The sequence below is a fragment of the Klenkia brasiliensis genome, from assembly GCF_900100695.1.
Lineage (GTDB): Bacteria > Actinomycetota > Actinomycetes > Mycobacteriales > Geodermatophilaceae > Klenkia > Klenkia brasiliensis.
In genome coordinates, this window is sequence record NZ_FNCF01000002.1 from 1 (window position 1) to 55310 (window position 55310).

Sequence of the window (55310 nt, forward strand, 5' to 3'; positions counted from 1 at the left end):
GGGCGATCATGAACCCGTCGCCCTCGCCGGCCAGCATGTTGCGCGCCGGCACCCGGACGTCGGTGAACCGCAGCTCGGAGTGCCCGTGCTGGTCCTGGTACCCGAAGACGGGCAGGTGCCGGACGATCTCCAGGCCGGGGGTGTCGCGGGGGACCAGGATCATCGACTGCTGCCGGTGCGGCGGGCCGTCGGGGTCGGTCTTGCCCATGACGATGAAGACCTGGCAGCGCTCGTCGGCCGAGCCGGTGATCCACCACTTGCGGCCGTTGATGACGTAGTCGTCGCCGTCGCGCACGATCGAGGTGGAGATGTTGCGGGCGTCCGACGACGCGACGTCGGGCTCGGTCATGGCGAACCCGGAGCGGATCTCCCCGGCCAGCAGCGGCTCGAGCCACTGGGACTTCTGCTCGGGCGTGCCGAACAGCATCAGGGTCTCCATGTTCCCGGTGTCCGGGGCGCCGCAGTTGATGACCTCCGGCGCGATCACCGGCGACCAGCCGGTGATCTCGGCGACCGAGGCGTACTCGAGGTTGGACAGCCCGGCGAGCTCGTGGTGGAAGAGGTTCCACAGCCCGCGGGAGCGGGCCTCGGCCTTGAGCTCCTCGACGACCGGCGGCAGGCCGTGGTCGTCGTGGCCGCGCTCGCGGCGCCAGGCGTGGTAGGTCGCCTCGGCCGGGAACACCCGCTCCCGCATGAAGTCCCACATCCGGCCGGTGACGTCCTCGGCCCGGTCCGACAGCGCGAAGTCCATGCCCCGGACGGTAACCGGGGTCACCTCCGCGCTGCGGGCCGGCCGGGTCAGAACTCCGAGCGGTTCCCGGCCCGGACGTCCTTGACCGGCTCCCGGCCCCGGCGGACCGGGCCGAGCGCGATGACCAGCCCGACCAGCGCGGACAGGCCGTGCAGCCAGTTGTCCGCGGTGTTGATGGCCAACGGGTCCCAGTCCTGGCCGATCGCGAACAGGCCGTAGACGAAGGTGGCCCCGTAGCCGACGGCCAGCAGCCAGCCGTAGACCCGGGCGCGGTGCAGCGTGCCGGCCAGCGCGAGGCCGGCCAGGCCGATGACCACGTGCACCGTGTTGTGGAACGGCGTGACCATGAACCCGAGCAGGGTCTCGGTGTTGTCGAAGTAGCCGGAGAAGCCGGTCAGCGCGAAGCCGACGACCCCGACGACGAGGTAGACGGCGCCGACCGCGCCGGCGAGCAGTTGCGGCCAGGTCCAGCGGGTCTCGTGGGCGGCCGGGTCGATGGGGTCCATGGTGGTCTCCCGTTGCGTGCGGTGTCCGCCACGGCTCGACGTCGTCGGGCCCTACCCGCCGCCCACCGGACCTCAACCCACCCGGTGCAGCAGGCCGTGCTCCTCGACGGCCGGGATGGACAGCGTCCGGTAGCCCACGGTGTCGAACAGGACGACGACGCGGTCGCCCTCGGTGCGCATCACCCGGCCCGTGCCCCACTCGGTGTGCTCCACCGCCGCGTCGGCGACGAGGTCGCCGTCGGGGGTCTCGTGCCGCTCCGAGGTCCCCGCCGAGCAGGTGTCGCAGTTGCCGCACGGCTCGGCGAGCTCCTCGCCGAAGTAGCCCAGCAGGTACTGCCGCCGGCAGCCGGTGGTGTCGGCGAGCCCGCGCACCATCTCCACCCGGCTCTCGTCGACCCGCTGCCGGTGCTCGGCCAGCTCCCGCGCCGCCGCGGCCGCCTCGCCCGGCGCCGGGCCGTCGGGGGCCGGGGTGACCGTGCCGTCGTCGGCCAGCAGGACCGCGCCCACCTGGTCGAGCAGGTTGAGGTCGCGGGTGAGCGGGCTGGCCCCGCGCCCGGTCTCCTCCCGCAGCGCGGCGACGTCGACGCGGGCGCCGGCCGCGGCACCCGCCCGGACCAGACCCGCCACGTGCTGGAGGTCCTCGAGGTCGGGGACGCCGGCGGCGAAGAACTTCCGCAGCCCCAGGTCCTCCTGCCGGAAGAACAGGACGGCGACCGCGGGCTCGCCGTCCCGTCCGGCGCGGCCGATCTCCTGGTACCAGCTGTCCACGGAGTCGGCGGGCTCGGCGTGCAGCACGAACCGGACGTCGGGCTTGTCGATGCCCATGCCGAACGCGGTGGTGGCCACGACGACGTCCAGGTCGCCGGCCATGAACGCCTCCTGCACCTGCTCGCGCTCGGCCTTGCGCAGCCCGGCGTGGTAGGCCCGGGCCCGCAGGCCGCGCTCGACGAGGGCGTCGGCGAGGGTGATGGTGCCCTTGCGGGTGGCGCTGTAGACGATGCCGGTGCCGTGCGCGGCCTCGGCGACGGCGCGGTCCAGCAGCGCGGCGGTCTTGCGGTCGGCGTCGGCGTGGTGCTCGACCTCCAGCCGGATCTCCGGCCGGTCGAACCCGGCGACCACCACGGCGGGGTCGGCCATCCGCAGCCGCTCGACGACCTCGCTGCGCACCGGGGGAGCGGCGGTGGCGGTCAGCGCGAGCACGGTGGGGGAGCCCAGCTGCTCGACGACGGCACCCAGCCGCAGGTAGTCGGGGCGGAAGTCGTGGCCCCAGGCGGAGACGCAGTGCGCCTCGTCGACCACGAACAGCGCCGGGACGGTGGCCGCCAGCGCCGCGACGACCTCGGTGCGGGCCAGCTGCTCGGGCGCGAGGAAGAGGAAGCGGACTCCTCCGTCGCGCAGGCCGTCCAGCGCCGCCTGCTGGTCGGTCGCGGACTCGGCGGAGTTGAGCAGGGCGGCGGTCAGGCCCAGGTCGTGCAGCCGCTGCACCTGGTCCCGCTGCAGCGCGATGAGGGGGGAGACCACCACCACCGGGCCCTCGAGCAGCTCGCCGGCCACGGTGTAGACCAGCGACTTGCCCGCGCCGCTGGGCAGCACCGCCAGGGTGTCCTGCCCGGCGCAGACCGCCTGCAGGGCGGCCTCCTGGCCGGGCCGGAACACCGCGTCCTGGTCGCCCAGCAGCTCGCGGGTGCGCTCGCGGATGCGGCGGGTGCGCACGCCCGCGGTCGCGCCCGCCACCGGACGACGGGAAACGGTGCTGGTGCTGGTCACGAGGCGGTGCCGGAGGGGGTCACCAGCCGCTGCTGCCCCCCGCCGGAGGGGTCCCAAACGCCCTGCAGGTCAGCGCCCGATCGGGTTCCGGTTGGGCCGGCGCGCACACTGTGCTGCGTGTCCCGCCCGCTCACCCTCATGGCCGTGCACGCCCACCCCGACGACGAGGCGACCTCGACCGGCGGGGTGCTCGCCAAGTACGCCGCCGAGGGCGTGACCACCGTGCTCGTGACCTGCACCGACGGCGCCCTCGGTGACGCCGGCACGGTGAAGCCGGGGGAGGAGGGCCACTCCACCGCGGAGGTCGTCGCCGCCCGCGCGGCCGAGCTCGCCGAGAGCTGCGCCATCCTCGGGGTCACCCACGCCCACCAGCTCGGCTACCACGACAGCGGGATGATGGGCTGGCCGCAGAACGACGCCGACGGTGCCTTCTGGACCACGCCGCCGGAGGAGCCGGTCGCCCGGCTGGCCGAGCTGATCGAGCGGCACCGGCCCGACGTCGTGGTCACCTACGACGAGAACGGGTTCTACGGCCACCCGGACCACATCCAGGCCCACCGCGTCACCGTGGCCGCCCTGGACCGCGCCGGCTCGGGTGCCCGGCTCTACTACTCCACCATCCGCCGCTCGGACTTCGCCCGGTTCGGCGAGCTGGTGCGGGAGGCGGGGGAGGAGTTCCCCGAGCCCGAGGAGGGCCAGGAGATGCCCGACATGGGCGTGGCCGACGACGAGGTCGCCGTGGAGGTCGACGTGACCGCGTTCGCCGGGGCCAAGCGGGACGCCCTCGCCGCCCACGCCAGCCAGGTGGAGAACATCTTCTTCCTCAAGCTGTCGCCGGAGACCTTCACCGCGGCGATGGGCCACGAGGCCTTCGTGCAGGCCCGCCCGCCCCGCGCACCGGGTGGTCCGGTGGCCGACGACCTCTTCCACGGACTGCGCTGACCGCATCCGCGGAGCTTGATGCCCCACGGGGCCGCACCTGCGTCTAGGGTGCGCCTGTGACCGCCACCTACCGGATCGCCGAGGCCGCCGAGCTGCTCGGCGTCAGCGACGACACAGTCCGCCGCTGGATCGACAGCGACCGGCTGGCCGCCCACCGCGGCGGCTCCGGCCCCGCCCAGGTCGACGGCACCGACCTCGCGCGGGTGGCCACCCAGCTGCACGAGGCGCCCGCGCCCGGCACCACCCGCGCCTCCAGCTCGCGCAACCGGCTGACCGGCATCGTCACCCGGGTCGTCCGCGACACCGTGATGGCGCAGGTGGAGATCCAGTGCGGGCCCTACCGGATGGTCTCCCTGATGAGCCGGGAGGCCGCCGACGAGCTGGGCCTGGAGGTCGGCGTCCGCGCCGTCGCCACGGTCAAGGCCACCCAGGTCAGCGTCGACGTCCCGTGAACCCGAGAAGGAGCTCCCCCGTGCGGCTGCGTGCCCTCCCCGTCCTGGCCGTCGCCGGCCTGCTCGCCCTCACCGCCTGCGGGGGGTCCACCTCCTCGGGCGCCGCCTCGTCGTCCTCGTCGGCCGCGTCGTCCAGCGGCGGGGGTGCGCTGACCGGCACGCTGACCGTCTTCGCCGCGGCCAGCCTCACCGACGTCTTCACCGACCTCGGCGACCAGCTGATGGCCGACAACCCCGACCTGGACATCACGTTCAACTTCGCCGGCAGCTCCGCGCTGGCCACCCAGATCACCCAGGGCGCCCCGGCCGACGTGTTCGCCAGCGCCAACCAGACCCAGATGACCGTCGTCACCGACGCCGGGCTGGCCGAGGGCGACCCGACCGTGTTCACCGAGAACGTCCTGGAGATCGCCGTCCCGCAGGGCAACCCGGCCGGCGTCACGGGGTTGTCGGACTTCGCCGACCCGGACCTGACGCTGGCCATCTGCGCCCCGGACGTGCCGTGCGGCGCGGCGGCCGAGCAGGTGTTCGAGGCCGCCGGGATCACCGCGCAGCCGGACACCCTGGAGGAGGACGTGCGGGCCGCGCTGACCAAGGTCGAGCTCGGCGAGGTCGACGCCGCGCTGGTCTACGCCTCCGACGTGCAGGCCGCCGGTGACCAGGTGGAGGGGATCGAGTTCCCCGAGGCCGAGGACGCCGTCAACGAGTACCCGATCTGCACGCTCACCGGGTCGCAGAACCCCGAGGCCGCGCAGGCGTTCGTCGACCTGGTCGAGTCCGACACCGGGCAGCAGGCCCTCGCCGACGCCGGCTTCCGGAGCCCCTCGTCCTGACCCGCACCCGACGGGGCAGCGGCGTCCCCCTGCCCCTCCTGGTCCCCGCGCTGCTCGGGGTCGCCTTCCTGGTGCTGCCCCTGCTCGGCCTGCTCGTCCGGGCGCCGTGGTCGCAGCTGCTGCCCCAGCTCGCCCAGCCGCAGGTCGGGGAAGCACTGCGGCTGTCGCTGGTCAGCGCGACGCTCGCGACGCTGGTCTCGCTGGTCCTCGGCGTGCCCATCGCCTGGGTGCTGGCCCGGTCGAGGATCCGGGGCCGGTCGGTGCTGCGGGCGCTGGTCACGGTGCCGCTGGTGCTGCCGCCGGTGGTGGGCGGGGTCGCGTTGTTCCTGGTGCTGGGCCGGCAGGGCATCCTCGGCCGCTGGCTGTACGAGACCTTCGACTACACGATCCCGTTCACCACGACCGCGGTCGTCATCGCCGAGACGTTCGTGGCCATGCCGTTCCTGGTGATCAGCGTCGAGGGCGCGCTGCGTGCGGCCGACGCGCGGTTCGAGGACGCCGCCGCCACCCTCGGCGCGGACCGCTGGACCACCTTCCGCCGGGTGACCCTGCCGCTGGTCGCGCCGGGCGTGGCGGCGGGGGCGGTGCTGTGCTGGGCCCGGGCGCTGGGCGAGTTCGGCGCCACCATCACCTTCGCCGGCAACTTCCCGGGGACGACGCAGACCATGCCGCTGGCGGTCTACCTGGCGCTGCAGAGCAACCCCGAGGGCGCGATCGTGCTGTCGTTGGTGCTGCTGGCGGTCTCGCTGGCCACCCTGCTGCTGCTGCGCGACCGCTGGCTGGGCCGGTCGGGGGTGCCGACGTGAGCCTGCGCGCGCACGTCGTCGTCCGGCGGGGGGCGCTGCTGGTCGACGTCGAGCTGGCCGTCGCCGACGGCGAGGTGCTGGCCGTGCTCGGGCCCAACGGCGCCGGCAAGTCCACCGTGCTGCGGGTGCTGGCCGGGCTGCTGGCCCCCGACGGCGGCCGGGTGACCGTCGGGGACGACGTCTGGGACGCCGAGGACCGGCACGTGCCCGCCCACGAGCGGTCCCTCGGCATGGTGTTCCAGGACCACCTGCTCTTCCCGCACCTGAGCACCACCGACAACGTGGCCTTCGGGCTGCGCACCCGGGGCGTGCGGAAGGCCGAGGCGCGGACGGCGGCGGCGCGGTGGCTGGCCCGGGTCGGCCTGGACGGGTTCGGCGACCGCCGGCCGACCCAGCTGTCCGGCGGGCAGGCGCAGCGGGCGGCGCTGGCCCGGGCGCTGGTGGTGGACCCCCGCCTGCTGCTGCTGGACGAGCCGCTCTCCGCGCTGGACGCCCGCACCCGGCTGACCGTGCGCGCCGAGCTGCGCCGGCACCTGGCCGAGTTCGCCGGCTGCACGGTGCTGGTCAGCCACGACCCGGTCGACGCCATGGCGCTGGCCGACCGGGTGCTGGTGGTCGAGGACGGCCGGGTCGTGCAGGAGGGCACGCCGGCCGAGGTCGCCCGGATGCCGCGCACCGACTACGTCGCCCGGCTGGTCGGGCTGTCGCTGCTGCCCGGGGTGGGCCGGGGGCGGTCGGTGGAGCTGGACTGCGGGGGCGCGGTGGCGGTGGCCGAGGACGCGCAGGGCCCGGTGTTCGTCGCCGTCCGGCCGGGGACGGTCGCGCTGTACCTGGCCCGGCCCGACGGCAGCCCGCGCAACGTGTGGCCGGCGACCCTGGTGGCGGCGACGCCGCACGGGTCGACGGTGCGCTGCGACCTCGACGGCGAGGTGCCGCTGACCGCCGACGTCACCGCGACCGCGTTCGCCGAGCTGGGTCTGCAGCCCGGCACCCGGGTGTGGGCGAGCGTGAAGGCCTCCGAGGTCGCGGTCTACCCGCGCTGAGTCAGCCGCGGTGGTCGTCCCAGACGTCGGAGGACAGCCGCACCACCAGGGCGCCGGCCACCACCAGGAAGACCACCCGGATGAACCGGTTGCCGCGCGCGATCGCCATCCGCGCGCCCAGGTAGGCGCCGGCCACGTTGGCCGCGGCCATGAGCACGCCGAGCCCGACCAGGACGGCGCCGGTGGGCAGGAAGAAGGCGAGCGCACCCAGGTTGGTGGCCACGTTGACCACCTTGGCGGTGGCGCTGGCCCGCAGGAAGTCGTACCCGACCACCGCGACCAGCCCGATCACCAGGAAGGTGCCGGTGCCGGGGCCGAGGACGCCGTCGTAGAAGCCGATGACCGCGGCAAGCGCCATCGCCAGGCCGTAGTGCGCCAGCGCCTCCCGCCGCGGCCGGGGCAGGTCGCCCAGCGAGGGCCGCAGCGCCGTGACCGCGGCGACCACCACCAGCGCGACCACGATCACGGGCTTGATCGCCTCGGCGGGCAGCCGCGCGGCCACCGATGCGCCGAGCAGGCTCAGCCCGAACGCCACGGCAGCCATCGGCAGCGCGGTGCGCAGGTCGGTGCCGGTGCGCCGCAGGTAGGTCAGCGCGCTGGTCGTGGTGCCGGCCACCGAGGCCAGCTTGTTGGTGGCCAGCGCCTGCAGCGGGGACAGGCCGCCGACCAGCAGCAGAGCGGGCAGCTGCACGAGCCCGCCCCCGCCCACGACGGCGTCCACCCACCCGGCGGCAGCGGCGGCCAGCAGCAGGACCAGCAGGGAGGTGGCCGACCCGTCGGGCGGCAGCAGGTCCAGCGCGGGCACGACGGCCGACGCTACCGTCGCTCAGACGGTGACCACGACCTTGCCGGGCAGCTCACCGCGCGCGGCCCGGGCATGCACGTCGGCCAGCCGGGCCAGCGGCACCCGCTCGGCGACGGCCACCCGCAGCTCGCCGCGGTCGACCCGGGCCACCAGCTCGGCCAGCTGCGCGGCGTCGCTGCGCACGTAGACGTCGACCCCGCGCACGCCGCGGGCCTCGTCGGTGGGTGCCGGCATCCACACCGTCGTGCTGACCACCGCCCCGCCGTCGCGCACCAGGCCGGCCAGCGCGGCGAAGGCGTCGGGCTCGAGCGGGGCCAGGTTGAGCACGAGGTCGACGGGCTCGGTGACGGCGGTGGCCAGGTCGGCGCCGGTGCGGTCGACGACCTCCGCCGCACCGGCGGCCAGGACGGCGTCCCGGCTGCGGGGGCTCGCGGTGGCGACGACGTGCGCGCCGGCGGCGGCCGCGAGCTGCACGGCGTACCCGCCGACCGCGCCGCCGGCCCCGACGACCAGCACCCGCTGCCCGGCGGTCAGCCCGCCGTGGTCGAACAGCGCCTGCCAGGCGGTCAGCCCGACCGTGGGGAGGGACGCGGCGTCGACCAGCGGGACGGCGGCGGGGGCGGGGGCGAGCACCTCGGCGGGGGCGAGCACCTGCTCGGCGGAGGCGCCGTCGGGGACCATCGGCAGGAAACCGACCACCCGGTCGCCGACCGACCAGCCGGTGACGCCCTCGCCGAGCGCGTCGACCGTGCCGGCCAGGTCCGCGCCGGGGACGTGCGGCAGGGCGACCGGGAAGGGGCCCTGCATGGCGCCGAGGCGGATGTTGCCGTCGACGGCGTTGAACGACGTGGCGGCGACCCGCACCCGCACCTCGCCGGGGCCCGGCGCAGGGAGCGGGACCTCCTCGAGGCGGAGGACGTCGGGGGTGCCGAACTCGTGGAACCGGACTGCCTGCATGGCCGTGACCTCTCTCGATGTGCTTCGAATTCGCAACACCATGCACGCTAGCAGTGCTTCGAATTCGCAGCAAGGGCGGTCGCTACGATCCCCCGGTGGCCCGCCTCGCACCGCAGCAGCTGGAGGTGTACTTCGCGCTCATGGAGGCCGCGAGCCTGCTGCAGTACGCCGTGGAGCAGCAGCTGCGCGACGACGGGCCGCTGAGCTGGGTGCAGTTCCAGGTGCTGGCCGGCCTGGCACTGGGGCCGCGGCCCAGCGAGCGGATGACCGACATCGCCGACCGCGTCGTGCACAGCCGCAGCGGGCTGACCTACCAGGCCGGGGTGCTGGAGAAGCGGGGCCTGGTCACCCGCTCGCCCGACCCGGCCGACGACCGCGGCACCGTCGTCACCATCACCGACGCCGGGCGGGCGCTGGTGGAGCAGGTGCTGCCCGGCCACGAGGACGTCGTCCAGGGCGCGCTGCTGGACCACCTGGACCCCGACGACACCGGCCGGCTCACCGCGCTGCTGCAGGCGCTGCGCGACCGGATGCGCGCCCGCCCGCCCCGGTCGGCCCGCCGCCGCTGACCCGGGTCAGCCCCGGGTGTGCGCGGTGGCGATCACCGAGCCGACCTTCCGCGGTCCCGGGTCGGTGTCGACCTGGTCGGCCACGCCGGCCTGCAGCAGCACCACCACGTCGGACCCGCCGAACTGGAAGAAGCCGAACTGCTGGCCCTTGGGCGAGGTGGTCCCGGGCACCGCGGTGATCCGCACGGACGCGACGTGGGCCATGCCGACCGCCACCACGGCGACCAGGCCGAGGTCCGGGCCGTCGCCGACCGCGGTGTCCAGCACGACCCACCCGCGGGTCTGGTGGAACTCGTAGCCGCTGTCGGCCGCGTCGACCGACTGCAGCTGGCCGTCGACGAGGTCGACCTGCATGTAGGCGTGGCCCTGCACCACGGGTGCCTCGAGCACGCGGCCGGCCACCGGCAGGTGGAACCGGTGGTAGGACGACGGCGGGAGCATGTAGTGGGTGAACGTGCCGCCGGCGAACGCCTCGGCGTGCGGGCTGCCGCTGAGCAGCTCGGGGATCGACCCGTAGGTGTGCGTGCGCTTGATGGTCGTGGCCGGGATGCGGTGGTCGGCCCCGATGTCGTAGTGGTGCACGAAGGAGCAGTCCGCCGGCGAGGTGACCACCCGGACGTCGTCCGGTGCGCTGATCGGCCGCAGGCCGGGGTTGAGCTCGCGGGCGAAGAACTGGTTGAACGTCGTCCACCCGCTGGGGGCGTTGGGGAACCCGTCGACCATGGACTCCTCGACGGTGTAGTCCGGCGCGTCGTCCAGGAAGGACTGCAGGACGTCGGGGCCGAAGGACTCCGGGGTGTCGAGGAACGCACCCCACTCCCGGGCGTAGTCGGTGAGCCAGGCGGCGAACTCCGCGGACTCCTCGACCGCGCGCGGCTCGTCCTCCCCGTGCTGGTCGACCAGCCAGAACAGGTGGGCCAGGCGGGTGCTGACCTCGCGGGCGCTGCGGTGGGCGGGGTCGGGCTCGCGCCAGGCCGGGTCGGCGGACTCCTGCGGGACCCAGCGCAGGAAGTCCTGCAGGTAGGACCGGTAGGACGCCAGGTCGGTCGGCCAGGGGAGGGCGTCGCGGACCCGGGGGTCCAACCCGGCGCGGGCCCGCTCGTCGGCCAGCGCGAGCGACCGCACCAGCCGGTCGCGCAGCTGCGGGTCGTCGGCCAGCAGCGCGTCCAGGGAGGCCAGGACGTCGGGGCGGTCGTCGGGTGCGGGCACGGCGGGCTCCTGCCGGTGGGGGGCCGGCCCGTCCTCGACCGGTGCTGCACCCCGACCGTAGGGTCGGGTGGCCGGGGCGGCAGGACGGGCCGCGTCGATGCCCCCGGCCGGGCACCGGCAGACTCTGCACGTCGACCCAGCGACGGCGACGCCGACGGGGAGGAGCGCGACCGTGCACACGGACGACGACGCGGTGGCGCGCCGGGTGCTGGGCCCGGGCCCGCTCACCCCGGTCCGGCAGCTGTTCCTGGACACCGACTGGTCGGCCACGGCGATCGGTCCGCCGGCGAGCTGGCCGGCGAGCCTGCAGGCGGCGGTCAGCACCGCGATGAACACCGGCTTCGGCATGCTGGTCATGGCCGGCCCGGAGCTGGTCATGGTCTACAACGACGCCTACGCGCCGCTGATGGGTGAGCTGCACCCGGCGATGGGGCGCCCGCTCCCCGAGGTCTGGGCCGACGAGTGGCCGCTGCTCGCGCCCATGGTGGCCGCCGTGCAGGACGAACAGGTGGCCAACTACTTCGTCGACTTCCCGCTGCTGTCCAGCCGCAACGGATTCCCCGAGCAGACCTGGTTCACCTACTCCTACAGCCCGCTGCTCGACCCCGACCTCGGCGTCGTCGGGGTGCTCGACACCGTCACCGAGACCACCGACCGGGTGCTCGCCGCCCGGCGGCTGGGGCTGGCCCAGGCGCTCGGCCAGGTGTCGACCACCCGGCACCCCGACCTGGACCGGGCGGCCGCGGCGGTCGTCGAGGTGCTCGCCGCGCACCGCGACGACCTGCCCTTCGCCGCGCTGCACCTGCTCGGCGACGTCGCGGACCCCGGCGGCCCGCTGCGGTCGGTCGCCGTGCACGGCGTCGACTCCGCCGACCCGGGACCGGCGGCCCAGGGGTGGCTGCGGGCCTCCCTCGGCGGCGCGCCGGTCGAGGTGCACCCGCTCGCCGGCACCGGCTGGGCCGGGGTGCACGCGTCCGACGGCGCCGGCGGGGGAGCGGTGCAGGGCGCCGTCGTCCTGCCGCTGACGCCACCGGGCCGCGGGTCGCCGATCGGCGCGCTGGCCCTGGGCCTGAGCCCGCACCTGCGGCACGACGACGCGTACCGCACCTTCTGGGAGCTGGTGGCCTCCCAGGTCGCCGGCATCCTCGGGGACACCCTCGCCCACCTGGCCGAGCAGGCCGCCGCCGCGGCCAGCCGGTCGATGGCGGAGGTGCTGCAGCGCAGCCTGCTCACCGAGCCCGCCGCCCCCGACCACCTCGAGGTCGTCGTCCGGTACCGCCCGGCCGTCACCGAGGTCGAGGTCGGCGGGGACTGGTACGACGCCTTCCGCTGCCCCGACGGCAGCACCTGGCTGGTGGTCGGCGACGTCGCCGGCCACGACCAGGCGGCCGCGGCCACGATGGGTCAGGTGCGCAACCTGCTGCGGGGCATCGCGTGGAGCACGCAGACCTCCCCGGCGCAGGCGCTGGCGACCCTGGACACCGCGATCGCCGGTCTCGGCGTCGGGACGCTCACCTCGGTGGTGGCCGCGCGCATCGAGCAGGACCCCGAGCTGGCCGGGTCGGGCGTGCGGCGGCTGCGCTGGTCCAACGCCGGCCACCCGCCGCCGGTGCTGCTGCACGCCGACGGCGGCGCGCAGCCGCTGACCGCGCCGGTCGACCTCATCCTCGGCGCCGACCCGGGTGCCGGGCGCCGCGACCACGAGGTCGAGCTGCGGCCCGGGGACGGCGTGCTGCTCTACACCGACGGCCTGGTCGAGCGCCGGGACGGCGACCTGGACGCCGGCCAGGACTGGCTCGTCGCCGAGCTGGCCGGCCGGGGCGACGCCCCGGTGGCGCGGCTGTGCGACGACCTGCTGTCCCGGGTCGAGGCGCACGCGGAGGACGACATCGCCCTGCTCGCCCTCCGGGCGCACCCCGAGGACCGGCCGGTGCCCGTCACCCCACGCTGACGGGAGCCCCCGCGGTGGGCCCGCCGCGCACGACGACGGCGTTGCGCAGCCGCTTGGCCTCGTAGAGGTGGCTGTCGGCGGCGCGCAGCAGCTCCTCCGGCCGGGTGCCCGCGCAGCCGACGGCGACCCCGACGGAGACGGTCACCGGGTCGCCCACCCCGCCGGCGGCGAACAGCTCCACCTCGCGGCGGACCCGCTGGGCGACCAGCTGGGCCTGCACCGGCCCGGTGGCGGGCAGCAGGAGCGCCAGCTCGTCGCCGCCGAGCCGGGCGGCGAGGTCGTCGGTGCGCACGGTGCGGCCGAGGATCCCGGCGATGCGCTGCAGCACCCGGTCCCCGCCGTCGTGGCCGCGGGTGTCGTTGACCGCCTTGAAGTGGTCGACGTCGATGAGCGCCACGGAGACCGGGGCGCTCTCGGTGGCCCGCTCGCAGGCCCGTTGCAGGTGGTCGTCCCACGACCGCCGGTTGGCCAGGCCGGTCAAGGAGTCCTGGGTGGACAGCCGGCGCAGCTCGGCGACCAGCTCGAGGGTGGTGGCCCGCTCGGCCTCCAGCTCGCTGCGCCAGTGCACCTCCGCCCGGATCGCCCGCCAGCGCAGGGCGTGGCCGATCGTGGCCACGCCGGCCGCGCTGCCCAGGTAGCAGACGGTCGCCACCAGCCCGTCGGCGTCGACCGCCCCGGCGGTGACGCACCCGGCGAGGTAGCCGACGGCGGTGGCCCCGACCAGCAGCAGGGTCCAGACCGGGCTGGCGGACAGCACCGCTCCGCAGGCGTAGAGCACCAGCGTGGCACCGAGCAGGTAGAGCTCCAGGTGGCCGACCTGGGGCAGCATCCAGCCCACCGACAGCTGCACGACGGCGAGCACCGCGGCGGTGATCTCGGCCGGCCGGCGCAGGCCCATCGGGGTGGCCCAGAGCAGCACGGCCAGCAGCGCCATCGGCACCGTGCCGGCCAGCCGCAGCGTGGTGAAGGCGGCCGCGAGCGGGGCCGGCTCCAGGGCCCGGTCGAAGAACGACCACAGCGGGTAGACCGCGACCGCGCCGGCCGACAGCGCCCGCCCACCCGCCCGGGCGCGGGTGCGCAGCCGGCGGGCGGCGCCGTCGTCGAGCCGTGGGGCGTGCCTCATGCCGTCCCATCGGCCGGTCGGCCCTCCGACCTGCGGGAACGCTGCTGCCCGTGCCCCCTCGGGGTGAGCGGAGCAGGACGGATCCGTGCCGGTGCCCCACGCGGGCCGGGGTGCCATGCTCCCCGGATGACGACCTCGACGACGTCCGGGTTCGGTCCCCGCAGCCGCGGGGTGTGGTGCACCGAGGCCGGGCCGGGCGGGCTCTGGCGGCTGGCCGGGGCCGGTTTCGACTGGGTGTCGGTGGACCTGCAGCACGGCCGGTACGACCGGCGCGAGCTGCTCGAGGCCGCCCGCGGGTGGCCCGGCCCCGCCGAGCTGGTGGTGCGGGTGCCCGCGCTGGACTTCCCCGCGATCGGGCTCGCCCTCGACGCCGGCGCGGCCGCGGTCGTCGTCCCCCAGGTCGAGGACGCCGCGGGGGCGCGGGCTGCGGTCGAGGCCGCGCACTACCCGCCGCTGGGCCGGCGCAGCGCCGGCCAGCTCGGGCCGACCTGGGGCGGCCCCACCCGGGACGAGGTGCTGTGCGCGGTGATGGTGGAGTCGGCCGCCGCGCTGGCCGACGTCGAGGCGATCGCCGCCGTCCCCGGGGTGGGCATGGTGTTCATCGGGCCGAACGACCTGTCGCTGTCCCTGGGGACGACGGTCGACGCACTGCTCGACGACCGGTCGCCGGGCTCGCCGCTGGCCCGGATCACCGCGGCGTGCGCCGCGGCCGGCGTGCCGGTGGGCGCCTACGGCGGCGACCCGGCGACGGCGGAGCGCTTCCGCGCGCACGGCATCGGTTGCCTGGCCGTGGCCACGGACCTGTGGATCACCCAGGCGGGGGCGGCCGCCGCCTTCGGCTGACGCGCAGGAACTTTGTGCAACAATCTTCCGCGTGAAGCCCGTCGCCGCCGTCCTGCTCGCCGCGGTCTGCTTCGGCACCACCGGCACCGCACAGGCCCTGCTCGACGTCGACGCCTCGCCGCTGGTGGTCGGGCTGGCCCGCATCGCCCTCGGTGGCGGCCTGCTGGCCGCGGTCGCGCTGCGCCGCCGCCCCGCGGACGCGGGTGCACCCGGTACCGGGCTGCTGGCCCGGGTGCCCACCGGGGTGGTGGTCGCGGCGGGCGCGGCCGGCGTGCTGGCCTACCAGCCCACCTTCTTCGCGGGGACGACGGACAACGGCGTGGCCATCGGCACCGTGGTGGCCCTCGGCTCCGCGCCGGTGGTCACCGGCCTGCTCGACGCCGGGCTGCGGGCGCGGCGGCCCGAGCGCCGCTGGTGGGGCGCGACCGGCCTGGCCCTGGTCGGGCTGGTGCTGGTGGCCGGCGGGTCCGGCGGCGGGTCGGCCGGCGGCGGGGTGCTGTGGTCGGTGGGGGCCGGGGCCTCCTACGCGCTCTACGCCGTCGCGGTGAAGGAGCTGCTGGACCGGGGCTGGTCGTCGGGGCCCGCGGTCGGCGCGGTGTTCGGCGCGGCCGCCGCGGTGGCGCTGCCCCTGCTGCTGGTCGTCGGGCCGGCCGGGCTGCTCACCGCCGACGGCGTGCTGCTGACCCTGTGGCTGGGCCTGGTCACCACCACGGTCCCCTACCTGCTCTTCGGCTGGGGCCTGGCCCGGCTGCCGGCCACCACCGTGGCCACCCTGACCCTCGCCGAGCCGCTGTGCGCCGCGCTGCTCGGCGTGGGCCTGCTGGGCGAGCGGCTCAGCGGCGCGGCGACGGCCGGCGTGGTGGTGCTGGGCATGGGCATCGCCGTCCTCACCGCCCGGCGGCGGCGCACCCGGGTGGTGGCCGGTGCCCCGGCGGCGTGAGGCGCCGCCGGGGCCCACCGCGGTCGACCGGCTGGCCGGCGACCTGCGCCGGCAGGTGCTCGCCGGCGAGCTCGGCCCGGGGGAGCCGGTCCGCGAGGAGGACCTGGCCGCGGCGACGGGGGCCTCGCGGCACACCGTGCGGGCGGTGCTGGCCCGGCTCGCCGACGAGCGGCTGCTGGTGGCCGAGCCCTACCGCGGGGTGCGGGTGACCGCGTTCGCCGACGCCGACGTGGTCGCCCTGCAGGAGCTGCGCGGTGCCCTGGAGAGCGCCGCGGTCCAGCTGCTGGGCGCCGCGCACGGCCCGCGCTGGCCGGACGCCGTCCTCGCCCCCGCCCGGGCCGCGGTCGCCGCGCTCGGCGCGCTGGCCGGCGACGACTGGCCGGCCGTGGCCGCCGCGCACGCCCGGGTGCACACCGCGCTGGTCACTGCCGCCGGGAGCCCCCGGATCACCGAGGCCTACACCCGGCTGCACTCGGAGCTGCTGCTGCTCCTGGTGCACGTGGCGCCGGCCTACGACGTCCCGCGGCTGGTGGCCGAGCACGCGGGCTACCTCGAGGACGTGCAGGCGCGGGGCCCGGCCGCGGTGCGCGACCACCTGGCCGGCAGCACCGCCGCCATCCTCGCCGCGCGGGTCAGCCCGCCGGTCAGCCCGCCGGTCAGCCCGCCGGTCAGCCCACGTGCACGTGCGGGCGGCGGGCCCGGTCGGGCTCGGCCTCCCGCAGCACCTCGCGGGTGACCGGGGCGACCTCCCCGGACCCCAGCAGCAGGAACCGCAGGATCTGGGCCAGCGGGTTGCCCTCGGTCCACTCGAAGTAGATGTGGGGCACCGTGCCGCTGCGGTCGCGGACCTGCAGCAGCAGCGCGGCCAGCGCGTTGGGCACCGAGGACCCGGTCACCGTCAGCACCCGGTAGCGGTCGCACAGGATGTGGCCGCGCACGTCGAGGCTGGTCTCGAAGTCCGAGGGATCGCGGACGGTGACCTCGACGAAGACGACCTCCTCGTCGGGGATGTCGTGGTCGCGGCGGATCTGGTCGAGCTTGGCCCGGTACTCCGCGGCGTCCCGCTCGTCGGGCTCGTTGGCGATCAGCCGGATGCGCCGGTGCGCGCAGTCGCGGACGAACACCTCGGCGGTGGGGTCGAAGGTGACGTCGGTGGTGCGCAGCTCCAGCGAGCGGCGGGACCGGGACACGAAGCTGACGGCCACGATCGCGGCGATGAACAGCAGGCCGATCTTCAGGCCGTCCGGCCGCTCCACGACGTTGGCCACCGTCGTGTAGACGAAGACCGCGGCGACCAGGCCGAAGCCGAGGAAGGCCCGCCGCTGGCCGGCGGCCCGTGCGGAGAGGGTGACCGCGACGGAGGCCGACGTGATGAGCACCAGCACGCCGGTGGCGTAGGCCCCGCCCTGGGCGTCGACGTCGGCGTCGAACAGCCAGGTGATCACGAACGCGACGAGGGTGAGCACCAGGACCATCGGCCGCACCGCGCGGGCCCACTCCGGGGCCATGCCGTAGCGGGGCAGGTAGCGCGGCACCAGGTTGAGCAGGCCGGCCATCGCCGAGGCGCCGGCGAACCAGAGGATCGCGATGGTGGAGACGTCGTAGACGGTGCCGAACGCGCTGCCCAGGTACTCGTGGGCCAGGTAGGCCAGCGCCCGGCCGTTGGCCTCCCCGCCGGGGGCGAAGGCGGCCTGCGGGATGAGCAGCGTGGTGATCAGGCTGGAGGTGAGCAGGAACGCGCTCATGATCAGCGCGGCCGTGGTCAGCAGCTTCTTGGTGCCGGCGATGCGGCCCGCCGGGTCCTCCTCCGTGTCGCCGGGGCGGCCCTTGACCAGCGGCATGACGGCCACGCCGGTCTCGAACCCGGACAGGCCCAGCGCGAGCCGCGGGAACACGACGAGCGCGATCGCGATCACCATGAGCGGGTTGCCGTGCTGGGTGGTCAGCGCCTCGGACCAGTCCGTCACGACCCCGGCCGTGGTGGCCACGTGCCACAGCCCCACCAGGACGACGACCAGGTTCAGCGCCAGGTAGACCCCGACCAACGCCACCGCGACGCCGACCGCCTCGCCCAGGCCCTTGAGGAAGACCGCGCCGAGCAGGGCCAGCAGCACCAGCGTGATGAGCACCCGGTGGTCGCCCAGGCCCTCGGGCAGCAGCGGGTTCTCCACCAGGTGCGCGGTGGCGTCGGCCGCGGACAGGGTCATGGTGATCATGAAGTCCGTGGCGGCGAAGCCGAGGAGCACCAGCACGAAGACCTTGCCGCGCCAGAAGGGCAGCAGCCGCTCCAGCATGGCGATCGAGCCCTCGCCGCGCGGGCTCTCGCGGGCCACCCGCCGGTAGACCGGCAGCGCGCCCAGCAAGGTCAGCGCGACCAGCACCAGGGTGGCCACGGGGGAGATGACGCCGGCGGCCAGGGCGGCGATGCCGGGCTGGTAGCCCAGGGTGGAGAAGTAGTCCACGCCGGTCAGGCACATGACCTTCCACCAGGGCCGGCGGTGGTCGGCCGGGGGCTCCACGTGGGGCCCCGGGTGCGTCTTCACCCGGTGGGCCTGGTCCTGCATGAGCCAGTCGCGCACCGGCTGACGGGTCGCGGTGGCCGTCGTCGGCGCCACGGGGTTCCCTCCTCGTCCGGGGTCCGGGGCAGGACCCGGGACGACGGTAGGAGCGGGTGACCCCCCGGGGACGGCGACCGGCGTCAAGATCCCGTCAAGAACGCGTCAGCGCCGGTGCGGGGAAGGCCACCCGCACCCCCGGGCGCGCCCGCAGCCACCCGGTGAGCGCGGTGAGCGGGCGGTGCAGCAGCCACCAGCCGGCCATCGCCACCACCGCGCCGACCACCAGCCCCGCCGCGACGTCCCACGGGTAGTGCGCGGCGATGTACACCCGGGCGCCGGCCATCAGCACCGCGAGGACGGCGGCGACGGCGCCGATCCGGCGGGACACCAGCCACAGCCCGGCGGCGCAGGCACCGGCCACCACCGCGTGGTCGGAGGGGAAGGACACGTCGGTGGTGCGGGTGGCCAGCACCAGCAGGTCCGGGTGCGCGTCGTAGGGCCGGGCCTCGCCCACCGCGGCGCCCAGGGGCTGGTTGAGCGCCAGGGCCAGCAGCGCGGCGACCGGCGCCCACCCCGCGGCGGCGAGCTCGCGGTCCGACCGGCCGCGGCGGGTCCAGAGGCCGGCGGCGAGCAGGGCGCCGAACAGGACCAGGCCGTAGGTGGCGAACAGCAGCACCGGGGTGTGCAGCCAGCCGGTGCCGCGGGCGAACCCGTCCACGGCCAGCAGCAGGCGGTCGTCGGTGCGGTGCAGCTCGGTCAACGGCGGGCTCCTGGCGTGCGGCGGCGGGACCGGCACACGGTGCCCGCCGCCGCTGCCGGGAGCCTGTGCCGACGCTGTCGGCAACCCGTGGGCTCAGGGGCGGGGGAGCGGCCGCAGCACGGTCACCAGCAGCCAGATGACCCCTGCGGTGAGCACCATCGCGCCGGGGATGTGCACCCAGAGGGTGTCCCGGCCGCCGACCGCGGCCTGCGCGATGGTGGCCAGGAAGACCACGACGGCCAGCACGGCCAGCCCGACCCGGGCCCGGCCCTGCCGCCACAGCACGATCGCGGCGAGGGCGCCGATGCCGGAGAAGACGTGCAGCGCGAGGGCGCCCGCCGCGTGCAGCTCCTCGGGGCCACCCCGGGGGAACAGCTGGCCGGCGGTGACGAACTGGAACAGCACGCCCAGGGCGGTCAGCACGGTGGCGACCTGCAGGACGCGGACGACGGCGGTCGGTGCGGTGGTGCCGGAGGCGGCGGTGGCTCGGGTCATGCGCGCAGTGTGGGGACGTGGCACCGGCGACCGCCCGCCCGGGCGCCGGATGCACACGCGATGCACAGGTCAGGGTCGCCAGGCGCTGCGGCGGAGCAGGCGCAGCCCGTTGAGCGCGACGAGCACCGTCGAGCCCTCGTGCCCGGCGACGCCCAGGGGGAGCGGCAGGTGGCCGACCAGGTCCCAGGTGACCAGCACGGCGATGACCGTGCCGGCGAGCACCAGGTTCTGCACCACCACCCGGCGGGCCCGGCGGGACAGCCCCACCAGCGCGGGCAGGGTGGCCAGGTCGTCGCGCACCACCACGGCGTCCGCGCTGGCCACGGTCAGGTCCGAGCCCACCCCGCCCATGGCCACGCCCACGTCGGCGGCGGCCAGCGCGGGGGCGTCGTTGACGCCGTCGCCGACGACCAGCACCCGGTGGGCCTGCGCCTGCAGCCCGCGCACCGCGGCCACCTTGTCCTCGGGCAGCAGGCCGGCCCGGACGTCGGTGATGCCCAGCTCGGCGGCGAGCGCGGAGGCCGCGCGGGGACCGTCGCCGGTGAGCAGCACCGGGGCCCGGCCCAGCGTGCCGCGCAGCGCGGCGACCGTGGCCGCCGCCTCGGGGCGCAGCCGGTCGGCGAGGGCCAGCCACCCGGCCGGCGCGCCGTCCACGGTGACCGCGACGACGGTGCGGCCCCGCTCCTGCTGCTCGCGGGCGGTGGCCGGGTCGGCGGCGGCGACCGCGACCACCGCGCCGTCGACCGTGCCGGTGACCCCGCGCCCGACGGCGGCCCGGAACCCGGTCACCGGGCGGAGCGCCAGGCCCCGGTCCCGGGCGGCGGCCACCACGGCCCGGCCGACCGGGTGCTCGCTGGGCGCCTCGACGGAGGCGGCGAGGGCGAGCAGCTCCTCCTCGGTGGTCCCCGCGGCCGGACCGGTGGCGACCACGGCCGGGGTGCCGTCGGTGAGGGTGCCGGTCTTGTCCACCACGACGGCGCTGACCTGGCCCAGGCCCTCCATGGCCACCGCGGAGGTGACCAGCACACCGCGCCGGCCGGCGGTGGCGATCGCCGACAGCAGCGGCGGCATGGTGGCCAGCACCAGCGCGCACGGCGAGGCCACGACCATGAAGGTCATCGCCCGCAGCAGCGCGTCCTGCAGCTGCGCACCCAGCAGCAGCGGCACGGTGAAGACCGCGAGCGTGGCCACGACGACGCCGACCGCGTAGCGCTGCTCCACCTTCTCGATGAACAGCTGGGTACCCGCCTTGGTCTCCGCCGCCTGCTCCACCAGCGCGCCGATGCGGGCCACGACGCTGTCGTGGGCGGGGCGGCCCACCCGGACCACCAGCGCGCCCGTGCCGTTCACCGTGCCGGCGAAGACCTCGTCGCCGGGGTGCCGGTCCACCGGCAGGGGCTCGCCGGTGATCGACGCCTGGTCGACCTCGGAGGCGCCCTGGACCACCCGGCCGTCGGCGGGCAGCCGGTCACCGGGGCGCACCAGCACCCGGTCGCCGACCTGCAGGTCCGCCGCCGGCACCCGCTCCTCGCCCCCGTCGGTGAGCAGGGTGGCCTGCTCGGGCGCGAGGTCGGTGAGCGCCGAGACGGCGTCCCGGGTGCGCCGGGTGGCGAAGGCCTCGAGCGCGCCCGAGGTCGCGAAGATGACGATCAGGAGCGCGGCGTCCAGGGCCTGGCCGATCGCCAGGGCGCCGGCCGCGGCCAGGACCATGAGCAGGTCGACGTCCAGGGTCCGCGCCCGCAGCGCCTCCCACCCGGCCAGCGCGGGCTCCCAGCCGCCGGCGGCGCAGCAGGCCAGGTAGGCCGCCCACACCACCGGGGTGGGGGCGCCGGCGAGCTGGAGCACGAGGCCGGCGAGGAACAGGCCCAGCGACAGCGCCGCCCAGCGGACCTCGGGCAGGGTCGCGGCCACCGCGATGCCCGCCCCCCGGTGGGTCGGGCGGGACGGGGGCCGGTCCAGGGTCGCGGTCACCGGTGGGACAGTACCTGCGCATGCGCGAAGGTGTGCAGGTGCGCATCCGCCTCCGGACGGGCAGGGGTCCGGCACGGAGGACCGCGCCGACCGGCTGGCAGGGTGGGGGCGTGCCCGTCGCCGCGCTCGTCCTGGCCGCCGGGGGCGGCTCCCGCTACGGCATGCCCAAGGCCCTGGCCCCGCTGCCCGACGGGGAGCTGTTCGTCGAGCGCGCCGTGCGCACCGCCCGGGCCGCGTGCGACCCGGTGCTGGTGGTGCTCGGCGCGTCGATGGTCGAGGTGTGGCAGCGCGCCGACCTGACCGGTGCCACCGTCGTGGGCAACCGCGACTGGGAGACCGGCATGGCGTCCTCGCTGCGCACCGGCGTCCAGGGCCTGCAGGCGCTCGGGTCGGGCATCGAGGCGGCCGCGGTGATGCTGGTCGACATCCCCGGCACCACCCCGGAGGTCCTGCAGCGCCTGGTGCCGCACGCCGCACCCGGGGCCCTCGTCGTCCCCACCTACGACGGCGTCCCCGGGCACCCGGTGGTCATCGGGCGCGACCACTGGGCCGGGGTCGCGGCGTCGGCGACCGGCGACGAGGGGGCGCGCGCCTACCTGCGCGCCCACGAGGTCACCGAGGTCGACTGCACCGGGCTGGGCGACCCCACCGACCACGACACCCCGCGCGCGTAACGTCGCCGCCGTGATCGCCGCCATCAGCGACCAGCCGCTGGACGTCGCCGCCCACGAGGCCGCCGTCGCCCACCCCGCGGCCGGGGCCACCGTCAGCTTCGCCGGCGTCGTCCGCGACCACGACGGCGGGAAGTCGGTCACCGAGCTGGAGTACGTCGGCCACCCCACCGCCCAGGCGCTGGTCGAGGAGATCGCCGCCGAGTTCGCCGCCCGGCCCGAGGTGCACGCCGTCGCCATCAGCCACCGGGTGGGCCTGCTGGGCATCGGCGACGTGGCGCTGGCCTGCGCGATCTCGGCCAGCCACCGGGGTCAGGCGTTCACCGCCTGCGCCGAGCTGGTCGACGAGGTCAAGGCCCGGTTGCCCATCTGGAAACGGCAGGTCTTCGTGGACGGTGCCGAGGAGTGGGTGGCCTGCCCCTAGGCTGTGCGGGACCTGGGGGGGTGGCGGTGGTCGCGGAGGCCGGCACGAGCGTCCTCGAGGGCATGCCCATGGGCTTCGTCCAGGTCGCCGCCGACTGGCGGATCACCTACCTCAACGCCGCGGCCGAGCGCGCCTTCGGCCGCCGCCGCGCCGACCTGCTCGGCCGCAGCGCCTGGCAGGCCTTCCCCGGCAACGAGGAGAGCCCGCTCGGCCGGGCCTACCGCCGGGTCGCCGCCACCCGCCGGGCCGAGGTGCTGGACTCCTTCTCGCCCGCGCGCGACACCTGGTTCGAGGTGCGGCTGGTGCCCGCCGAGGGCGGCCGGATCAACGCGTTCTTCACCGACAGCACCGCCCGGCACCGCACCCAGGAGCGGTTGGCGGTGCTGGCCCGGGTCAGCGCCGAGCTGGCCGACACCCCCGACGCCGTGCAGACCATGAGCCGCATGCCGCGCCTGCTGGTGCCGGTGCTGGCCGACTGGGCCGTGGTCACCGTGCTCGACGACGACGGCCGCCCGCGCGACGTCGGCTGCTGGCACCGCGACCCGGCGATGCGGCCGGTGCTGGCCCGCTACAGCGAGCTGCGGCTGGGTGCGCTCCCGGTCACCGCGCCCCTGGTGCGCTCGATGCACACCCAGGAGACCACCCCGGTCTCCGCCGCCGAGGTGCACGGGAGCCTGCCGCCGGGCGAGGCCCGCGACCTGCAGCGGCGGCTGGCCACGGGCGGCGGCCTGTACGTCCCGCTGCTCGGCCGCGGCCGCACGCTCGGGGTCATCACGCTGTGGTGGCAGCACGGCCGCACCCCCGACGCCGAGGACCTTGCCGCCGCGCGCGAGGCCGCCGAGCGGATCGGCCTGGCGCTGGACAACGGCCGCCTCTACCGCCTGCAGGCCGCGCTGGCCGAGGAGCTGCAGCGCAGCCTGCTCACCCAGCCGGTGCAGCCCGCCGGCGCCGAGGTCGCCGTCCGGTACACCCCGGCCGCCGAGGCCGCCCGGGTGGGCGGGGACTGGTACGACGCCTTCCGGTCCCCGTCGGGGGCGATGGTGCTGGTCATCGGCGACGTCGTCGGCCACGACACCGCGGCGGCCGCCGCGATGGGCCAGCTGCGCGGGCTGCTGCGCGGCATCGCCACCTACTCCGACGCCGGCCCCGGCGAGGTGCTCCGCGGGCTGGACGCCGCGATGGTCCAGCTCGCCTTCCCGACGCTGGCCACCGCGGCGGTGGCCCGGCTGACCGAGGACGGCGCGGGCGGGGCCGAGCTGGTGTGGTCCAGCGCCGGCCACCTGCCGCCGCTCGTGCTGGGCCCGGACGGCGACCTCGCCGAGCCCGCGCCGTGGCCCGGTGACCTGCTGCTCGGCGTGGACAGCGGGGCCCGGCGGACCGAGCACCGGGTGCAGCTGGCGGCCGGGTCGACGGTGCTGATGTTCACCGACGGCCTGGTGGAGCGGCGCGACGAGGACCTCGACACCGGCCTGGACCGGCTGCGTGCCACGGTGGCCGAGCTGGCCGACCGCCCGCTGGAGGAGCTCTGCGACGAGGTGGTCGACCGGCTGGTGCACGGCCGGCCCGACGACGACGTCGCCCTGGTCGCCGTCCGCCTCGCCTGACCCGCACCCCCGGGCACCCCCGCCGGGGGTGGCCGGACATCCCCCACGGTGGCCGCACGTCCTAGTGGTGTGCCACCGTCAGGGATGTCGGGCCACCCCGGGGGGAGGCGGGGTCGGGAGGTGCCGGTGCGCGGGTCCCGGGTGGGCGGGTCAGTCGTGGGGGACGGTGCCGTCGTGGAAGGTGGTCGCGCCGGCCCTGCGGGCCTCGACGTCGTCCAGCCGCTCGCGCACCCGCTGCGCCACCTCGACGTCCCCGGCCGGGCCGGCGGTGGTCAGCCGGTCGGCCGCGGCGACGGCCGGCGCGTCGAGCACGGCGTCGACCAGCTTGCTGCGCGTGCCCGGCGGCAGGTGCCCCGGCTCCACGTGCAGGGCCGCCACGGCCGAGCTGTCGGCGGCGACGACGTCGGCGCTGGCCACCACCCGCCCCTCGGCCTCGACCTCGACGTGCTGGGTCTCCTCGGCTGCGTCCACGGCGTCTCCAACGGTTCCGGCGGTCTCGGGAACGGTGGCGCGTCGGTGCACCACGAGCAGGGTCCCGGGCCCGCCGACCTGCGGCAACCCGACCGGCGCGTCGGGCGTCAGCGGGTGCCGGCGAGCCCGTCGTCGTCGGGGGTGCGCCCGTGCTCGCGGGCCTCGAGGGCCTCCTCCTCGGCCTCGCCCTCCAGCCGGCGGGCTTCCCCGGCGGCCTCGGCCGCGGCGTCGCCGTGCGACTCGCCGTAGACCTCGGTCGCCCGGCCCACCAGCTCCTCGGCCTTGGCCTTGGCCTTGTCGAACAGGCTCATCTGCCCCTCCTCATCGGTGCACGCCGTCGCGGATCTCGCCGACCAGCTCCTCGAGGATGTCCTCGAGGGCGACCACGCCGACGACCCGACCAGCATCGACGACGGCGGCCAGCTGCGCACGGTCGCCCTGCATGGTCTGCAGCGTGCTGCGCAGGTCGCTGCCGGCGTCCACCCGGGGGAGCGGGCGCTGGATGCCGGCCACCCGGACGTCGGGCTCGCCCTCGGCCACCAGCACGTCCTTGACGTGCACGTACCCCGACAGCTCGCCGTCGGTGACCACCGGGAACCGGGAGAAGCCGGTCGCCGCGGCGGCCCGCTCGACGGCGAGCGCGTCGTCGGCGGGGGAGAGCACGGTCAGCTGCTCGCGCGGGATGAGCACCGTCCGGGTGTCCCGGTCCTCCAGGGTGAGCGCGCCGGTGAGCAGGTCGTGGTCGGTCTGGTCCAGCAGCCCGCCCGCCCGCGACTCGTCCAGCAGCCCGGCGACCTCGTCCCGGGTGAAGGAGCTGGTCACCTCGTCCTTGGGCTCCACCCGCAGCAGCCGCAGCGCGGCGTTGGCCAACGCGTTCAGCAGGACGATGACCGGCTTGAGCACGGTCACCACGGCGGCCAGCGGCGGGGCCAGCGACAGCGCCGCGCGGTCCGGCCCGGCCAGCGCGAGGTTCTTGGGCACCATCTCGCCGATGACCACGTGCAGCGCGACCACCACGGTCAGCGCGAGGACGAACGAGATCGGGTAGACCGCCCCCTCGGGGACGCCGACCGCGTCGAAGACCGGCTCCAGCAGGTGCGCGACGGCCGGCTCGCCGATGGCGCCCAGGCCCAGCGAGCAGACGGTGATGCCCAGCTGCGCGCCGGCCATCATCATCGACACCTGCTCCATCGCCCGCAGCGTCGTGCGGGCCCGCCGGCTGCCGGCCTCGGCCAGCGGCTCGATCGAGGACCGGCGGGCGGAGATGAGCGCGAATTCCGCGCCCACGAAGAACGCGTTGGCGGCCAGCAGCACCACGGCCAGCAGCACGCCGAACCAGTCACCCACGGTCGGCCTCCTCGTCGGTGGTCTCGTCGGCCGGTGCGGGCACCAGCTCGCCGAGCCGGGCGCGGTCCACCCGGGCGCCCTCGACCGCGGTCACCTCGACCCACACGCCCCCGGGGTGGCCCTCGGCCTCGTCGGCGTACTCCGGTGGCAGCACGCGCTCGGCCTCCACCCGGTCGCCCACCTCGGGGATGCGGCCCAGGTGGTGCAGCACCAGCCCGCCGACGGACTCGTAGTGCCGGTCGGCCGGCACGGTCAGCCCGGTGGCGGCGGCGACCTCGTCGGGGCGCAGCAGCCCCGACACCGACCAGGTGCCGTCGCCGAGGTCGACGACGTCCTCGGTGCCGGCGTCGTCGTCGTGCTCGTCGGAGAGGTCGCCGACGAGCTCCTCGACCAGGTCCTCGACGGTGACGACGCCGTCGGTGCCGCCGTACTCGTCGACCACCACGGCCATCTGCAGGCTGCCGCGGCGCAGGTCGACCAGCAGGTCGTCGAGCTGCCGCGAGGTGGGCACGAAGAGGGCCTCGACCATGACGTCGGCGACCTGCACGGAGCCGCGCTCGGGCCGCGGGACGGCGAGGGCGTGTTTCACGTGGACCAGCCCGACCACGTCGTCCACGCCGTCGGGGCCGGTGACCGGGAACCGGGAGTGGCCGGAGACGCGGGCGCTGGCCAGCACCACCGCCACCGGGTCGTCCCCGCGCACCGTCGTCATCCGGACCCGGCGGGTGGCCACGTCGTTGGCACGCAGCTCGCCGAAGGCCAGCCCGCGCTCCAGCAGGGCCGCCGTGCCGGCCTCGAGCGTCCCGGTGGACCCCGACCGGCGGACCAGCGAGGTCAGCTCCTCGGGCGACCGGGCCGAGGCCAGCTCCTCCTGCGGCTCGACGGAGAAGACCCGGCGCAGGATGGCGTTGGCCCAGCCGTTGAGCAGCCGGATTACCAGCGCGGTGCCCTTGGTGAACCCGCGCTGGAAGCCCGAGACGGTGCGGGCCACCTCGTAGGGCTTGGCGATGGCCAGGTTCTTGGGCACCAGCTCGCCGAACACCATGGTCAGCGCGGTGGCGAGCACCAGCGCGAGGGTGATCGACACCGACCGGGCGGCACCGCCCGAGAGCCCGACGGACTGCAGCGGGCCGGCCAGCAGCGCCGCGATCGAGGGCTCGGCGACGAAGCCGATGGCCAGGTTGGTCACCGTGATGCCCAGCTGGGCACCGGAGAGCTGGGTGGACAGCGTACGCATGGCGGCGAGCACGCCGTCGGCGCCGCGCTCGCCGTCGGCGGCGCGGCGCTCGACCGAGGCGCGGTCGACGGTGACCAGCGAGAACTCGAACGCGACGAAGCCGGCGCACGCGGCGACCAGGAGCAGGCCGACCGCGACGAGCAACCACTCGGTCATGCGGGCACCCGCCGGTGGGGGTCGGCGGGTCGGGGACTGTGAGGCAGCGAGCTCACGAGCGGGGTGGATCAGCCTCCGGCGAAGGGGGGCAGCACGTCGACGACCGCCCCGGGGTGGAGTGCCACCGCGCGGTCCCGGGTCGACGTCCCGTCGACCAGGAAGGAGCACGCGGTCAGCACGCGCTCCAGTTTCGCACCGTGGTCGTCCACGATCTGCCCCACCAGCTCCTCCAGCGTGGTGGCGTCGCGCACCTCCGTGTCGGTGCCCACCGCGGCGCGGGCCCCGGCGAAGTACCGGACGGTGACCGACCCCGTGCCCGGCACCGTCAGCCCCCGATGGCCGACATGGGCCGGCTGGGCTGCAGGAACGAGGGGTCGTCGATGCCGTGGCCGGGCAGCTTGGTGAGGGTGGCGATCCGCCAGCGGTCGGCCAGCTCGGCGTCGGTGGCGCCCTCGCGCATCGCGGTGCGCAGGTCGGACTCGTCGCGGGCGAACAGGCAGTTGCGGATCTGCCCGTCGGCGGTGAGCCGGGTGCGGTCGCAGGCGCCGCAGAAGCTGCGGGTGACCGAGGCGATGACGCCGACGGTGAGGTCGGTGCCGTCGACCAGCCAGCGCTCGGCCGGGGCCGCGCCGCGCTCCTCGACGTCGGGGACGAGGGTGTGCGCGGCGGTGAGCCGGGCCAGGATGTCCTCGGCGGTGACCATCTCGCCGCGGGTCCAGGCGTGGTGGGCGTCCAACGGCATCTGCTCGATGAACCGCAGCTCGTAGCCGTGCTCGAGGCAGTACTCCAGCAGCGGGACGGCGTCGTCCTCGTTGATGCCGCGCAGCAGCACGGCGTTGACCTTCACCGGCGTGAGCCCGGCGTCCTTGGCCGCCTTCAGCCCGGCCAGCACGTCGGGCAGCCGGTCGCGGTGCGTGAGCTGCTCGAACCGCTCCCGGTCCAGGGTGTCCAGGCTGACGTTGAGCCGGTCCAGGCCGGCGTCGGCCAGCGCCGGCGCCATCCGGGACAGCCCGATGGCGTTGGTGGTCAGGCTGACCTCGGGGCGGGGGGCGAGGGCGGTGGTGGCCGCGACGATGCCGGTCAGGCCGGGGCGCAGCAGCGGCTCACCGCCGGTGAACCGGACCTCCCGGATGCCCAGCTGCTCGACGCCGATGCGGACCAGCCGCACGACCTCCTCGTCGGTGAGCTGCTCGACCTTGGGCAGCCACTGCAGGCCCTCGGGCGGCATGCAGTAGGTGCAGCGCAGGTTGCAGCGGTCGGTCAGCGACACCCGCAGGTCGGTGGCGGTGCGGCCGTGCCGGTCGACCAGTCCGCCGGTGCCCGGGGCCGGCGCGGGCGCCCGCACGACGGGGTCGGGGAGCGGGCTGTGCGTCGTCACCCGCCCGACTGTAGAGCGGCCGGTCGCGTCGTCCGGCGGCACCGTGCGCCCGGTCACACCTGCTACCGCACGTGCGGTTCGGGTGAGCCCGAGGACCCGCACCAGCGGGTTGCACGGCGTTGCGTCAGTGCGTGAGCGTCAGCTTGACGACGACGACGAGCAGCGCCACCGCGGCGGCGACCGCCCCCACGGCGACCGCGCGGCCGAAGGGCACGTCGGCCTGCAGGCGCCGGTAGACGACGCCGATGCCGGCCACCCGGACCAGCCCGACCGCCGCGGCCAGCGACTGGGCCCACGCCTCGGAGAGCACCCCGGCCGAGCCCGCCCACAGCAGCGCGGCCGGCAGGGCGCCGGAGCTGAGGATGGGGGTCGCGTCGCGCACGGCCTCCCGCAGCTGCCGGCCCCGCCCGCCGGTGACCAGCGACCCCACCGAGTGGGCCAGGACGTGGGCGAGGAAGGTCGAGAGCACGGTGCCGACGACGACCAGCGCGCCGGCGCCGGACGCCACCGCCTCCGGGTAGACCCCGACGACGGCGGCCAGCACCAGCACGGTGCCGTAGACGTAGGCCGACACCCGGCTCTCGGCCCGGTGCGGGTCGACGTCGAGGCGCCGGCGGGTGAGCGGCAGCACCACACGAGGCCTCGGCACGGCGCCATTCTGCGTGGACGGGGTCGTTAGCATCGGCAACGCCACCCGGGAACACGGCAGGCCCCCCTGTCTCCGCCTGTGGCCAGGAAGTCGAGATCGATCCCGTGCGCAACCCCTTCGCCCCGTACGGCCGCATCTTCGCGGTCCCGGGTGCCCGTTCCTTCTCCTTCGCCGGCTGGCTCGCCCGCGTCCCGATGTCCAGCATGGGGCTGGGCTCGGTGCTCATGGTGGCCGGCGAGTCCGGCAGCTACGGCCTGGCCGGCGCCGTCTCCGGGACCCTCGCGCTGGCCTTCGCCGTCGGCAGCCCGCAGTGGGCGCGCGGCATGGACCGGCTCGGCCAGGGCCGGGTGCTCGCGGTGTCGGCCGCGGTCTACCTCGTCGTGGGGCTGACCTTCGTCGGCGTCGTCGTGGGCGGTGCGCCGCTGTGGTCGTGGTTCGTGCTCGCCGCGCTGACCGGGGCGTCCGGCGCGAACGTGGGCGCCGCCGTCCGGGCGCGGTGGGCGCACGCGCTGCCCGGTGCCGACGCGCGGCAGACGGCGTTCGCGTTCGAGTCGGTGGTCGACGAGGTGGTCTTTGTCGTCGGCCCGCCGACCATCACCTTCCTGGCCGCGCTCATCGCGCCGCCGGCCGGGTTCGTCGTCGGGTTGCTGGTCGGCATCGCCGGCACGGTCTGGTTGTCCCGGCAGACGGCCACCCAGCCGCCGGTGCACCGCGCGGCGCCGGGGTCGGGGCGGTCGGCCACCTCGGTGCTCAGCCCGGCGCTGCTCGTCGTCGCGGTCGCCTACCTGGCGGTGGGCACCGTGTTCGGCGCGATGGACGTCGTCGTCGTCGCCTTCGCGCAGGAGCAGGGCCAGCCGGTGATGGCCGGCGTCGCGCTGGCCGCCTACGCCGCGGGCAGCCTGGTGGCGGGCCTGGTCTACGGCATCCTCACCCTGCCCGGGTCGCTGCTGGCCCGGTTCGTCGGCTGCGGGCTGCTGTTCGCCCTGGCCACCCAGACCCTGTTCCTCGTCGGGTCGGTGCCGGTGCTGGTGGTCGCGGTCTTCCTGGCCGGGCTGACCATCGCGCCGGTGCTGGTGTCGGGCATGTCGCTGGTGGAGTCGCGGGTGTCGCGCTCCGCGCTCAACGAGGGCCTGACCTGGACGTCGACCGGCCTCACCCTGGGCGTGACGGCGGGTGCCGCGGTCGCCGGCGCCGCGGTCGACGCCTGGGGCGGGCAGCAGGCGTTCCTGGTGCCCGCGGTCGGCGCCGCGGCGGCCGGCCTGCTCGCCCTGCTCGGCGGTCTGCTGGTCCGCCGCCCCGCACCCGCGGCCGAGCCCGCCGGCCTGGACGAGGTCTCCCGCACCCCCTGAGGCACCCCGGCGCCGTCTGGTTGGGTCGGGGAGTGCCGACCACGATCCGCGCGATGACCGCCGACGACCTGGCCGAGTCTTGGACGCTGGGCCGGTGGGCCTTCGGCGGCCCGGCCGAGGCGCCGCCGCAGGCGCTGCGGGCGCTCCCCGAGACGCACCGCTGGGGCGCCTACGACACGGCGACCGGCCGGCTGCTGGGCAAGGTCACCGACCACGAGGAGCACTCCTGGTGGGGCGGCCGCGAACTCGCGTCGGCGCACGTCAGCGGGGTCGCGGTGTCCCCGGAGGTGCGCGGCGGCGGGCTGGCCCGCCAGCTGCTCACCGCGGCGCTGGCCGCGGCCCGCGAGCGGGGTGCGGCGGTCAGCGCGCTGTACCCGACCGTGTCGGCGGCCTACCGGTCGCTGGGCTGGGAGGTCACCGGCGTGCTGGGGTCCGCGGTGCTGGACACCGCGGCGCTCCCGACCGCCCGCGAGCCCGGTGTCGTGCTCCGCACGGGGACGCCGGCCGACCGCGGTGCCCTGGTCGACCTCTACGAGCAGGTGGTGCGGGGGTACGACGGGCCGCTGACCCGCCGCGGCGGCCGCTGGGAGGTCCCGCCCCGCGAGGAGCAGCCCCTCGGCGACGGGGTGGACCTGCTGACCCTGGCCGAGGAGGACGGCGTCGTCACCGGTGCGCTGGCCTACGAGCGGGGCCGCGGCTACGGGCCCGAGGCGTCCCTCGACGTCAGCGACCTGCTGGCCACCACCCCGGCGGCGGCCCGCGCGCTGGTCGACGTCCTGGCCGGGTGGCGGACCGTCACGCGCACCGTCGACGTCCCCCTGCTGGCCGGCGACGCGGTGTCGGCGGTGCTGCCGCTGGAGCGGGCGACCGCCCGCGGCACCAAGGTCTTCATGCACCGGGTGGTCGACCTGCCCGCCGCGGTCGCCGGCCGCGGCTGGCCCGCGCACGTGCGGGGCACGGTCGACGTCCGGGTGGTCGACGACGTGGCCCCGTGGAACAGCGGCGCCTGGCGGCTGGAGCTGGCCGGCGGCGAGGGCCGGGCCACCCGCGGCGACGGCGACCCCGACCTGGTGCTCGGCCCCCGCGGGCTGGCCCTGCTGTGGACCGCCGCGGCCGGCGGCCGGGCCGTCGCCGACGCCGGTCTGGTCACCGGGCCCGGCGACCCCGCCGCGCTGGACCTGCTGGCCTGCGGCCGCCCCCCGCAGCTGCTCGACTACTTCTGAACCTGTGACGTCCTGAACGGCGGGCATGACCGGCGGTGCACCAGGGAAGTGCACCCGGCATGACCGTCCCGAACATCACCTTGAACAACGGTGTCGAGATCCCCCAGCTGGGCTTCGGCACCTACCAGATCGAGCCCGAGAACACCCGTGAGGCCGTGCGGACGGCGCTCGAGGTCGGCTACCGGCACATCGACACCGCCGAGATGTACGGCAACGAGAGGGAGGTCGGCGAGGGCTTCCGCGACTCCGGGCTGGACCGCGACGAGGTCTTCATCACCTCGAAGCTGAACAACGGCTTCCACGCCCACGACGACGCGCTCCGGGCCATCGACCAGACCCTGGCCGACCTGCAGGTCGAGCGGCTCGACCTGTTCCTGGTGCACTGGCCGCTGCCGGGCATCGACGTCGACTTCGTCGAGACCTGGAAGGCGATGGAGCAGATCTACCGCGACGGCAAGGCCCGCGCGATCGGCGTCTCCAACTTCCAGAGCAACCACCTCAACCGGCTGCGCGACCAGACCGACGTCACCCCCGCGGTCAACCAGATCGAGGTGCACCCCTACCTGACCCAGGACGAGCTGCGCGCCTTCAACGCCGAGCGCGGCATCGCCACCGAGGCCTGGTCGCCGATCGCGCAGGGCAAGGTCCTCGACGACGCCGAGATCGTCCGGGTCGCCGAGCGGCACGGCAAGAGCCCGGCCCAGGTGACCCTGCGGTGGGCCATCCAGCGCGGCGACATCGTGTTCCCGAAGTCGGTCACCCGCAGCCGGGTCGAGGAGAACTTCGCGCTGTTCGACTTCGAGCTCACCGACGAGGACATCACCGCGATCACCAGCCTGAACCGCGACGAGCGCACCGGCCCCGACCCGGACACCTTCAACTACATCCCGGGCTGACCCGCCCGCCCCTGGTCCAGCGTTGATCAGGGGAGCTGATCGAAGTCCGTCCTCCTCCGCCAGATCTGGTGCAGGAGGACGGACTTCGGCGCAGGAAGATGCTCAGTCGGCCGTCACGAAGTCGATGAGCTCCTCGACGCGCCCGATGAGCTCGGGCTCCAGGTCGGTCCAGGTGCGCACGCGGGCCAGGATCCGCTGCGCCCAGACGTAGCCGGTGTCGTCCTCCCAGCCCAGCCGCCGGCACACGCCGGTCTTCCAGTCCTCGCCGCGCGGCACGGTCGGCCACGCCCGGATCCCCACGACGGAGGGCTTCACCGCCTGCCAGATGTCGATGTAGGGGTGCCCGACCACCAGGGCGTGCGCGCCGGTGACCTGCGCGGCGATCCTCGACTCCTTCGAGCCGGTCACCAGGTGGTCGACCAGCACGCCCAGCCGGCGCCCGGACGCCGGCCGGAACTCGCGCACGATGCCCGGCAGGTCGTCCACGCCGTGCAGCGGCTCGACCACGACCCCCTCGATGCGCAGGTCGTGGCCCCAGACCTTCTCCACCAGCTCGGCGTCGTGCTTGCCCTCGACGTAGACCCGGCCCTGTCGGGCCACCCGGGCCCGGGCGCCGGCGACGTAGGTCGAGCCGGAGGCGCTGCGGGTGGGGGCGGCGGGCGCGGTGGCGCGCGGCCGGACCAGGGTGACCGGCCGGCCCTCGACCCAGAACCCCGGCCCGAGCGGGTAGCCCTTGACCCGGCCGAAGCGGTCCTCGAGGTGGACGACGTCCTTCTCGCAGCGCACCACCGCGCCGACGAACCCCGAGCTGGGGTCCTCGACGACCAGGTCCTTCTCCGCCTCGACCTGCACGGGCGGCTTCTTCACCGTGCGCGGGTGCACCAGGTCGTCGTACTGCGAGCGGGGAGGCACCCGGCCACGCTAGGCAGTCGCACCGGGCGGCTGCGGGCGCCACGCCGTAACCGGTCGTGACGGACCGGTCCACCGGTCAGAGGCGGCCGGCGTGCAGGTCGGCGACGCAGGCCGCCCACGGGCCGGCGGGGTCGCGGGGCCGGCGGGTGTGCCCGCGCAGCCCCGCCCGCGGCACCGGCCGCCCGCGCCGGCCGGGCGACCCCCGCCACCAGTCGGCCAGCAGCTGCGCCTGCTGCTCCAGCCCGTAGCCGGCCAGCGGGCGCACCGGCAGGTCGTAGGCGTAGGCGTCCCGCCCGGCGGAGTGCAGCACCTGGGTGAGCGCGGCGCGGGTGGTGAACGCCCGCGCGCCCAGGGCGTGCACCTGGCAGACGTGCACCAGCTCGTGCAGGAACGTGTGCGGGTCGGTCGACACCGGGTCGGCGAACAGGTCGGGGCCCAGGTTGACGGTGGTGCCGCCGTCCCACCGCGGCATGACGAACGGCCGGTCGCCGGCCCCGACGACGTCGGTGACGACCACCCGTCCCCGGGGCGGGAGCGCGTCGCCGAGCAGCTCGGCGCGCGCCCACGCCTCCTCGTCGGCGGTGAGCAGGCGCTCGCGCGCGCCGGCCGAGGCCAGCGCGGACGCGGCCACCGCCAGCAGCGAGTTCTCCGGTCCAGCGCCCCACAGCAGCCCCCCGGCCACCCGGGCGCCGGGGGCCGGCGTCCCGGTGGCGACCACGGACCCGAGGACCAACCCGGCGCCGGCGACCAGCCCGGCCGGGTGCAGGGCGCTGCCGGCGACCCAGGCCAGGACGGCGGGCAGGCGGCTCACCAGCGCAGCCTCGCACGACACGCCGGACCAGGTTTCGCCCGGAGCGGTTCCGAGAAAGCTTCCTGGGTCGGCGAGCAAGGTCCGGCTCCCGAACACCTCTCCCCAAGATCGAGGAGCAACTCCGTGATCAGCACCGAGAACATCGACCGCGTCATCGGCAGCGACGTCTACGACGCCGAGGGCGACAAGATCGGCAGTGCCACCGAGGTCTACCTGGACGACCAGTCCGGCCGGCCCGAGTGGGTCACCGTCAGCACCGGCCTGTTCGGCACCCGGTCCACCTTCGTCCCGCTGCGCGACGCCGACCTCACCGGCGACGGCGTGCGCGTCCCCGTCAGCAAGGCCGCGGTCAAGGACGCCCCGAAGGTGGACGCCGACCAGCACCTCTCCCCGCAGGAGGAGCAGGAGCTCTACCGCTACTACGGCCTGGGCACCACGGGCGGCACCACGGGCGGCGGCACCGGCGACGGCCTGGACGACCGCGGCACCCGGGTGGCCGGCGAGGCCCGGCTCGGCGACGACCTCGACGACCGCGGCCAGCACGCCCCCCGCCGCAGCGAGGACGGCGCCCAGGGCCGGGACACCTCCGGGCCCACCACGGACGACGCGATGACCCGCTCGGAGGAGCGGCTGCAGGTGGGCACCGAGACGGCCGAGGTCGGCCGCGCCCGGCTGCGCAAGCACGTGGTCACCGAGAACGTGACGACGACGGTGCCGGTCACCCACGAGGAGGTCCGCGTCGAGCGCGAGCCGATCACCGAGGCCAACCGCGGCGCCGCCCTCGACGGGCCGGACCTGTCCGAGGAGGAGCACGAGGTCGTCCTGCACGCCGAGCAGCCGGTGGTGCAGAAGGAGACCGTGCCGGTCGAGCGCGTGCGGCTGGGCACCGAGACGGTCACCGACCAGACCCAGGTCAGCGAGCAGGTCGCGCACGAGGAGATCGAGCAGGTCGAGGGCGGCACCGGCCGCGGCACCACCCGGTGAGCCCCTGGGCCGCCCGCCCGTGCACCGGGCGGGCGGCCCCACTGGTTGGCACCGGCCCGCTCGGGGCACCCCAGGACCCCGACCGCATGGAGGAGACCCCGTGACGCACAGCCAGGACCCCCGCACCCCCGACGCCACCGACGACCTGCTGACCGGACGGCACCGGGACGCCGCGGGGCGCGAGCACGACCTCGTCACCGAGGCCACCGCCGAGGCGGCCGCCGGGACCACCGGCCGCACGCCCACCGAGGAGGACCGCGGCACCGGGGTCGTCACCGACCGCTGACGCCCCGCAGGGGGTGGCACTGAGTGCCACCCCCTGGCATGCTGTGGCGCACAGCACAGCCGTCGTCGAGGAGGACGCCATGGCCAACCCCTGGTTCGAGACCGTCGCGGAGGCGCAACGGCGAGCCAAGCGTCGGCTCCCGGCCTCGGTCTACGGCGCCCTCATCGCCGGCTCCGAGCGCGGCCTGACCGTGGAGGACAACACCCGCGCCTACGGCGAGCTCGGGTTCGCCCCGCACGTGGCCGGTCTGCAGGGCGAGCGCGACCTGTCCGCCACCGTGATGGGCCAGCCCCTGTCGATGCCGGTGATGATCTCCCCGACCGGTGTGCAGGCGGTGCACCCGGACGGCGAGGTCGCCGTCGCCCGCGCCGCCGCCGCCCGCGGCATCACGATGGGGCTGAGCTCCTTCGCGTCCAAGCCGGTGGAGGAGGTCGCCGCGGCCAGCCCGCAGACGTTCTTCCAGATGTACTGGGTCGGCTCGCGCGACGTGCTGGTGCAGCGCATGGAGCGCGCCCGCGCCGCCGGCTGCGTCGGGCTGATCATGACCCTGGACTGGTCGTTCTCCATGGGCCGCGACTGGGGCTCCCCGGCGATCCCGGAGAAGATCGACCTGAGGACCGCCGTGCGGTTCGCCCCCGAGGTCGCGCTCAAGCCGCAGTGGCTGTGGACCTTCGCGAAGACCGGGAAGATCCCGGACCTCAAGACGCCGAACCTGGCCCCGCCCGGCGGCGGTGACGCCCCCACCTTCTTCGGCGCCTACGGCGAGTGGATGGGCACCCCGCTGCCCACCTGGGACGACGTCGCCTGGCTGCGCGAGCAGTGGGGCGGGCCGTTCATGCTGAAGGGCGTCATGCGCGTCGACGACGCCAAGCGCGCCGTCGACGCCGGCGTCACCGCGATCTCGGTGTCCAACCACGGCGGCAACAACCTCGACGGCACCCCCGCCCCGATCCGGGCGCTGCCGGCGATCGCCAAGGCCGTCGGTGACGAGGTCGAGGTCGTCACCGACGGCGGCATCCGCCGGGGCTCCGACGTCGTCAAGGCCCTCGCCCTGGGCGCCAAGGCCGCGATGATCGGCCGCGCCTACCTGTGGGGCCTGGCCGCCAACGGGCAGGCCGGCGTGGAGAACGTGCTGGACATCCTGCGCAGCGGCATCGACTCCGCCGTCCTGGGCCTGGGGCACCGCGACGTGAAGGACCTGCGGCCCGAGGACGTCGTCGTCCCCGCGGGCTGGCCCCGCGTGCTGGGCACCCCCGACCAGCAGCACGTGGTCTGACCGGCACCGCCTAGCGCAGCAGGTCCGCCCGCCAGTCGGCCTCGGGGTGCCGGCCACCGCGCCACCACGGGCGGACCAGCTCCAACCGGCTCAGCGCCCCGCCCCGGTCGGCCCACAGCAGTGCCACGTGGTTGCCGACCGGGGGCGTGCCGTCCAGCGCCAGCTGGGTGGTGGGCGCCTGCGCGTAGAACGCCCGCAGCGCCGCCGTGTCGGCCGGGGGCAGCTCGCCGTCCTCGGAGTACCAGACCCGGACGACGTCGGCCTCGGTGGTGATGATCAGCCCGCTCATCGGCAGGCCGAGGTTCTCCCCGGCCCCGTCCCCGACGTCGAAGGTCAGCTGCTCGCCGACCGACGCCGACCAGGGCAGCAGCTGCTCCATCGCGTGCCGGCGGACCAGCTGCCGGTCCAGGTGCGGGTCGGCGGCGCGCTGCCAGCCGTGCTGCCGGTGGATCTGCCCGCTGACCACCACCCCGGCGACCAGGGCCTCCTGCACCGCACGCAGCAGCGGCCGCAGCCGGGCCGTCGTCGCCTCCCGGGACACCTCCACGGTGGCGATCATGCCTGGCGGACGACGCTCAGCCCGGCAGCAGCACCGTGCGCAGCTCGTGCGCGCCGTCGGGACGGGTGATCTCGTAGAACCACCGGACGTCGCCGCCGGGCAGCGGCACCGCGTCGGCGTAGCGCAGGCCGCCGTCGGGGCCCTGCAGGTGCGGGCCGCCGGGCAGCGCCGTCCAGCCCGCGCCGTCGCGCACGGCGATGCCGGTGCGCTCCTCCCAGTTCTCCTCGGCGGTGGCCCGGCCGTCGTAGAGGGCGAACCCGTCGAGCACGGTGGTGAAGCGCACGCCGCGGGCGTCCCAGCTGCCCGGCGTGCCGGTGAGCGCGGTGCCCTCCCAGGTCCAGGCGACGCCGTCGGCGCTGACCGCGTGCTCGGTGGTCATCCGGTCGGTGGCGTCGGGGTCGTCCAGCGGGTGCACCGAGGCCCACAGGTGCCACCGCGCGCCGTCGTGCCGCAGGACCGGGTCCTTGACCGCGGACCCGGGCACCGGGCCGGAGGTGAGCACGGTGCGGGCGGGGGCGTCGGCCAGCTCCTCGGGGGTGGCGGCCTCCAGCAGGTCGACCCGCCAGTGCTTGGTGCCCGGCGTCGCGCAGCTGACGTAGAGCCGCCACCGGCCGTCGGGGGTGTGCACGAGGGCGGGGCGCTCGAGGGAGTCGCAGGCGAAGGACTCGCGGCGCACCGTGGCCACCGGGGTGAACCGCACCCCGTCGGCGGACCGGCCGACCACGTTGGCGAACCCGCGGCCCTCGCCGACCGGACGGCGCAGCCGCCAGGCCAGCCACCAGGTGCCGTCCACGAACTGCGCGCTCGGTCCGCCGGCCCAGGAGCCGGGCCGGGGGTCCTCCGGTGCGGCCACCAGCGCGGCGTCGGCCAGGAAGCGGTCGACGTCGAGGAGGCGGTCGACGTCCAGCGGCAGCGTCACGACCCCGAGTCTGCCTGCCGGGCCGCGGCCCGGCTGGCGTAGTCGCCCCGCCCGGTGTCGGCGCGCCAGTCGGCGAAGGACTCCCCGGTGACCTCCTCGAGCAGTGCCACGTCGTCGAGCACCCGGGCCTGCACCGCGCGGCGCACCTCGACCGGCAGCGGCGGCCGCCGCACCGCACCGGCGTGCAGCGCGGCCAGCAGCGGCCGGCTGGCCTGCCGCCAGACCTGCGGCGGCACGTGCGCGCCCGCGGCGGCGCCGGCGCGGGCCAGCCGGGCCAGCGCCCGGTACCGCGGGGTGTCGGCGACGTAGGGCTTGACGTTCTCGGGCGGGACGGCGCGGGCCACCCCGGTGCGCACCCCGAGGAACTCGCTCACCCGGTCCAGCGTGCGGGCCTGCTCGGAGACCACCTCGCGGAACCGGAGCACCAGCAGCTGCTCGCGGGGGACGAGGGTCAGCAGGTGCTGCAGCTGCTCGCCGTAGCGGCCCATCCGGGTGTAGTGCCAGAACGGTGCCCACCCGTCGGCCACCCGCTGGTCCTCCAGCTCCACGGCGCGGCCGAAGTCGGGCTCGGGCTCCAGGCCGTCGGCGCGCAGGTGCACCCAGTTCGAGATCGCCCGGTCCACCGGGTCGCGCACCACCGCGACCACCTTGACGTCGGGGACGTCGGCGACCAGCCGGCGCTGGGCGGCCCGGTCGTAGAGGTAGAACGGCGTGCTCTCCCCGCGCACCGCGTCGGCCGGCGCCCGGTCGAACAGGGCCAGGTAGCGGTCCCGACGCCAGACCCACTCCTGCGCGCTGTGCGCGTCACCGGGGCCCCGCTGGGTGCGGGCCGGTGGCGGGCGCCCGTCGCAGAGGTAGAACTTCGGCTCCTTGACCGGCGACAGGTACAGCTGCGGGTGGGTGGCCAGCGCGGCGTGCAGCGCCGTCGTCCCCGCCTTGGGTGCGCCGGCCAGGACGAACTGCGGCAGCCGTTCGGTCATGCGGGGTCCAATCGGTAACCGCGGCCACGGACGGTGACCAGCTGGTGCGCGGCGCTGCCGAGCTTGGCCCGCAGCCGGGCCACGTGCACGTCGACGGATCGGACGCCGGTGGTCGTGCCCGCGCCCCACACCGACGCGAGCAGGGCGGCGCGGGCGACCACCCGGCCGTCGGCCGCGGCCAGGGCGGCCAGCAGCTCGAACTCCCGCACGGTCAGGGACAGCCGGCGCCCGGCCACCGTGGCGACGTGCGCGGCGGGCCGGACGACGAGCGGGCCCAGCTCGTGGACGTCGTCGACCGGGGCGGGCGGGGCGGCGGGTGCGAGCAGCGCGGCGAGCGGAGCCAGCTGCTCGGGCGTGGGCGGCAGCAACCGGCCGTCCTCGGTGAGCACCAGCAGCGCGACCGGCGCCGAGCCGGGCGGTGCGGGCAGCGCACGCAGGTGGGGCGACGGAGCCGGCAGGGGGAGGGACAGAGCAGCGGACATGCGGGTCTCCAGCAGCGGAGGAGGGTCGGGGGACGGCGGTGGCGCGTCAGGGCCGACAGCTGCTGGAGCCCACCCGGGCGAGGTCGACGTGCAGACGCCGGCTCAGGGTCGGGTGGCTCACGGCGCATTCCTACCATCCCCACCGGTTCACTGGGGAATGGCCGCGGGTGATCCCGACCGCTTTCCCTACCAGTCTGGTGGACATTGCCGGGCGGCCCGGGCTACCGTCGGGGTCGGTCATGAGCGGCAGCGGCAAGCCCTGGCTCGCTGTCCGGCAACCCTCCTCCGCGGCGGGGTGCCCCAGGTGATGACCCGGCGAGCCGCGCCCGCGGCCCGCAAGCGCGGTACCCGGTCGGCGGCGCCGACCCGGAGCTCGTACCGCCGAGCCGCCCGGAGGAGCACGTGCCCCACCCCCCGATCCACCTCGTCGCCGCCCTCGACGGCGCCGGCTGGCACCCCGCCGCCTGGCGCGAACCCGGCGCCCGGCCGGCCGAGCTGCTGACCGCCGGCTACTGGACCGACCTGGTGCAGGAGGCCGAGCGCGGCCTGCTGGACGCGGTCACCCTCGAGGACGCCTTCGCCCTGCAGTCCGACGACCCCTTCGTCGCCGACGACCGCACCGACCGGGTCCGCGGCCGGCTGGACGCGGTGCTCGTGGCCTCCCGGGTCGCGCCGACCACCCGGCACATCGGCTTCCTGCCGACCGCCGTGGTCACCCACACCGAGCCCTTCCACCTGTCCAAGGCCATCGCCACGCTGGACTACGTGAGCTCCGGCCGGGCCGGCGTCCGCGTGCAGGTCGCCGCCCGGCCCGACGTGGCCGCCCACCTCGGCCGCCGTGAGCTGCCGCCGGTCGACCGGGACGCGGTCGCCACCGCACCGGTGGTCGTCGAGCTGTTCGACGAGGCCGCCGACTACGTCGAGGTCCTGCGCCGGCTCTGGGACAGCTGGGAGGACGACGCGGAGATCCGTGACGCCGCCACCGGACGGTTCGTCGACGTCGACAAGCTGCACTACATCGACTTCGAGGGCCGGCACTTCTCCGTCCGCGGGCCCTCGATCACCCCGCGGCCGCCGCAGGGCCAGCCCCTCGTCGCCGCCCTCGGCCACGCCGAGGTGCCCTGGCGGCTGATCGGGCGCTCGGCCGACCTCGGCTTCGTCACCCCCACCGACGCCGCGGACGCCACCCGCCTGGTCGACGCCGTCCGCACCGAGCAGGCGGCCGCCGGCCGGGCGGAGGAGACCGTGCACGTGTTCGGCGACCTGCTCGTCGTGCTCGACGACGACGCGTCCGCCGCGGCCGACCGGCTGGCCCGGCTCGACGAGGTCGCGGGGGCGCCCCTGCGCAGCGACGCCCGGGTGTTCACCGGCACCCCCGCCCAGCTCGCCGACCTGCTGCTGGAGTGGCAGCGGGCCGGGCTGACCGGCTTCCGGCTGCGGCCCGCCGTCCTGCCCGACGACCTGGCGCGGATCACCCGCGACCTGGTGCCCGAGCTGCAGCGCCGCGGCGCCTTCCGCACCGGGTACGAGGCCGCGACCCTGCGCGGGCTGCTCGGCCTGGGCCGCCCCGCCAACCGCTACGCGAACGCCTGAGGAGACCGCCGTGCCCAAGCAGATCCACCTCGCCGCGCACTTCCCCGGCGTCAACAACACCACCGTGTGGAGCGACCCCTCCTCGGGCAGCCACATCGAGTTCGACTCGTTCCGGGAGTTCGCCCAGATCGCCGAGCGCGGGAAGCTGGACTTCATCTTCCTGGCCGAGGGCCTGCGGCTGCGTGAGCAGAACGACCGCATCTACGACCTCGACGTGGTCGGCCGGCCCGACACCTTCACCGTGCTGGCCGCCCTGGCCGCCGTCACCGACCGCATCGGGCTGACCGGCACGATCAACTCCACCTTCAACGAGCCCTACGAGGTGGCCCGGCAGTTCGCCAGCCTGGACCACCTCTCCGGCGGGCGGGCCGCCTGGAACGTCGTCACCTCCTGGGACGCGTTCACCGGCGAGAACTTCCGCCGCGGCGGGTTCCTCGCCCAGGGCGACCGGTACGACCGGGCGCGGTCGTTCCTGCAGACCGCCACCGAGCTGTTCGACTCCTGGCGCGGCGACGAGGTCGTCGCGGACAAGGACGGCGGCACCTTCCTCGCCGACCCGCACCCGGGGACCTTCGCCCACCGCGACCGCTTCTTCGACATCAGCGGCCAGTTCGACGTGCCGCGCAGCCCGCAGGGCCGCCCGGTCGTGTTCCAGGCCGGCGACTCGGACGAGGGCCGGGACTTCGCCGCCGCCTCGGCCGACGCGATCTTCTCCCGGCACAGCACGCTCGAGGCCGGCCAGGCCTTCTACGCCGACGTCAAGGGCCGCCTGCCCCGGTTCGGCCGCGGCCGCGACGAGCTGCTCATCCTGCCCGCGGCCACCTTCGTGCTCGGCGACACCGAGGAGGAGGCCGCGGAGCTCGCGCAGCAGATCCGGCTGGCCCAGGTCTCGCCCGCGACGGCGATCAAGTTCCTCGAGCAGCTGTGGAACCGCGACCTGTCCGACCACGACCCCGACGGCCCGCTGCCCTCGGTCGACCCGGTCGTCGGGGAGAACACCATCGCCCGCGGCCGGGCCAGCGTGCGCATGCACCGCGACCCGGTGGCCACCGCGCAGGAGTGGCGGGCCAAGGCCGAGGCCGAGCACCTCACCACCCGCGAGCTGATCGTCGAGGTGACCGGCCGGCAGTCCTTCGTGGGCACGCCGCAGACGGTCGCCGACACCATCGACCGGTACGTGCAGGCCGACGCCAGCGACGGGTTCATCCTGGTCCCGCACATCACCCCGGGCGGGATGGCGCCCTTCGTGGACCGGGTGGTCCCGCTGCTGCAGGAGCGCGGGGTGTTCCGGGCCGACTACGAGGGGACGACGCTGCGCGACCACCTCGGTCTGCCCCTGCGCGGCGCCGGCGGGGCCTCGGCGGTCGCCTCCTGAGCACTCAGCGCAGGAGGGGGAGGACCTCCTCGCCGACCCGCCAGGCCTCCTCCAGGTGCGGGTAGCCCGAGAGCACGAACCCCTCGAACCCCAGATCGCGTACTCGGGGATCCGCGCGGCGACACCGCGCCCAGGTGGTCCAGGGTGGGCCGGCGGCGCAGCGCGGCGGCGTCGTGCCCGCGGTCGGTGGTGGCCGGGCCGACGTCGCGGCTGTCGCCCCGGGTGGGCAGGGACCAGTGCATCTCCACGGCTTTGCTCCACCATGCCGATCGGGATTGTCTGCTAGCGTTCCGGGCAGGTCACGAGTGCCAGCGCGAAGCCCCGGCTCGCTGGCCGGCAACCCTTCCACCGCGATGGGGTGCTCCGGGTGACGACCTGGCGGCTGCGCAGCGCAGCCGCAAGCGCGGGCCCCACGGGCCCTGGAACGCCAGGAGTGCACCGATGTCCCTCACCCTCGACTGCCGCCCGACCGCCGCCCTGCTCCCGACCCTGGGGTCGCAGGTCCCGCTGGTCACCGGCGGGTCGGTCGACTACGCCAACCTCGACGTCGCCGCGAGCGCCCCCGCCCTGGCGCCGGTCGCGGCCGCGGTCGCCGAGGCGCTGCCGGGCTACGCCAGCGTGCACCGCGGCGCCGGCTACCTCTCGCAGGTCTGCACCGCCCGCTACGAGTCCGCCCGCGACACCGTCGCCGCCTTCGTCGGCGCCCGCGAGGACGACGTGTGCGTGCTGACCCGCAACACCACCGACAGCCTGTCGCTGCTGGCCGGCTGCCTGCCCGCCGACGGCGCCGTCCTCGTCCTGGACGTCGAGCACCACGCCGACCTGCTGCCCTGGCAGCAGCGCTCCCGCGACCTGTGCGACGTCCTGGTCGCCGCCCCGACCGTCGCCGGGACGCTGGACCTGCTCGCCGACGCGCTGGCCGCCCGCCGGTACGTGCTGGTCGCGGTCACCGGTGCCTCGAACGTGACGGGGGAGTCCCTGCCGCTGCGCCGGGTGGCCGACCTCGCGCACGCGCACGGCGCGCTGCTGGTCGTCGACGGGGCCCAGCTGGTGCCGCACCGCCGGTTCTCCCTCGCCGACACCGGGGCCGACTGGGTCGCCCTGTCCGGCCACAAGCTCTACGCGCCGTTCGGCACCGGTGCGCTGGTCGGCCGGCGCGACTGGCTGGACACCGGCCGCCCGTACCTGCCCGGCGGCGGTGCGGTCGGCCAGGTCGACCTCGACGCGACCACCTGGGTGCCGGCCCCGCACCGGCACGAGGGCGGGTCGCCGAACGTGCTCGGCGCCGTCGCGCTGGCCGCCGCGTGCGACGCCCTGGCCGCGCTGGCGCCGGGCGAGCTGGAGGAGCACGAGCGCCGGCTCCGCGCCCGCCTGGTGGAGGGCCTGACCGCCGTCGACGGGGTGCGGCTGCTGCGCATCTGGTCGGACTCGGTGGACCCGACCGGCGTCGTCTCCTTCACCGTCGAGGGCGCCGACCCGGGCCTGGTGGCGGCGTACCTGTCCGCCGAGCACGGCATCGGCGTCCGCGACGGCCGGTTCTGCGCGCACCCGCTGCTGGCCCGGCTCGGCGTCCCCGGTGGCGCGCTGCGGGCCAGCGTCGGCGTCGGCACGTCCTCGGACGACGTCGACCGGCTGGTGGCCGCCATCACCCGGTTCGTCGCCGACGGACCGGGAACCACCTACGCGGTGGTCGACGGCCGGCACCAGCCGGTCGGCGACCCCCGCCCGGCCGCCGACGCCGCCGCCCGAGGTGCCGGGTGCGGCCCGGCCCGGTGAACTGATCCCCGAACTCCCGCCGAACCCCGGCGGAGCACCGTCTTCCAACCAGAGGAGATCCACCATGGCCACCCGGCCCAAGGCGAGCGTCGTCCCCTTCACCAACCACGCTGAGGGGACCGGCGTCGGCCAGAGCGTCACCGTCGGCGGCGACGCCGGCCACGTGTTCGAGGTCGACACCTACCCGGCCTTCGGCGGCGCGGACGCCAAGCCCAGCCCGCTGTCCTACGTGCTGGGTGCGCTGACCTCGTGCAACCAGATCACCGCCTCGATCGTGGCCAAGGAGCTGGGCGTGACCCTGGGCTCCTGGACCTTCGACGTGCAGGGCGACCTGGACACCGCCGTCATGGTCGGCGGCGAGGAGGGCAACGCGAACTTCGACGCCGTCACCGTGCGCGCCACCGTGCAGACCGACGCCGACGACGAGACCTTCGAGAAGCTGAAGGCCGACACCGAGCGCCGCTGCCCGGTCACCCAGCTCTTCCAGCGCTCCGGGCTGGAGTACACGAGCGAGTGGACCAAGGCCGCGCTCTGACCGACCGCTGGTGCTGGCCGAGCCCGATCCCGGCCAGCACCAGCGCCACCCCGGCCCACTGCCGGACGCCCAGCACCTCGCCGAAGGCCAGGCAGCCCAGCGCGACGCCGGTCAGGGGGTTGAGCAGCCCCACCAGGCCGACCGTGCCGGTGGGCAGGTGGGCCAGGCCCGCGAACCAGCACAGGAACGCCAGGGCCGTGGCCACCACCGTCACGTAGCCGAACCCCAGCACGGTGGGGACGTCGACCGGCGGCCAGCCGTCGTCGGTCGCCCAGGCCGCCACCGCCAGCCCGGCGCCGCCGGCGAGCAGCTGCCAGGACGTGGTCGCGACCAGTCCTGGCGCGCCGGCGGTCCCGTCGCTCCACCGCCGCGCCAGCACGAACCCGACCGACGACGACACCATCGCCGCCACCGCGCACACCACCCCGACCGGGTCGACACCCGCGGCGCCGCCGAGCAGCAGCAGGCCCACCCCGACGACGCCGACCACCCCGCCGACCAGGTGGGCCGGCGCCGGGTGCTGGCCGAGCAGCGCCCAGGCCAGCAGGGTCAGCGCGACCGGCGAGGCGGCCATGACCGTCGACGCGACCGCCGAGGGCAGCAGCTGGGCGCTCTCGTAGACCAGCACGAAGAACAGACCGACGTCCAGTGTCCCCAGGACGGCGGAGCGCCACCACCAGGCGCCGCGCGGCAGCCGGCGGGCCACGGCGAGCAGCAGCAGGCCCGCCGGCAGGGCACGCAGCGCTGCGCCGGTGAGCGGCTGGTCGGGTGGGAGCACGTGGTGGGTGACCACGTAGGTCGAGCCCCAGGCGACGGGCGCGACGGCGGTGACCAGCGACCAGCGCCGAACATCTTCCATGGAAGACACAATGCCTTCCGTGGAAGGTATTGTCGAGGCCGTGGACCGCGTCGCGCAGATCCAGGCCGAGTGGGCGCGTGAGCGCCCCGACCTCGACGTCTCCCCGCAGGGGGTGATCGGGCGGCTGCACCGGCTCGCCGGGCACCTCACCGAGCAGCTCGTGGTGGTCTACCGCCAGCACGGGCTGGGCGAGGGCGAGTTCGACGTCCTGGCCACCCTGCGCCGGGCGGGCCCGCCGTTCGCCCGCGCCCCGGGGGAGCTGGCCGCGCACACGATGGTGACCACCGGGGCGATGAGCAAGCGGCTGGACCGGCTGGAGCGGGACGGACTGGTCCGGCGCACCCGCGACGAGGGCGACGGGCGCGGCCGGGTGGTCAGCCTGACCGACGCCGGGCGGCGGGTGGTGGACGCCGCGTTCGCCGACCACATGGCCAACGAGGCGCGGCTGCTGGCCGACCTGGACCCCGCCGACCGCGTCGCGCTGGAGGGGATCCTCACCCGCTGGCTCGCCCGCGTCGAGCCCCCGCCCGCCCAGCGTTGATCAGGTCCCCTGATCGAACTCCGTCCTCCTGCACCAGATCCGGCGCAGGAGGACGGAGATGGATCAACCTCCCTGATCAACGCTGGATCAGGAGGCGACCGAGGGGTTGAGCTCGGGGGCGTCCACGGCCTCGTCGGACAGGCCCCAGCGCGCCAGGGTCTCCGCGTAGGTGCCGTCGTCGAAGGCGTGCTGCAGCGACGCCTGCACCGCCTCCGCCAGCCCGTTGCCCTTCAGCGTCGTGGCCGCCACGTAGGTGGTGTTCGGCCAGCCGGCGTTGACCGTGCCCACGACCTCGATGTCCCCGACCGACTCCTGGTACACCGCGTTCGGGTTGGGCCCGATGTAGGTGTCCAGCCGGCCGGACTGGATCGCCAGCAGTGCGTCGGCCGCGCTGACGTAGTACTCCAGCGTCGCCGGGGCCTTGCCCTCGGCCTCGAGCTGGGCGTTCCAGTCGAGCAGGATGCGCTCCTGGTTGGTGCCCGAGCCCACGCCCACCGACAGGCCCGAGATGCCCTCGGCGTCGTCGATGGACAGGCCGCTGTCGGGGGCCGCGACGAAGGCCATGATCCCCTGCCGGTAGGTGGCGAAGTCGAACAGCTGCAGCCGCTCGGCGTTCACGCCCACGTTGGAGAACACCGCCTCCAGGTCGCCGGACTGCACCCCCAGCGGCCACGCCTCCCAGGTCGTGTTGACCACCTCGAGCTGCAGGCCCAGGCCGTCGGCGACCAGCTGGGCGATGTCGACCTCGCTGCCCACGACCGTGGTGTTGTCGTCGGCGAGGAAGCCCAGGGGCGGGTCGCCGGCGCCGGTGACGCCCACCCGCAGCACGCCGTCCTCGGCGATGGCCGCGGGCACCAGGGCCGCGGCGTCCGCGTCCTCGTCGGTGCGCACCCGGTCGGCCTGCTCCGGCGACGTGTCGACCACCAGCGCGGTGTCGGCGGGGGCGTCCGACGCCCGCGCGTCGGCCTCGATCTCCGCCGAGCTGGTGCACGACGTCAGCAGCAGGACGGCGGCCAGCGGCAGCGCACTGACCAGGGACGACAGCCGGGTGCGTTCCACGTGGAACCTCCTGGGGGTCACGAGCCGAGGCCCGGGGGGTTGAGCTGGGAGGAGTCGACGGCCTCGGCGGACAGGCCCCACCGGGCCAGCACCTGCGCGTACGTGCCGTCCTCGATCGTGTGCTGGATCGCCGCCTGGAAGGCCTGCGCGTACCCGTTGCCCTTGACCGTGGTCACCGCGATGTCGGCGGTGGCCGGCCAGCCGCCGCTGGTGGTGCCGGCGACCGCGAAGTCCTGCGGCGAGGTGGCCGCGCTGTAGGCGGCGGTGGGGTTGGGCCCGACGTAGGCGTCCAGCCGGCCCGACTGCAGGGCCAGGACGGCGTCGTTGTAGCTCTGGTAGTAGTCGATCGTGACCGGTGCGAGGCCGGCGTCGACGTTCTCCTGGTTCCAGGCCAGCAGGATCTGCTCCTGGTTGGTGCCGGAGGAGACGCCCACGGTGAGGCCGGCGATGTCCGGGGCCGAGGAGATGGACAGGCCGGAGTCGGCCTGCACCAGCCAGCCCAGGACGTCGGAGCGGTAGGTGGCGAAGTCGTAGAGCTGCTTGCGCTCCTCGGTGACCGTCACGTTGGAGATGACCGCGTCCACGTCGCCGGACTGCACCGACAGCGGCCAGTTCGACCAGTCGTTGACCACGAACTCGACCTGCAGGCCGAGCGCGTCGGCGAAGACCGTCGCGAGGTCGGTCTCGCTGCCGATGACCGTGGTGTTGTCGTCGGCGTAGAAGGCCAGCGGCACCGCGCCCTGGGTGACCGAGACGCGCAGCACCCCGTCGTCGAACGCACCGGCGGGCAGCAGGGCCACCGCCTCGGGGTCGACGGTGGAGTGGATGCGGTCCTGCTCGGGGCTGGTGTCCACGGAGATGGCGGTGCCGGAGGCGCCCGCGGCGTCGGTGCGGGCCTCCTCCTCGATCTCGGCGCTGCTGCTGCACGCCCCGAGGGCCAGGAGTGCGGCGGTGGCCAGGGACAGTGCGACGGTGCTGCGTCGCAGGTGTGCAGTCACGGGTGTGCTTCCTCTTCTGGGCGTGCTTCATCGACGGGCGGCGCGGTCGCGCCGTCCGGGTCCGGGGGGGTGGGGCTAGAGGACCTTGGCCAGGAAGGCCTTCGTCCGCTCGTGCTGCGGGTCGTCGAGGACCTGCGCCGGGGTGCCCTGCTCCACGATCCGGCCCTCGTCCATGAAGACGATCCGGTCGGCGGCCTGGCGGGCGAAGCCGATCTCGTGGGTGACCACGATCATCGTGGTGCCGGTGCGGGCCAGGTCGGTGATGACCGACAGCACCTCGCCGACGAGCTCGGGGTCCAGCGCCGAGGTGGGCTCGTCGAACAGCAGGACGGCGGGCTTCATGGCCAGCGCGCGGGCGATGGCCACCCGCTGCTGCTGGCCGCCCGAGAGCTGCCGGGGGTGCGCGCCGGCCTTGTCGGCCAGCCCCACCCGGGCCAGCAGCTCGCGGGCCTCGGCCTCGACCTCGCGCCGGTTGCGCCCCTGGGCGGAGACCGGAGCCTCGACCACGTTCTCCAGCGCGGTGAGGTGCGGGAACAGGTTGAAGGACTGGAAGACGAAGCCGAACCGGGTGCGCTGGCGCAGCAGCTCCCGCTCCTTGAGCTCGTGCAGCACGTCGCCCCGGCGGCGGTACCCGACCAGTTCGCCGTCCAGCGCCACGTAGCCGCGGTCGACGGTCTCAAGGTGGTTGATGCTGCGCAGCAGCGTCGACTTCCCCGAGCCCGACGGGCCGAGGACCACCGTCACGCTGCCGGGCTCCACCACGAGGTCGACGCCGTGCAGCACCTCGTGGGCGCCGAAGGACTTGTGCACGCCGTGCACCTCGACCCGCCCCGGGCGGGCGTCCACGGCGGTCACCGGGTCACCGGGTCCTGGCCGGAGGTGGACCGGACGCGGGCCAGGCCCGCGGTCAGGTTGCCGCGCAGCCGTTGCAGGGGTGTGGGCGGCAGCGTGCGCACCGCACCACGGGCGTAGTACCGCTCGACGTAGAACTGGATGACCGTGACCACCGTGGTCAGCACGACGTACCAGATCGCGGCGACCACCAGCATCGGCAGCACCCGCTGGGTGCGGCCGTAGATGACGCTCACGGTGTAGAACAGCTCGCCCAGCGCCAGCACGTAGACGATCGAGGTGCCCTTGAACAGGCCGATGACCTCGTTGACCGCGGTCGGCACGATGGTGCGCATCGCCTGCGGCAGCACGATGCGGGTGGACTGCCGGCGGCGGGGGATGCCGAGGCTCGCCGCGGCCTCGTGCTGGCCCTGGTCGACCGAGAGGATGCCGGCCCGCACGATCTCCGCGGAGTAGGCGGCCTGGTGCAGGCCGAGCCCCAGGATCGCGGCGCCGAACTTGTCGATCAGCGAGAGCGTCTCGAAGCTCGCGAAGGACGGGCCGAACGGGATGCCGACGTCCAGGGTCTGGTACAGGTAGGCGAGGTTGTACCAGAGCAGCAGCTGCAGGATCAGCGGCACCGAGCGGAACACCCAGGTGTAGCCCCAGCTCACCGCGCGCAGCAGCGGTGACTGCGACAGCCGCATGAGCGCCAGCACCGTGCCCAGCGCGAAGCCGAGGACGGCGGTGATCAGCGTCAGCTTGATCGTCATCCAGACGCCCTCGACGATCGAGACCTCGCCCAGGTAGGCCCAGACGACACCCCACTCCCACCGCGGGTTGGTGATCAGCGAGTTGGCCACCATGGCCAGCAGGACGGCGACGACGGCGGTGGCCGCCCAGCGCCCGGGGTGGCGCGCCTTGACCACCCGCAGGCCCTCGTAGGGGTTCGCCTCGGCGACGGGTCGGTGCTCCAGCAGGGTCATGGCAGGTCCTTGGTGAACGGGTAGATGCGCTCGGCGACCGGGAGGGTGCGCAGCGTGGCCAGGTCGGTGGGGCGGGGGCCGTCGAACAGCGGCGTGTAGCCGGCGGCGAGGTAGAGGTCGCGGGCCTCGGGCTGGCGCGGCCCGGTGGTCAGGAAGACCCGGCGGTGGCCGCGGGCGGCGGCGAGGGTCTCCAGCTCGTGCAGCACCCGGCGGGCCAGGCCACGGCGGCGGTGGGTGGCCGCCGTCCACATCCGCTTGACCTCGACGGTGCCGGCGTCGGCGTGCGGCATGAACGCGCCGCCGGCGACCGCCGCGCCGTCCTCGAGCAGCAGCACGAACGCGCCGAGCGGGTCGACGAACAGCTCGGCCGGGTAGCGGGTCAGCTCCTCGGCGGCGCCGCCGAACAGGTCGCCGTAGCGCCGGTCGTACTCGACGGCGAGCTCGGCGAACAGCGGCGCGGCCAGCGGGTCGTCGGGGTGCACGACGACGACCCGCAGGTCGGCGCCGGGCAGCAGGGATCGGGACATGCGAGGGCTCCAGCGGTCAGGACGGAGACCCCCCGCGGACGCGTCGTCCGGGGGAGCAGGGGGACCTGGGAACAGGTCAGCGACAGAGCGCGCTGTCGGTACGGACCAGGTCGATGACCGGCCGTCCGACCAGGAGGAGGGCAGGCAGCGCCGCGGACCGCGGTGCGGTCGGGTGCGTGTCCATGCCGGTCTCCTCGTCCCCCGCCGTGGGGCGGGGCTGCACTTGCGACGGACGGACGCCGTCGCCAGGTCGTCACCCGGGGCACCCCGCCGCAGCGGAGGGTTGCCGGCCAGCGAGCCGGGGCTTGTCGCTGGCGCTCAGGACCTGTGCGGGACCGTAGAACCGTCCAGGCCCCGACGTCAAATCCGATCGACTTGGTGGAGAATGGGCGGTGAGCCCGCCCCGGAGAGGAGGTCCGCCGTGCCCGCCCAGCCCCTGGTCCGCCGTCGGCACGTCGACCTGCGCCGGACCGGCAGCGCGCTGTGCCGGGGCTGCTGAGCCCCTGCGCCCCAGCCCGCCCGACCCCCGGAGCACCCCCGTGACCAGCACCTCCGCCCTGACCGCCGTCCTCGTCGGCGCCGGACCGACCGCCGTCGGCGTCCTGGACCGCTTGCTCGCCCACGCCGGTGGCCGCCCGCTCGAGGTGCACCTGGTCGACCCGCACCCGGCCGGCGGCGGCCGGATCTGGCGGACCGCCCAGTCCGACCTGCTGTGGGCCAACTCACTGGCCCGTGACATCACGGTGCTGCCCGACGCCTCCTCCACCGTGGCCGGTCCGGTCGGCCCGGGGACGACGCTGTCGGAGTGGGCGCAGCGCACCGGCGTCCCCCTGGACCGGGACGCCTTCCCGCCGCGCACGGTGGTCAACGCCTACCTGTCCTGGGTGCTGGAGTCCCTGGCCGCGGCGCCCGGGCTCACCCTGCACCGGCACATCGACCGGGTGGTCGACGTCGAGGAGCACCCGGGGGGCGTGCAGGTCCGGCTGGCCGGCGGCGACCGGCTGGACGCCGACGTCGTCGTGCTCGCCCAGGGCCACCTGGACCGCGAACCGGGTGCGGGCGAGCAGGCCCTGGGGGCGGCGGCCCGCGCGGCCGGGCTGACGCACGTGCCCACCGGCTACACCGCCGACCTGGACCTCGACGTGCTGCAGCCGGGGGAGGACGTGCTGGTGCGCGGGGCGGGCCTGGCCTTCGTGGACCTGGTCACCCTGCTCACCGGCGGCCGCGGCGGGCGGTTCGACGAGGTCGACGGCCGGCTGGTCTACCGGCCCAGCGGCCGCGAGCCGGTGCTGCACGTCGGCTCCCGCCGCGGAGTGCCCTACCGGGCCAAGCTGGGCTACCCGTGGGCCGGCCCGCCGGTGCCGCTGACCTACCTGACCCCCGACGCGCTGCGCGAGCGCTTCGGTGACCGGCCGCTGGACCTGCGCGCCGACCTCGCACCCGTGGTGGCCCGCGAGCTGGGCCGGGTCGCCGCCGCCGAGCTGTTCCGCGCCCACCCGGAGCGGACCCGCATGCCGTGGGCGGAGTTCGCCGCCCGGTACGACGCCGTCGAGGACGCCGCGGAGCTGTGGGCGGAGGCCGTGCCCGACCCGGCCGACCGGTTCGACCTGGCTGCGCTGGACCGCCCGCTGGCCGGGCGCCGGTTCGCCGACGGCGAGGCACTGCAGGAGTGGGTCCGCGACCACGTGCGAGCCGACCTCGCCCGGGCCGCCGACCCGGCCTTCAGCCAGGACCAGGCAGTGTTCACCGCGCTGCTGTTCACCCACGGCACGATCGCCGGGCTGGTGCGCGCCGGCCGGCTCACCGAGCGCAGCGAGCGCGAGGACGTCAGCGGCTGGTGGATGAACCTGTTCAGCTACCTGGCCAGCGGCCCGCCGTCCCCCCGGCTGCGCGAGCTGCTGGCCCTCAGCGAGGCCGGCGTCGTCCGGTTCACCGGCGCCGACACCGTCGTGACCCTGGAGGCCGGCCGCTGGGTGGCCCGCTCGGCCAGCACCGACGAGGTGGTCACCGCGACCGCGCTGGTCGAGGCGCGGGTGCCCGAGGTCGACCTGGCCGCCACCACCGACCCGCTGCTCACCGCGCTGCTGGGCCGGGGCCTGGCGGCGGAGAAGGGCGGCCGGCTGCACGTCGACGCCGGTTCCCGCCTGGTGGACGCCGGGGGACGGGCCTCGGAGCGGGTCTCGGCCGTGGGGTTCTGGACCTCGGGCGCGCAGGTCGCCGCGTTCGCCCGCCCCGGCACCGACGCGCCGTTCTTCCACCAGAACGACGCCCTGGCCGCGCGGCTGTGGCGGTCGGCACCGGTCGGCGCGGCCCGCGCCGCCTGACCCGGGCCCGGGGTCAGCGGTCGCGGTGGCGCTGCGCCCGTCGGGCCGCGGCGGCGCGCTTGCGGGCGGACTCCGCTGCCTGCCGCTGCTTCTGCGCCGCCTCGTGCGCGGCCTGCGCCGTGCCCGCCGGGTAGCCGGCCTTGACCAGCCGGTGCTCGGTGGTCTCGGGCATGTAGGCCAGCGAGAAGATCAGGCCGAGCGCCACCCCGCCGAGCGCGGCCATGCCCCGGATCCAGAACGGCCCGGGCACCAGCGTGAGCACCAGCGCGATGGGGATCGTCAGCTGGACCATCGCGCGCAGCACGTGCCGCAGCGCCCAGGTGCGGGTGGTGGTGTCGTGCAGCACCCAGGAGCGGTGCCTCGCCGGCAGGCCGCCGCCGAGGGCGTACCAGACCCAGCGCAGCGGGCCCGGCCGGACGACGGGCCCGGCCGCGCCCGGGTCGGTGGTCAGAGCGCCCCGGTCAGCGAACCCAGCACCGGCTCCCACTCCGCCACGGTGCTGGCGGCGACCACGCCGCGGACGCTGAACGGGTCGGCGTCGAGCCAGCCCTGCACCTGGGCCTCGTCGTCGGCGCGGAACAGCAGCAGCGCCCCGGCGGGGGCGCCGGCACCGAACGGGCCCGACAGCAGCAGGGACCCCGCGTCGGCGAGCTCGCGCAGGTAGGCCCGGTGCTCGGCGCGGACCTCGTCGCGCAGGGCGGTGTCCTCGGTGTAGCGGTAGGTCACGGCGACGATCACGGGGCGGCTCCTGCCGGTCGGGGTGCGGGCCCCACGATCCTCCCGCCCCGGGTCAGCCGAGGATCGCCCGGGTGACGGCCGCCTGCTCGGTCAGCACGCCACCGATGACGGCCTGGGTCTCGTTGATGGTCTCGATGACCCCGCCGATCGAGGCCAGCGAGGTGACGACGGCGTCGACCTGCTCCTGGATGGCGCTGATCCGGTCGCCGACGTCGGTGGTGGCCGCCGCGGTCTCCCGGGCCAGCTCCTTCACCTCGCCGGCCACCACGGCGAAGCCGCGGCCGGCCTCCCCCGCGCGGGCGGCCTCGATGGTGGCGTTGAGCGCCAGCAGGTTGGTCTGCGCCGCGATGCCGCCGATGGTGTGCGCGACCTGGCCGACCTGCTCGCTGGACTCACCGAGCAGACCGACCGCGCGGTTGGCGGCGTCGGCCAGCGCACGGCCCTCGGTGGCCACCGTGGTCGCGGCCAGCACGTTGCGCTCCACCTCCTCGATCGAGGCGACGAGCTCCCGGCCGGCCGACGCCAGCCGCTCGGTGGTCGCGATCCGGTCCAGGGCCTGGCCCAGCAGGTAGGCCGTGTTGCGCAGGGCGGCCTCCCGGCCGGGGGAGAGCACCATCGTCCAGGTCGCGAAGAAGTCCATCGTGCCGATGACCTCCCCGCACACCACGACCGGGAGGCAGACGCCGGACTGCACGCCGGCCTGCTGGGCGACCGGCGCGCGCACGCAGTCGGTCATCTCGCCGAGGTCGGGGACGAAGAACAGGTCACGGGAGCGCCAGGTGCGCCCGGAGAGGCCGACACCGGGGGCGAAGGTGGCCGACAGCGTGACCGCGCGGAACTCGGGCCCGGCGTCGCCGGACTCCCGCTCGAAGCGCAGCACGCCCGCGCCGGGGTCGACCCGCCAGAACGAGCCGTAGGCCCAGCCGAAGCCGGTGCGGATGGTGTCCAGGGCGGTGCGCAGCGCGGTGTCGGCGTCGGCGGCGGTGGTCAGCTGCTGCAGCACCGCGGTGACCGCGGCGACGTCCTGGGCGGTCCTGCGGTCGGCCTCGACGGCGGCGAAGCGGGCGATGGACTGCGAGACGAGGGTGCCGACCGCGCGCAGCGTGGCCAGCCGGCGGGGGGAGGGGGTCAGCTCCTTCATGCAGAAGAAGTCCATGGTCCCGGTGACGGCGCCGTCGGAGAACAGCGGGAAGCAGATGCCCGAGCGCACGCCGACGCGCTGCGCGACCGGGGCGCGCACACAGTCCCTGACCTCGCCGAGGTCGGAGGTGAA

The 55310-nt window shown here is 75.6% G+C and carries 59 protein-coding genes, 1 pseudogene and 3 riboswitches (1 of these 63 running past the window's edge); of the genes and pseudogenes, 26 read left to right on the forward strand and 34 right to left on the reverse strand.

What is annotated here, in order from left to right; translation table 11 throughout:
- The 3 genes from BLT39_RS04315 to BLT39_RS04325 all read right to left on the reverse strand — a co-directional run.
- Positions 1-751 (reverse strand): acyl-CoA dehydrogenase family protein (locus tag BLT39_RS04315; protein WP_207507609.1); only part of this gene is annotated, 751 nt, incomplete at its 3' end.
- A gap of 47 nt (positions 752-798) precedes the next feature.
- On the reverse strand, positions 799-1257 hold the full coding sequence (locus BLT39_RS04320; RefSeq protein ID WP_091059512.1) for a DUF4383 domain-containing protein: 459 nt from the start codon (positions 1255-1257) through the stop codon (positions 799-801).
- 72 nt (positions 1258-1329) lie between these two features.
- Positions 1330-2991 (reverse strand): RecQ family ATP-dependent DNA helicase, encoded by a 1662-nt coding sequence (locus tag BLT39_RS04325; RefSeq protein WP_242658154.1) that lies wholly within the window; start codon positions 2989-2991, stop codon positions 1330-1332.
- A gap of 150 nt (positions 2992-3141) precedes the next feature.
- Here BLT39_RS04325 and BLT39_RS04330 point away from each other — a divergent pair, with 150 nt between their 5' ends.
- The 6 genes and pseudogenes from BLT39_RS04330 to BLT39_RS23575 all read left to right on the forward strand — a co-directional run bounded on the left by BLT39_RS04330 (position 3142) and on the right by BLT39_RS23575 (position 7100).
- Positions 3142-3966, forward strand: a complete 825-nt coding sequence (locus BLT39_RS04330; RefSeq protein WP_207507611.1) for a PIG-L family deacetylase — start codon at positions 3142-3144, stop codon at positions 3964-3966.
- A 56-nt stretch (positions 3967-4022) separates the two neighbouring features.
- Entirely contained in the window at positions 4023-4418 is a 396-nt protein-coding gene (locus tag BLT39_RS04335; RefSeq protein WP_091059515.1) for a TOBE domain-containing protein, read from the forward strand.
- Between the two features lie 20 nt (positions 4419-4438).
- Entirely contained in the window at positions 4439-5251 is an 813-nt protein-coding gene (gene modA, locus BLT39_RS04340) for a molybdate ABC transporter substrate-binding protein (protein WP_091059517.1), read from the forward strand.
- Positions 5252-5322: 71 nt separating this feature from the next.
- The gene (gene modB, locus BLT39_RS04345) at positions 5323-6057 is read left to right on the forward strand and encodes a molybdate ABC transporter permease subunit (protein WP_242658155.1); all 735 of its coding nucleotides are present in this window, start codon (positions 5323-5325) and stop codon (positions 6055-6057) included.
- Between the two features lie 29 nt (positions 6058-6086).
- Positions 6087-6524, forward strand: a pseudogene (locus tag BLT39_RS23570) (ATP-binding cassette domain-containing protein); the annotation flags it as partial.
- A gap of 198 nt (positions 6525-6722) precedes the next feature.
- Complete coding sequence (locus tag BLT39_RS23575; protein WP_479723792.1) at positions 6723-7100, forward strand: TOBE-like domain-containing protein; 378 nt, start codon at positions 6723-6725, stop codon at positions 7098-7100.
- Position 7101: 1 nt separating this feature from the next.
- Here BLT39_RS23575 and BLT39_RS04355 read toward each other — a convergent pair whose 3' ends face one another.
- Both BLT39_RS04355 and BLT39_RS04360 read right to left on the reverse strand, forming a co-directional pair.
- The gene (locus BLT39_RS04355) at positions 7102-7905 is read right to left on the reverse strand and encodes a TSUP family transporter (RefSeq protein ID WP_207507612.1); all 804 of its coding nucleotides are present in this window, start codon (positions 7903-7905) and stop codon (positions 7102-7104) included.
- Between the two features lie 21 nt (positions 7906-7926).
- Entirely contained in the window at positions 7927-8862 is a 936-nt protein-coding gene (locus tag BLT39_RS04360) for an NADP-dependent oxidoreductase (RefSeq protein WP_091059527.1), read from the reverse strand.
- Positions 8863-8957: 95 nt separating this feature from the next.
- Here BLT39_RS04360 and BLT39_RS04365 point away from each other — a divergent pair, with 95 nt between their 5' ends.
- On the forward strand, positions 8958-9431 hold the full coding sequence (locus BLT39_RS04365; RefSeq protein WP_242658156.1) for a MarR family winged helix-turn-helix transcriptional regulator: 474 nt from the start codon (positions 8958-8960) through the stop codon (positions 9429-9431).
- A gap of 6 nt (positions 9432-9437) precedes the next feature.
- On the opposite strand, the gene BLT39_RS04370 is transcribed toward BLT39_RS04365, so the two are convergent.
- Entirely contained in the window at positions 9438-10640 is a 1203-nt protein-coding gene (locus BLT39_RS04370; RefSeq protein WP_207507613.1) for a phosphatidylserine decarboxylase, read from the reverse strand.
- A gap of 172 nt (positions 10641-10812) precedes the next feature.
- On the opposite strand from BLT39_RS04370, the gene BLT39_RS04375 reads away from it, so the two are divergent.
- Complete coding sequence (locus BLT39_RS04375) at positions 10813-12591, forward strand: SpoIIE family protein phosphatase (protein WP_207507614.1); 1779 nt, start codon at positions 10813-10815, stop codon at positions 12589-12591.
- On the opposite strand, the gene BLT39_RS04380 is transcribed toward BLT39_RS04375, so the two are convergent.
- Positions 12578-13714: a GGDEF domain-containing protein gene (locus BLT39_RS04380; protein ID WP_165640149.1), complete on the reverse strand. Its 1137-nt coding sequence runs from the start codon at positions 13712-13714 to the stop codon at positions 12578-12580. The two genes, BLT39_RS04375 and BLT39_RS04380, sit on opposite strands and share 14 nt — an antisense overlap.
- Before the next feature lie 126 nt (positions 13715-13840).
- Between BLT39_RS04380 and BLT39_RS04385 the strand changes: the two genes are divergently transcribed.
- The 3 genes from BLT39_RS04385 to BLT39_RS04395 are packed head-to-tail and all read left to right on the forward strand — an operon-like array spanning position 13841 to position 16233.
- Positions 13841-14557 carry an aldolase/citrate lyase family protein gene (locus BLT39_RS04385; RefSeq protein WP_091059545.1) on the forward strand — a complete coding sequence of 239 codons (717 nt, stop codon included), beginning with the start codon at positions 13841-13843 and terminating at the stop codon, positions 14555-14557.
- Between the two features lie 31 nt (positions 14558-14588).
- Positions 14589-15497 (forward strand): DMT family transporter, encoded by a 909-nt coding sequence (locus tag BLT39_RS04390; protein ID WP_091059547.1) that lies wholly within the window; start codon positions 14589-14591, stop codon positions 15495-15497.
- Positions 15481-16233 carry a GntR family transcriptional regulator gene (locus tag BLT39_RS04395; protein ID WP_091059551.1) on the forward strand — a complete coding sequence of 251 codons (753 nt, stop codon included), beginning with the start codon at positions 15481-15483 and terminating at the stop codon, positions 16231-16233. Before BLT39_RS04390 ends, BLT39_RS04395 begins: the two co-directional genes overlap by 17 nt.
- On the opposite strand, the gene BLT39_RS04400 is transcribed toward BLT39_RS04395, so the two are convergent.
- From BLT39_RS04400 to BLT39_RS04415, 4 genes are all read right to left on the reverse strand, one after another.
- Positions 16166-18112: an APC family permease gene (locus BLT39_RS04400; protein ID WP_091059555.1), complete on the reverse strand. Its 1947-nt coding sequence runs from the start codon at positions 18110-18112 to the stop codon at positions 16166-16168. The two genes, BLT39_RS04395 and BLT39_RS04400, sit on opposite strands and share 68 nt — an antisense overlap.
- 94 nt (positions 18113-18206) lie before the next feature.
- Positions 18207-18815 carry a phosphatase PAP2 family protein gene (locus BLT39_RS04405; RefSeq protein WP_091059559.1) on the reverse strand — a complete coding sequence of 203 codons (609 nt, stop codon included), beginning with the start codon at positions 18813-18815 and terminating at the stop codon, positions 18207-18209.
- Positions 18816-18908: 93 nt separating this feature from the next.
- Positions 18909-19310, reverse strand: coding sequence for a hypothetical protein (locus BLT39_RS04410; protein ID WP_091059562.1), 402 nt, complete (start codon positions 19308-19310; stop codon positions 18909-18911).
- A gap of 69 nt (positions 19311-19379) precedes the next feature.
- On the reverse strand, positions 19380-21281 hold the full coding sequence (locus tag BLT39_RS04415) for a heavy metal translocating P-type ATPase (protein WP_091059565.1): 1902 nt from the start codon (positions 21279-21281) through the stop codon (positions 19380-19382).
- A 110-nt stretch (positions 21282-21391) separates the two neighbouring features.
- Between BLT39_RS04415 and BLT39_RS04420 the strand changes: the two genes are divergently transcribed.
- Genes BLT39_RS04420 through BLT39_RS04430 form a run of 3 tightly spaced genes read left to right on the forward strand, consistent with a single transcriptional unit; the run spans position 21392 to position 23980 of the window.
- Positions 21392-21955: a nucleotidyltransferase family protein gene (locus BLT39_RS04420; RefSeq protein ID WP_242658157.1), complete on the forward strand. Its 564-nt coding sequence runs from the start codon at positions 21392-21394 to the stop codon at positions 21953-21955.
- 10 nt (positions 21956-21965) lie between these two features.
- The gene (locus BLT39_RS04425; RefSeq protein ID WP_091059568.1) at positions 21966-22376 is read left to right on the forward strand and encodes a molybdenum cofactor biosynthesis protein MoaE; all 411 of its coding nucleotides are present in this window, start codon (positions 21966-21968) and stop codon (positions 22374-22376) included.
- A 20-nt stretch (positions 22377-22396) separates the two neighbouring features.
- Entirely contained in the window at positions 22397-23980 is a 1584-nt protein-coding gene (locus BLT39_RS04430) for a SpoIIE family protein phosphatase (protein WP_242658158.1), read from the forward strand.
- 150 nt (positions 23981-24130) lie between these two features.
- On the opposite strand, the gene BLT39_RS04435 is transcribed toward BLT39_RS04430, so the two are convergent.
- The 7 genes from BLT39_RS04435 to BLT39_RS22240 form a co-directional block, all read right to left on the reverse strand.
- The gene (locus BLT39_RS04435) at positions 24131-24451 is read right to left on the reverse strand and encodes a hypothetical protein (protein WP_091059572.1); all 321 of its coding nucleotides are present in this window, start codon (positions 24449-24451) and stop codon (positions 24131-24133) included.
- A gap of 107 nt (positions 24452-24558) precedes the next feature.
- Positions 24559-24762 (reverse strand): hypothetical protein, encoded by a 204-nt coding sequence (locus BLT39_RS04440; RefSeq protein WP_091059576.1) that lies wholly within the window; start codon positions 24760-24762, stop codon positions 24559-24561.
- A gap of 10 nt (positions 24763-24772) precedes the next feature.
- Entirely contained in the window at positions 24773-25798 is a 1026-nt protein-coding gene (locus tag BLT39_RS04445; protein WP_091059579.1) for a hemolysin family protein, read from the reverse strand.
- Positions 25791-27191: a hemolysin family protein gene (locus tag BLT39_RS04450; protein ID WP_091059582.1), complete on the reverse strand. Its 1401-nt coding sequence runs from the start codon at positions 27189-27191 to the stop codon at positions 25791-25793. The genes BLT39_RS04445 and BLT39_RS04450 overlap by 8 nt, the downstream gene beginning before the upstream one ends.
- Positions 27192-27259: 68 nt before the next feature.
- Positions 27260-27514, reverse strand: a complete 255-nt coding sequence (locus tag BLT39_RS04455) for a MoaD/ThiS family protein (protein ID WP_091059585.1) — start codon at positions 27512-27514, stop codon at positions 27260-27262.
- Between the two features lie 2 nt (positions 27515-27516).
- Positions 27517-28569 carry a GTP 3',8-cyclase MoaA gene (gene moaA / locus BLT39_RS04460; protein ID WP_207507615.1) on the reverse strand — a complete coding sequence of 351 codons (1053 nt, stop codon included), beginning with the start codon at positions 28567-28569 and terminating at the stop codon, positions 27517-27519.
- Positions 28570-28693: 124 nt separating this feature from the next.
- On the reverse strand, positions 28694-29218 hold the full coding sequence (locus BLT39_RS22240; protein ID WP_165640150.1) for a hypothetical protein: 525 nt from the start codon (positions 29216-29218) through the stop codon (positions 28694-28696).
- Between the two features lie 104 nt (positions 29219-29322).
- On the opposite strand from BLT39_RS22240, the gene BLT39_RS04470 reads away from it, so the two are divergent.
- Genes BLT39_RS04470 through BLT39_RS04480 form a run of 3 tightly spaced genes read left to right on the forward strand, consistent with a single transcriptional unit; the run spans position 29323 to position 32686 of the window.
- Positions 29323-30567 carry an MFS transporter gene (locus tag BLT39_RS04470; protein ID WP_242658159.1) on the forward strand — a complete coding sequence of 415 codons (1245 nt, stop codon included), beginning with the start codon at positions 29323-29325 and terminating at the stop codon, positions 30565-30567.
- Between the two features lie 53 nt (positions 30568-30620).
- A complete protein-coding gene (locus BLT39_RS04475) occupies positions 30621-31790 on the forward strand; it encodes a GNAT family N-acetyltransferase (protein WP_242658160.1) in 1170 nt (389 codons plus the stop codon).
- A gap of 59 nt (positions 31791-31849) precedes the next feature.
- Positions 31850-32686 carry an aldo/keto reductase gene (locus BLT39_RS04480; protein ID WP_091059595.1) on the forward strand — a complete coding sequence of 279 codons (837 nt, stop codon included), beginning with the start codon at positions 31850-31852 and terminating at the stop codon, positions 32684-32686.
- Positions 32687-32788: 102 nt separating this feature from the next.
- Here the strand turns inward: BLT39_RS04480 and BLT39_RS04485 are convergent, their stop codons facing one another.
- Positions 32789-33598, reverse strand: a complete 810-nt coding sequence (locus BLT39_RS04485; RefSeq protein ID WP_091059598.1) for a DUF3097 domain-containing protein — start codon at positions 33596-33598, stop codon at positions 32789-32791.
- Between the two features lie 76 nt (positions 33599-33674).
- The gene (locus tag BLT39_RS04490) at positions 33675-34409 is read right to left on the reverse strand and encodes a hypothetical protein (protein WP_131801405.1); all 735 of its coding nucleotides are present in this window, start codon (positions 34407-34409) and stop codon (positions 33675-33677) included.
- A gap of 123 nt (positions 34410-34532) precedes the next feature.
- On the opposite strand from BLT39_RS04490, the gene BLT39_RS04495 reads away from it, so the two are divergent.
- From BLT39_RS04495 to mftD, 3 genes are all read left to right on the forward strand, one after another.
- Positions 34533-35393 carry a DUF2382 domain-containing protein gene (locus BLT39_RS04495; protein ID WP_091059605.1) on the forward strand — a complete coding sequence of 287 codons (861 nt, stop codon included), beginning with the start codon at positions 34533-34535 and terminating at the stop codon, positions 35391-35393.
- A gap of 100 nt (positions 35394-35493) precedes the next feature.
- Complete coding sequence (locus BLT39_RS04500) at positions 35494-35679, forward strand: hypothetical protein (RefSeq protein ID WP_091059609.1); 186 nt, start codon at positions 35494-35496, stop codon at positions 35677-35679.
- Between the two features lie 43 nt (positions 35680-35722).
- Positions 35723-36955 (forward strand): pre-mycofactocin synthase MftD, encoded by a 1233-nt coding sequence (gene mftD, locus BLT39_RS04505; RefSeq protein ID WP_242658161.1) that lies wholly within the window; start codon positions 35723-35725, stop codon positions 36953-36955.
- A gap of 10 nt (positions 36956-36965) precedes the next feature.
- On the opposite strand, the gene BLT39_RS04510 is transcribed toward mftD, so the two are convergent.
- The 5 genes from BLT39_RS04510 to BLT39_RS23480 are packed head-to-tail and all read right to left on the reverse strand — an operon-like array spanning position 36966 to position 40016.
- The gene (locus tag BLT39_RS04510; protein WP_091059614.1) at positions 36966-37514 is read right to left on the reverse strand and encodes a hypothetical protein; all 549 of its coding nucleotides are present in this window, start codon (positions 37512-37514) and stop codon (positions 36966-36968) included.
- 16 nt (positions 37515-37530) lie between these two features.
- The gene (locus BLT39_RS04515; RefSeq protein ID WP_091059618.1) at positions 37531-38433 is read right to left on the reverse strand and encodes a hypothetical protein; all 903 of its coding nucleotides are present in this window, start codon (positions 38431-38433) and stop codon (positions 37531-37533) included.
- A complete protein-coding gene (locus BLT39_RS04520; RefSeq protein WP_091059621.1) occupies positions 38430-39413 on the reverse strand; it encodes a sulfotransferase in 984 nt (327 codons plus the stop codon). Before BLT39_RS04520 ends, BLT39_RS04515 begins: the two co-directional genes overlap by 4 nt.
- Positions 39410-39895 (reverse strand): winged helix-turn-helix domain-containing protein, encoded by a 486-nt coding sequence (locus tag BLT39_RS04525; RefSeq protein ID WP_091059625.1) that lies wholly within the window; start codon positions 39893-39895, stop codon positions 39410-39412. The genes BLT39_RS04520 and BLT39_RS04525 overlap by 4 nt, the downstream gene beginning before the upstream one ends.
- A gap of 46 nt (positions 39896-39941) precedes the next feature.
- Positions 39942-40016: a putative leader peptide gene (locus BLT39_RS23480; RefSeq protein ID WP_423221480.1), complete on the reverse strand. Its 75-nt coding sequence runs from the start codon at positions 40014-40016 to the stop codon at positions 39942-39944.
- Positions 40017-40130: 114 nt separating this feature from the next.
- Positions 40131-40243, forward strand: a riboswitch (SAM riboswitch).
- Between the two features lie 54 nt (positions 40244-40297).
- On the opposite strand from BLT39_RS23480, the gene BLT39_RS04530 reads away from it, so the two are divergent.
- From BLT39_RS04530 to BLT39_RS04545, 4 genes are all read left to right on the forward strand, one after another.
- Positions 40298-41488 (forward strand): LLM class flavin-dependent oxidoreductase, encoded by a 1191-nt coding sequence (locus BLT39_RS04530; protein WP_091059629.1) that lies wholly within the window; start codon positions 40298-40300, stop codon positions 41486-41488.
- Between the two features lie 10 nt (positions 41489-41498).
- Positions 41499-42863, forward strand: a complete 1365-nt coding sequence (locus tag BLT39_RS04535) for an NtaA/DmoA family FMN-dependent monooxygenase (RefSeq protein ID WP_091059633.1) — start codon at positions 41499-41501, stop codon at positions 42861-42863.
- A 297-nt stretch (positions 42864-43160) separates the two neighbouring features.
- Positions 43161-43273: riboswitch (SAM riboswitch) on the forward strand.
- Between the two features lie 31 nt (positions 43274-43304).
- A complete protein-coding gene (locus BLT39_RS04540; RefSeq protein ID WP_091059636.1) occupies positions 43305-44639 on the forward strand; it encodes an aminotransferase class V-fold PLP-dependent enzyme in 1335 nt (444 codons plus the stop codon).
- Between the two features lie 64 nt (positions 44640-44703).
- Positions 44704-45174 carry an OsmC family protein gene (locus BLT39_RS04545; protein ID WP_091059640.1) on the forward strand — a complete coding sequence of 157 codons (471 nt, stop codon included), beginning with the start codon at positions 44704-44706 and terminating at the stop codon, positions 45172-45174.
- On the opposite strand, the gene BLT39_RS04550 is transcribed toward BLT39_RS04545, so the two are convergent.
- Complete coding sequence (locus tag BLT39_RS04550) at positions 45110-46033, reverse strand: DMT family transporter (protein WP_091059643.1); 924 nt, start codon at positions 46031-46033, stop codon at positions 45110-45112. The two genes, BLT39_RS04545 and BLT39_RS04550, sit on opposite strands and share 65 nt — an antisense overlap.
- Before the next feature lie 19 nt (positions 46034-46052).
- Between BLT39_RS04550 and BLT39_RS04555 the strand changes: the two genes are divergently transcribed.
- Positions 46053-46574: a MarR family winged helix-turn-helix transcriptional regulator gene (locus BLT39_RS04555; RefSeq protein ID WP_242658162.1), complete on the forward strand. Its 522-nt coding sequence runs from the start codon at positions 46053-46055 to the stop codon at positions 46572-46574.
- 87 nt (positions 46575-46661) lie between these two features.
- Here the strand turns inward: BLT39_RS04555 and BLT39_RS04560 are convergent, their stop codons facing one another.
- The 5 genes from BLT39_RS04560 to BLT39_RS04580 form a co-directional block, all read right to left on the reverse strand.
- On the reverse strand, positions 46662-47633 hold the full coding sequence (locus BLT39_RS04560; RefSeq protein WP_091059651.1) for an ABC transporter substrate-binding protein: 972 nt from the start codon (positions 47631-47633) through the stop codon (positions 46662-46664).
- 17 nt (positions 47634-47650) lie between these two features.
- Positions 47651-48631, reverse strand: coding sequence for an ABC transporter substrate-binding protein (locus BLT39_RS04565; RefSeq protein WP_091059655.1), 981 nt, complete (start codon positions 48629-48631; stop codon positions 47651-47653).
- Positions 48632-48706: 75 nt separating this feature from the next.
- Positions 48707-49486, reverse strand: coding sequence for an amino acid ABC transporter ATP-binding protein (locus BLT39_RS04570; protein WP_091059659.1), 780 nt, complete (start codon positions 49484-49486; stop codon positions 48707-48709).
- Positions 49483-50448: an amino acid ABC transporter permease gene (locus BLT39_RS04575; protein WP_091059663.1), complete on the reverse strand. Its 966-nt coding sequence runs from the start codon at positions 50446-50448 to the stop codon at positions 49483-49485. The genes BLT39_RS04570 and BLT39_RS04575 overlap by 4 nt, the downstream gene beginning before the upstream one ends.
- Entirely contained in the window at positions 50445-50975 is a 531-nt protein-coding gene (locus tag BLT39_RS04580) for a GNAT family N-acetyltransferase (RefSeq protein ID WP_091059666.1), read from the reverse strand. The genes BLT39_RS04575 and BLT39_RS04580 overlap by 4 nt, the downstream gene beginning before the upstream one ends.
- A gap of 214 nt (positions 50976-51189) precedes the next feature.
- Positions 51190-51301, reverse strand: a riboswitch (SAM riboswitch).
- 213 nt (positions 51302-51514) lie between these two features.
- Here BLT39_RS04580 and BLT39_RS04585 point away from each other — a divergent pair.
- On the forward strand, positions 51515-53299 hold the full coding sequence (locus BLT39_RS04585) for an FAD/NAD(P)-binding protein (protein WP_091059667.1): 1785 nt from the start codon (positions 51515-51517) through the stop codon (positions 53297-53299).
- Between the two features lie 13 nt (positions 53300-53312).
- On the opposite strand, the gene BLT39_RS04590 is transcribed toward BLT39_RS04585, so the two are convergent.
- The 3 genes in view from BLT39_RS04590 to BLT39_RS23240 are tightly spaced (at most 52 nt apart) and all read right to left on the reverse strand, a layout consistent with a single transcriptional unit that may run on beyond the window.
- Complete coding sequence (locus BLT39_RS04590; RefSeq protein WP_242658163.1) at positions 53313-53786, reverse strand: DUF5313 family protein; 474 nt, start codon at positions 53784-53786, stop codon at positions 53313-53315.
- Positions 53747-54037 carry a YciI family protein gene (locus BLT39_RS04595; RefSeq protein WP_091059670.1) on the reverse strand — a complete coding sequence of 97 codons (291 nt, stop codon included), beginning with the start codon at positions 54035-54037 and terminating at the stop codon, positions 53747-53749. The genes BLT39_RS04590 and BLT39_RS04595 overlap by 40 nt, the downstream gene beginning before the upstream one ends.
- Before the next feature lie 52 nt (positions 54038-54089).
- Positions 54090-55310: the 3' portion of a GAF domain-containing protein gene (locus BLT39_RS23240; RefSeq protein ID WP_278246942.1), read on the reverse strand. It continues 327 nt past the right edge of the window; 1221 of the gene's 1548 nt are visible here — the last part of the coding sequence; the start codon falls outside the window, past its right edge; it ends in the stop codon at positions 54090-54092.

What these genes read in the sequence shown, in the direction of transcription:
- BLT39_RS04320 (WP_091059512.1), bottom strand. Translation starts at nt 1,257, where the DNA reads ATGGACCCCATCGACCCGGCCGCCCACGAGACCCGCTGGACCTGGCCG.
- BLT39_RS23575 (WP_479723792.1), top strand. Translation starts at nt 6,723, where the DNA reads ATGCCGCGCACCGACTACGTCGCCCGGCTGGTCGGGCTGTCGCTGCTG.
- BLT39_RS04360 (WP_091059527.1), bottom strand. Translation starts at nt 8,862, where the DNA reads ATGCAGGCAGTCCGGTTCCACGAGTTCGGCACCCCCGACGTCCTCCGC.
- BLT39_RS04380 (WP_165640149.1), bottom strand. Translation starts at nt 13,714, where the DNA reads ATGAGGCACGCCCCACGGCTCGACGACGGCGCCGCCCGCCGGCTGCGC.
- BLT39_RS04385 (WP_091059545.1), top strand. Translation starts at nt 13,841, where the DNA reads ATGACGACCTCGACGACGTCCGGGTTCGGTCCCCGCAGCCGCGGGGTG.
- BLT39_RS04410 (WP_091059562.1), bottom strand. Translation starts at nt 19,310, where the DNA reads ATGACCCGAGCCACCGCCGCCTCCGGCACCACCGCACCGACCGCCGTC.
- BLT39_RS04440 (WP_091059576.1), bottom strand. Translation starts at nt 24,762, where the DNA reads ATGAGCCTGTTCGACAAGGCCAAGGCCAAGGCCGAGGAGCTGGTGGGC.
- BLT39_RS04450 (WP_091059582.1), bottom strand. Translation starts at nt 27,191, where the DNA reads ATGACCGAGTGGTTGCTCGTCGCGGTCGGCCTGCTCCTGGTCGCCGCG.
- BLT39_RS04475 (WP_242658160.1), top strand. Translation starts at nt 30,621, where the DNA reads ATGACCGCCGACGACCTGGCCGAGTCTTGGACGCTGGGCCGGTGGGCC.
- BLT39_RS04480 (WP_091059595.1), top strand. Translation starts at nt 31,850, where the DNA reads ATGACCGTCCCGAACATCACCTTGAACAACGGTGTCGAGATCCCCCAG.
- BLT39_RS04510 (WP_091059614.1), bottom strand. Translation starts at nt 37,514, where the DNA reads ATGATCGCCACCGTGGAGGTGTCCCGGGAGGCGACGACGGCCCGGCTG.
- BLT39_RS04520 (WP_091059621.1), bottom strand. Translation starts at nt 39,413, where the DNA reads ATGACCGAACGGCTGCCGCAGTTCGTCCTGGCCGGCGCACCCAAGGCG.
- BLT39_RS04525 (WP_091059625.1), bottom strand. Translation starts at nt 39,895, where the DNA reads ATGTCCGCTGCTCTGTCCCTCCCCCTGCCGGCTCCGTCGCCCCACCTG.
- BLT39_RS04540 (WP_091059636.1), top strand. Translation starts at nt 43,305, where the DNA reads ATGTCCCTCACCCTCGACTGCCGCCCGACCGCCGCCCTGCTCCCGACC.
- BLT39_RS04545 (WP_091059640.1), top strand. Translation starts at nt 44,704, where the DNA reads ATGGCCACCCGGCCCAAGGCGAGCGTCGTCCCCTTCACCAACCACGCT.
- BLT39_RS04550 (WP_091059643.1), bottom strand. Translation starts at nt 46,033, where the DNA reads ATGGAAGATGTTCGGCGCTGGTCGCTGGTCACCGCCGTCGCGCCCGTC.
- BLT39_RS04575 (WP_091059663.1), bottom strand. Translation starts at nt 50,448, where the DNA reads ATGACCCTGCTGGAGCACCGACCCGTCGCCGAGGCGAACCCCTACGAG.
- BLT39_RS04580 (WP_091059666.1), bottom strand. Translation starts at nt 50,975, where the DNA reads ATGTCCCGATCCCTGCTGCCCGGCGCCGACCTGCGGGTCGTCGTCGTG.